The organism is Phytobacter massiliensis JC163, from assembly GCF_000321045.1.
In the GTDB taxonomy this organism is placed as follows: domain Bacteria; phylum Pseudomonadota; class Gammaproteobacteria; order Enterobacterales; family Enterobacteriaceae; genus Phytobacter_A; species Phytobacter_A massiliensis.
Genome location: NZ_HE578945.1, coordinates 330,828 through 374,377, shown reverse-complemented (window position 1 = coordinate 374,377; position 43,550 = coordinate 330,828). Strand labels below are relative to the sequence as shown.

Sequence of the window (43,550 nt, the reverse complement as noted above, 5' to 3'; positions counted from 1 at the left end):
CCGGGAGTCCCGGGTGCGCTGCGCTTACCCGGGCTACGCCGTTCCATGAATTCCTGTTGACTGTCAGTTACCGCCGGAGCTGCGACGCTGTAGCTGATCGCGCAGGTTAGGCGGAGTGCCTTTGATGGTGAGGGTATCGGTCGCCGGGTCCCAGAAAATGCGCTCGCCAAGCAGCATAGCGTCAAAGTTAATGGTCAGGCCGCCGCCGCTACCGGCGAATTTCGTCAGCTGACGCAGGGTACTGCGGTCGGCCGGAAAACTCTCTTCCAGCTCGTAGCCCTGGCCTGCGGTAAATTCCTCAAAACTCACTTCGCTTACGCCCGCCAGCTCTTTAGAGAGCGACGCCAGCTCAATCTCTTCCCCGGCCTGCAGCTGTTCGTTGCAGTAGGTGTAAACCTGCTGACGCACTTCCTGACGCTCCGACTTATCCAGCTGCGCCTGGGCGGTAAAGTCATCCACCGCCTGCAGCAGACCGCGGTTTTGCGCTTTCGCGTTAAGCCCTTCGCTCGCGCCGAGGAAATCCATAAAGAAATCGGAGACCTTACGCCCTACCCGCCCTTTCAGGAAGGTCAGATAGCGGCTCGATTCCGGGTTGGTTTCCCATTCGGTTAAATCAACCCGGGCGACAATATCGGCATGGTTAATGTCAAGGTAGTGCGTCGCGCTGATATCCAGCTGCTCGTTAACGCGCATGCTGCTTAAATTGTTCAGCACCGCCACCAGCAGATATTCCACCGCCAGATAGCGGTAGTGGCAGAACAGCACAATGCCGCCGTCGGCAAAAGGGTATTTCGCCAGTTCATCACGTAAGCGCCCGGTCGCCGCGCGGCTGAACGCCAGAAAATCTTCCTCGCCCTGGCGCTGAAGACGCAGCGCCTGCGCCAGTTCGCTCTCTTCATTAAACAGGCCGTAAGCCTTGCTTTTTGCGCTGTAGACCCGGTGTAATTCGCCGACCATCTCCTCTACAGGAGCGGTCGCTTCCAGCAATGAATCGCGCAGCACCAGTTCGAGGTTTTGCTCATCGCGCTTGATAAGCTGGTGCAGGGCAATCTGGTTGATGTCCAGACTCATGATAAACTCTCCTTTTAGACCGGGCGGTATTCAACCACCACCCGCGCAACAGTGCAACGCAACCGCTGATAAAAATGCGGCAAAAAAACTGTTGCTACGGTAATATGTTGCCCTTTATGAATAACTGATTTCGATTTATGCCACAAATTTCCCGCTACAGTAATGAACACGTTGAACAATTGCTCAGTGAACTGGTCAACGTGCTGGAAAAACACAAGACGCCGACCGACCTCTCCCTGATGGTGTTGGGGAACATGGTGACGAACGTGATCAATACCAGCGTGGCCCCTGCCCAGCGCCAGGCCATCGCTAACTCTTTCGCTCAGGCGTTGCAGTCTTCCATCAACGACGATAAAGCGCATTAAGGTAAACAGCGACATTTATGGTGACCCATCGTCAGCGCTACCGTGAAAAAGTCTCCCAGATGGTAAGCTGGGGGCACTGGTTTGCCCTGTTCAACATCCTGTTGTCCATGGTGATGGGTAGCCGCTATCTGTTTGTCGCTGACTGGCCAACGACGCTTGCCGGGCGGATTTATTCCTACCTGAGCGTGGTCGGCCATTTCAGCTTCCTGGTGTTCGCTACCTATCTGCTGATTTTATTCCCCCTCACCTTCGTGGTGATGTCACAGCGGCTGATGCGGATCCTGTCGTCGATACTCGCTACCGTCGGCATGACGCTGCTGCTGATCGACAGCGAAGTCTTTACCCGCTTTCACCTGCACCTGAATCCTATTGTCTGGGAGCTGGTGATAAACCCGGACCAGAACGAGATGGCGCGGGACTGGCAGCTGATGTTTATCAGCGTGCCGGTGATATTTCTTATTGAGATGCTGTTCGCCACCTGGAGCTGGCAGAAGCTGCGCAGCCTGACCCGGCGGCGGCATTTCGCCAAGCCGCTGGCCGGGCTCTTTTTTGTCGCCTTTGTCGCCACCCATGTGATGTATATCTGGGCCGATGCGAACTTCTATCGCCCCATCACCATGCAGCGGGCGAACCTGCCGCTCTCCTATCCTATGACCGCGCGCCGTTTCCTTGAGAAACACGGCCTGCTTGACGCGCAGGATTATCAGCGCCGTCTGGTGGAACAGGGCAATCCGGAAGCCGTATCGGTGCAGTATCCGCTAAGCGATTTGCGCTATGTAGATATGGGCCCGGGGCAGAACGTCCTGCTGATTACCGTCGACGGGCTCAACTATTCGCGTTACGAGAAGCAGATGCCGGCGCTGGCCAGTTTCGCCCAGCAAAACGTGACGTTTACCCAGCATATGAGCGCCAGCAACAGCGCGGACAGCGGCTACTTTGGGCTGTTTTACGGTATTTCACCGAGCTATATGGACGGCGTGCTCTCGGCGCGTATTCCGGCAGCCCTGATTACCGCGCTCAACCAGCAGGGCTATCAGCTGGGCCTCTTCTCTTCTGACGGCTTTAGTAGCGCGCTCTACCGCCAGGCCCTGCTCTCTGATTTCTCGCTGCCGACGGCCAAAAGCCAGACGGACGCGCAGACCACCGACCAGTGGATTAACTGGCTGGAACGCTACGCCCAGGAGGAGAACCGTTGGTTCTCGTGGGTCGCCCTCAACGGCACTGGCCTGCAGGACAGCAATCAGCAGAATTTTGCGCGCCGTTACGCCCGCGCGGCAACGGATGTCGATACCCAGATCAACCGCCTGCTGGAGGCGCTGCGGGCCTCCGGCAAGCTGGATAATACGGTGGTGATTATTACGGCCGGCCACGGCATGGCGGCGGAAAAAACCAGCGGTGATTTTGACTGGTCGCGTAACCGTCTGCATGTGCCGCTGGTCATCCACTGGCCCGGCACCCCGGCGCAGCGTATTAACAAGCTCACCGACCATAAAGATATTATGACGACGCTGATGCAGCGGTTGCTGCACGTCAGCACCCCGGCCAATGAATATTCTCAGGGGCAGGATCTGTTTAACGCTAACCGTCGTCATAACTGGGTGACCGCCGCCAGCAGCGATGCGCTGGCTATCACCACGCCGCAAATGACGCTGGTGCTTAACCAGAATGGCAGCTACCAGACCTGGAACGCGCAGGGTGAAAAGATCCGCGATCAAAAACCGCAGCTCAGTTTGTTATTGCAGGTTCTGACCGAGGAAAAACGATTTATCGCTAACTGATTGATTAATTATGAATCACTCAGTTACCCCTTCACTTGCATTCAGCGGTGAAACGGGTAGTATTAGCGCCACGATTCGGCACGTAGCGCAGCCTGGTAGCGCACCGTCATGGGGTGTCGGGGGTCGGAGGTTCAAATCCTCTCGTGCCGACCAAATCATTAACCGGTAAGTTGCAAAACGACTGGTAACCCCTTAAGAACCCGCATTCTCTCTGAGATTGCGGGTTTTTTAATGGCTGTAGTTATCGTCAGACTTTTTCGCACTGGCGCAACAACAAGTTGCTCCGCCTCCTGATCAATCATATCAAGCATACTTACCGACTTCGTTTCTTCCCGCCAGTTCGCAATTCCGGGTGTTTTTCAACGCCATCAGGCTGACAAAATGCCATACTTTCACCGAGGTTTACTGGCGCAGCCCCGGTTATCGTCGGGCGAGTTTAGCAAGTGGCTTGTGGACAGGCGGAAACTATGAAAAACGTCATCATCAGTATGGTTGCGAAAATTTCTAAGATGGACGCGGAAGCAAAGCAGTTAACGGCCCGGGTCGAGGCGCAGTCGCTGCTGTTAAGCGCGCTGATTCTGACGCTGGGCAAAAATGGCGGCGTGCACGAGATCGTCGAGAACGTGAAGAAAGCGATAAATACTGCAATAGACTCTGCTGACAGCCCGCTCAAGTCTGACGCGGAGATGCTGCTCAGCGAGTTTACCGATCTGCTCTCCGTAACCCAGCTGCTTGACGAGGCGGAAGGAGAAATAGATTACTCCTCTCTGAACATGCTGCTATCAGGCAATGATACAAAAGACGTGCATTAGGCTGGCATTTCAGACAGTGAGTGAGGCAATAGAAGCGTAACCCGGACGCAGCGTTTCGCCGAATCCGGGTTACGTTTTGTTTTACAGCGCGATGTCCGCCGCCGGTTCTTTATCCGCAACATGTGCTGATGAAGGTTTCAGCACCGGCGGCGTGGCGTCGGCCACGGGAGATTCGTCGCATTTCAGCCCCAGCACGCGGCTGGTGTAATGCAACTCGGCATCCGCCGCCTCGATATTGCCGTCAAGCTTCGTCCCAAGGAAAGGAATGATGTTTTTGAGCTTCGCCTGCCACTCAGCCGAGGCGAATTTCTCAGCAAAGATCTTCTCCATCAGCTCCAGCATGATGGGTGCCGCCGTCGATGCCCCGGGGGACGCGCCCAGCAGTGCGGCAATGGTGCCCTCTTTGTCGCTGACCACCTCCGTTCCCAGACGCAGCACGCCGCGCCCTTTACCGTCGCGCTTGATAACCTGCACGCGTTGTCCCGCCTGCCACAGGCGCCAGTCCTCTTTATTGGCCAGCGGATAATATTCGCGCAGGGCGTCGAAACGATCGTCGTCGTTTTGCAGCACCTGGCTGACCAGATATTTCACCAGGCTGAAGTTGGTCATGCCAACGCTGACCATGGGCAGCAGGTTGGAGCGATTAGTGGAGCGCAGCAGATCCCACAGCGAGCCATTTTTCAAAAAGCGGGTAGAGAAGGTCGCGAACGGCCCAAACAGCAGCACGCGTTTGCCATCAATGACCCGGGTGTCGATATGCGGCACCGACATTGGCGGCGCGCCCACTGACGCCTGGCCGTATACCTTCGCCAGATGGTGGTTTACCACGTCCGGATTCTCTGAAACGAGGAACTGGCCGCCCACCGGGAAGCCCGCGTAGTCCGCCGCTTCCGGGATACCGGACTCCTGTAACAGTTTCAGCGCCGCGCCGCCTGCGCCGATAAAGATAAATTTCGCTTTGATAACCCGCTCCGCCCCGCGGTTATGCAGACTGGCGATGGTGACATTCCAGCTGTTGTCCGCGTTACGTTTAATGGCGCGCACTTCGCTTCCCAGGTTCAGGGAGAAGTTCTCTTTACGCTGCAGGCTGTTAATCAGCTGGCGAGTGATCTCGCCGAAATTGACATCGGTACCGATTTCCGTGCGGGTAGCGGCGACCTTCTGCTGCGGATCGCGCCCTTCCATCACCAGCGGCGCCCAGGATCGGATCTGATCGTGACTTTCCGAATAGCGCATGCCGCGAAAAAGCGAGCTTTGCTGCAGCGCCTTGTAGCGCGCGCGCAGGAAGTTGACGTTATCGTCGCCCCATACGAGGCTCATGTGCGGCACGGTGTTGATAAACGATCGCGGGTTTTTGAGCACGCCGGTTTCAACCTGGTGCGCCCAGAACTGACGAGAGATACGAAACGCTTCGTTAATCTCAATCGCCTTTTTAATACTGATCGACCCATCCGGGTTTTGTGGGGTGTAATTGAGCTCCATCAGGGCGGCGTGGCCCGTTCCGGCGTTATTCCAGCCGTTGGAACTCTCTTCGGCAAGGGCATCCAGCCTTTCGACCATGGTGATCGACCAGTCGGGCTCCAGCTCCTGGAGGTAGGTTCCCAACGTGGCGCTCATAATCCCACCGCCGATTAAAAGCACATCCGTTTCCTGCTCTTTCGATGCGTTAGCTTTAGCTGCCGCAGAGACAGCGTTAAGCCCGACAGCCATCGAAAACAGTCTGGCAGTCATTTTTTTCATAATGTTAATGCCTTACTTTTAGTGCTGCTTTATGCATTTGTTGCGGGTATTTGGTTAGCGCATCTAACCTAGCACTTCAGGGGGAGGATTTAAATAATGTTTAAAGATTAAATAGTCATTACATAAATGTTACTAATAAGTTTAATTATTGCATTAAAAATAACCATATTTACTGGCGTAGAGCGCTGATTAAGGGTACTATTTCGCGCTTTGTCAGATACCTGTCTTCCCATCCATTTATTTATGGTTACTGCCAGTCTCACCTACTAAAAGTTATGTCAGAAAAATTAAACTGTTCTTCCGGCCGGGTCAGCGATGTGCTGCGTTCGCCGCAGCTGTTAACCCGCGAGGCGCTGGCGGGCGTCATTACCGCGCTTGCGCTTATCCCGGAGGTGATCTCCTTCTCGGTTATCGCCGGGGTTGATCCCAAAGTGAGCCTGCTGGCCTCGGTGGTGCTTTGCATAAGTATGTCTTTTCTGGGCGGTCGTCCGGCGATGGTGACCGCCGCGGCGGGCTCGGTCGCGCTGGTTATCGGCCCGATGGTACATCAGCACGGCGTCGCCTATATCCTGCCCGCCGTCGCGCTGGCGGGCGTCATTCAGATTATCTTTGGCGTCACAAAGATGGCGCGCCTGATCCGCTTTATTCCGCAGTCGGTGATGACCGGCTTCGTTAACGCGCTGGGCATCCTTATCTTCTTCGCTCAGGTGCCCCATTTCTGGAGCCGGGAGCCGCTGATTGTCGCCCTCTTCGCCCTGACGCTGCTGATTGTGATTGGCTGGCCCAGGCTCGTGAAAAGCGTGCCCGCGCCGCTGGTGGCGATCGTAGCGCTGACCTGTTTCACCGTCTTCACCGGGCAGACGCTGCCAACCGTAGGGGACGAAGGCCCGATGCAGGGCGGGCTGCCGGGCTTCACCGAGTGGCTGGTGCCGTTTAACTGGCAGACCCTGAGCATCGTCTGGCCGTGCGCGCTGAGTATCGCCTTTGTCGGCCTGCTGGAGTCGCTGCTCACCGCCCGGCTGGTGGATGACTTAACCCATACCCCTTCCAGCAAAGGCCGGGAGAGCGCCGGGTTAGGTATCGCCAATATCCTTGCCGGTTTTTACGGCGGGATTGCTGGCTGCGCGATGATCGGGCAGACCATTGTCAATGTCGAGATGGGTAAAGGGCGCAGCCGCGTATCCACGGTTGCGGCGGGTCTGGTACTGCTGTTGCTGGTCACCGCGCTGAGCGAAGTGATGGCGAAAATCCCAATGGTGGTGCTGGCAGGCATTATGGTTATCGTCGCCTGCAAGACGTTCAGCTGGCACAGCGTGCAGCCGGGCGTTCTCGCCAGCGCCCCCCTCGCCCACACCCTAGCGATGGCCGCCACCGTGGCGGCCACCATCAGCACCGGCAACCTCGCCATTGGCGTGGTGGCAGGCCTGGTGACAATAGCGATTCTGCCAGCGCGTCTGCGCAAAGCGCGCGGCGTTACAGCAGAAAAACCGTCGCCAGCCCCAGAAAAATAAAAAAGCCCCCGGTGTCGGTAATGGCGGTGATCATCACGCTGGAGCCGACCGCCGGGTCGCGCCCCAGCCGTGTCATGGTCATGGGGATAATCACCCCCATCAACGCCGCTACCAGCAGGTTAAGCACCATTGCCAGCGTCATTACGCCCCCCAGCGCCGGGTCGCTGTAGAGCAGCCAGGTGACCACCCCCATGATGCGCCCCAGATCAGTCCGTTAATCAGCGCAACCCCCATCTCACGCAGGATCAGAAAACGAAAGTTGCCCGGCTGAATGGTGCGCAGGGCCAGCCCGCGCACGATCATGGTGATGGTCTGGTTGCCGGTATTACCGCCGATCCCGGCGACGACAGGCATCAGCGACGCCAGCGCCACCAGCTGTGAAATGGTGTGCTCGAAGCCGTCAATAACGCGGGAAGCGATAAACGCGGTGCATAAGTTCACCGCCAGCCACGCCCAACGGTTTTTTACCGCTCTGGTCACCGGGGCGAAGACATCCTCTTCGGCGCTCAGCCCCCCCATCAGACGCATATCGTTATCGGTCTCTTCGTACACCACATCAATAATGTCGTCGATGGTGAGCCGCCCAAGCAGTTGCCCCTGCTGATCGATTACGGCCGCGCTGATGAGGTTGTCGCGCTCAAACGTGCGCGCGGCGTCCTCTGCCTCCTCCTGCGGTGAAAAGGCTACCGGGTCGCTGTCCATCACCTCGCTCACCAGGCAGTTGCCGCCCCGCAGCAGGATCTCCTGCAGCGCCAGCTCTCCCTGTAGCTCGCCGTCGCGGCCGGTCACAAACAGCTTATCGGTGTTGGTCGGCATTCGGCCCAGCCTGCGCAGATAGCGCTGCACGGTGGCCAGGGTCAGATCCGGGCGCACGGTGATCACCTCAAACTCCATGATCGCCCCGACGCTGTTTTTACCGTAGCGCATCACCTGACGTACGCGGGCGCGGTCTGTGGCGGGCAGCTTCGCCAGCAGGCGGCCGGTGAGGTTTCGCGGCAGATGCTGCACCAGCCAGATCCGATCGTCGATATCCAGCGTCTCCAGCGCATCGAGCAGCGCCTTGTCGCTCATCTCTTCAATCAGGTCTTCCCAGACGCTTTCGGAGGCCTCCAGCAGCACTTTGCCGCGTTTCTCATCTTCTACCAGCCGCCAGAGGGCGTGGCGCTCCTGCACCGGCAGCCCTTCCAGGGTGTCGGCAAGATCCGGCGGCGGCAGATGGGCGGCCAGCGCTTTGACTTCCGCCATATCGCTGGCGACTTTATCGGCGTCAAACTGTTCCGCCAGCGTCAGTTCGCCAAGCAGCATGGCGGTAAGCGCTTTTTCAGTGGTAAGGAGCCAGATAAGGCGGGCGCGTTCCTGGTCGCGCAGTCTCGCGCTGTGTCGTTTGCTGACGGACATGAAAAATTCCCTGCGTGTTATGAAAGCGAAGCAGGTTTAAGCATAGCGGCAGGTTTTGTAAATAATAATAAACGAGGTGGCGCAGTGGCGAAAAAACAGACTGCGCCCCGGTAATTCAGGGCGCAGGGATTCAGGCGGTGCGGGCAACCGCGTCGCGGGAGGCGAGGTCCCGCTCTTCGCCGGTAAGTTCGCTAAGCTTACCGTTGCGCATCTCCAGCAGCCGGTCGGCGTGAATGAAGTAGTGATCGTCGTGGCTGATGGCGAAAATGGTTTTACCCATCTCCTGCATCAGCGGCAGCAGCACCTGGTAGAACTCGCGGCGGAAATGCGGGTCCTGATCGGCAGCCCACTCGTCCAGCAGCAGTATGTCACGCTCCTCCGCCAGCGCCAGCAGCAGCGCCACACGCTTTTTCTGCCCTTTCGACAGCTTCAGATTGAGGATTTTACCGTCCGCCAGCTCCAGCTTGTGGGACATTTTTAGCTGGTGCAGCCACTTGTCCACCAGCGTCGGGTCTGCCTGCTGACCATCGGCTCCCAGTAGCTGGTCAAACAGCCAGACGTCGGTGAACACCGCCGAGAACAGCTTGCGGTAATCTTCCGGCTTCTCCTGCGCCAACGGCTGGCCATCAAGCAGGATCTGCCCGGATACCGGCTGGTACAGCCCGGTCAGCAGCATCGCCAGCGTGGATTTGCCGCTGCCGTTACCGCCAATGAGAAACACCAGTTCGCCGCGCTTAAGCGTGAGGTTAATCGGCCCGACGGCAAAGTTGTTGTCCTGATAATGAAACACCACGTCGCGCAGTTCCAGCGTCTGCCAGTTCGGGTAGCGCTGGGGGCGGGGAAACGCGGCGTTATAAGGGGCCAGCGAAAATTGCTTAAGCTTTCTGAACGCGACCTGGGCGCTCAACAAGGTCGGCAGCGCCCCCACCGCAGAGAGCAGCGGGGTGCGCAGGAATAACAGCATCAGCGAGTAGGTAGCGGCGACGTTGGTATCCGCCCAGCCCAGACTGTTCGCCATCCAGAAAACCAGCCCGATGGCGCCCAGCATCATAATGTTCGACCAGTTCACCGCGCTCAGGTGGAAGGTGTCGGCGCGAATAATATGGTGGCGATACTCCCTTGCGTCCGGCAGATAGTGCTTTTCAAAGATATGTTCGGCGCGTTCGCGGTTAAGGGTCAGCTCTTTGCGCCCTTCCAGCACGGTCTGGAAATCCTGATACAGCTTATCTTCGGTTTCGCGCAGGGTCGCCATATGTTTATAGACCCGGGAGACCAGCATAAACCCGCCCCAGATGGTGATCGCCATCCACAGGGCGGTGATCATCAGCATCTTGCCGGAGAGCCAGGCCAGATAAGCGGACGATCCTATTGTCAGAATGATCCCCTGCACCAGCTCCGGCAGGCGCACAAAGGCGATGGTAATATTACGCACGTCGCTGGTGAGACCGGCGAGCAGCGAGGCACTGCCCAGCTGTTCAATGCGCTCGACGGGCGTGTCGAGGATTCGCTTGATAAATTCGCTGCGCAGACGGTAGACAAAGTGATGCCCCAGGGTTGTCAGCGCCAGCTGCGAGCCGAGGGTCACCGCCATCAACAGCAGCAGCAGCCCCAGAAACTCCGGCAATACGCTAAGAGACATATCCACCGTTTCGATAAGGCGCAGGTTGATAAAAGCGATGAGTCCAATACCAAGCGCCGCGCTGACCAGCGTGAGCGCGAGAACGGCGATGAAAGGCCAGCGGTACTGCCGCCAGACCAGCAGGAGAAGTTCCATAACAAAACCCGGTCAACAAAAACAGCCAGCAGTTTAAACGGCTGACTGTTTTCATCAAGAATAATTCTTATTTTTATTCAACCTTTCGGGCCTGGCGGAACGTCAGGTTGTAGCGACAGTCACCCGTGGCCGGGTGCTGCCCTGCTTTCAACGGCAAAATACCATGATAAAACAGACGCGACGGGCCGCCCCAGACCACCACATCCCCGTGCTCCAGCATAATACGCTGTAGCGGATCGTTGCGCTTAAGGCCGCCAAACTGAAACACCGCGGGCAGGCCAAGCGAGACAGAGACAATCGGCGCGTGCAGATCCGGCTCGTCTTTATCCTGATGCAGCGACAGCTTCGCCCCCGGCGCGTAGCGGTTAATCAGGCAGGCATCGGGCTGGAAATCAGGGTAGCCAGCGGCCACCGCCGCCTGATGGCACAGCGCGCTAAACGCGGCGGGCATTGGCGGCCAGGGCGCACGGGTGAGCGGATCGGTGGCAGAATAGAGATAGCCGCGGCGGTCGGTCGTCCAGCCCACCTCGCCACAGTTAGTCATCGCCACCGACATCGTGTACCCGCCAGGGGTGACCATCTGTCGCAGCGGCGAAACGGCGGCTACCGCTTCAATAGCGCTTATCAGCGCCCCGGCCCGGGCTCTGGCAAAGCGGCGCAGCACCACCGCGCCGGGGGCGAGCGGCTCCTGCCAGGGCTCTTCTTCCGCAAACAGATCCAGCATCAGGACTCCTTATCAGACTCTTTCATTAAAAGCTGCGCCTTGCGCGCGGGGCCCCAGCGGTAGCCGGAGCGCGTCCCGTCGGCCCGCACCACCCGGTGACAGGGCACAACGATAGCCAGCTTATTGGCGGCGCAGGCGCTCGCCACGGCACGTACCGCCGCGGGCCTGCCGATACGCTCGGCCAGCGCCTGGTAGCTTACCGTCTGGCCCGGCGGGATGGCGCGGAGCGCGTTCCAGACCTGGAGCTGAAAGGCGGTACCCTGCAGATCCAACGGCAGAGTAAAAGGCGTGGCCGGGTTATCCAGATGGCGAATCACCTGCTCCACCTCTATAGCGTACGCTTCACTTCCCGGCTCGCAGAAGGCCCGGGGGAAAATGTGCCGCAGCTCCGCCAGCAGCGCCTCGTCGCTGTCGGCCAGCAAGATGGCGCAGATTCCGCGCTCGCTTTGCGCCACCAGGCAGCGGCCCAGCGAACAAGGGCTGAGCGCATAGTAAACCGTGGCGCTCTCGCCGCCATCGCGATATTGCCGCGCCGTCATCCCCAGCGCCGCATCGGCCTGACGGTAATAGCTGCTGCTGTCCGGGAAGCCTGCCGCCAGTACGGCATCGGTCACCTTCTGGCTGGCGCTAAGCGCATCGCGTAGCCGCCGGGCGCGGAAAGCGAGCTGCCAGCGTTTTGGCGTCAGCCCGGTGACGGTTTTAAACAGGCGGTGAAAATGCCAGCGGCTCATGCCAACGGCGTCGGCCAGCGCGTCGAGAGTGATGGCGCTCTCCTGCGCCAGCAGGTCGCAGGCTATTTCAACTTTCCGCAGCCGCTGCTGTTGGGGGTCGATGCTGGCAGGCTGGCAGCGTTTGCAGGGGCGAAACCCCGCCGCCAGCGCGCTGGCGACGTCGACAAAAAAGCGCACGTTGCCGCGCAGGGGTCGCCGTGACCGGCAGGAGGGACGACAGCAGATGCCGGTGGTGCGCACCGCGAAAACAAACTGGCCGTCGTAGGCGGGATCGCGTTCGCAGACCGCCTGCCAGCGCTGCTCATCGGTAAGCGGCATCGCAAAAGTTGTGGCTGTTTTCATTTCAGGCTCCTCTTTCAAGCATAGCCCTACTGTGCGCGAAAAACCGGCGGTTAAAACCCGTATTCTTGCTTTTTAATTCTGCTCGTCCAGTAAAAAAGCGGCAAACTGCGGCGACATCCAGCTCACAAACTTATCGCCCTCACGGACGATCATATAGACCGCGAGCTTCTGCTGCTCCACCACTTCCCGCGCCCTCTGCGGGCCCAGCACCATTAACCCGGTGTCCCAGGCGTCCGCCTCCAGCGCCGTGGGGGAGATAACGGTAACCGAAACAAGCTTATGGTCAATCGGGCGACCGGTCTGCGGATCGATAACGTGGGAGATGCGTTTGCCGTCCAGCTCATAATAGTTGCGATAGCTTCCTGAGGTGCTGATACCGTGGCCGTTGATATCCACCACCGCCTGCACCGCGTTTTCGCGGTCGGTGGGCTTCTGGATGGCAACCCGCCACGCGCGATCCTTACCGTTCAGTCCGCGGCTCACCAGCGCGCCGCCGACCGACACCAGATAACGGCTAATCCCCTCCTGTTCCAACAGGCGGGCCAGATGATCGGCGGCGTACCCCTCCCCTACGGTTGAAAGGTCGACAAACAGATCCGGCAGATCTTTTTGCAGGTACTGCTGCTGCGCCTCGTTAATCACCCGTAGATGCTGTAAGCCGGTGCGGGCTTTAGCGGCATTAATCTGCTGCGGGTCCGGGACGTGAAGAGGCTGTTTATCCGGCCCGAAGCCCCATAAATTGACCAGCGGGCCCACGGTAATATCCATCGCCCCACGAGTTTCCGCGCCAACACGCAGCGACACGGTAACGATATCGGCAAGCGCCGGGCTGACGGGCCACGGGGCCAGGCTGGTGGAGCGGTTGAAACGCATTAACGCCGAATCGGGTTTCCACGTTGACAGCAGCCTGTCATCGGCATCCAGACGGGCCTGAATGTTCTGCGTCAGGGTTTTTGCCCGCGCCTCGTCAATATCGACCAGGCTTACTCGCCAGGTGGTGCCCATCGTTTTGCCCGCAAGCACGGTTTGCCGCGAGGCCGGTTCGTTGTCGCAGCCGCTGAGCATCGCCAGCAGGCAGAGCAGACCAGCACGCAGTAACTTTTTCATGGTTATTTCTCTTTTATTTGTGCGCGGCAAGGTTACACCAAAAACGGCGGGGGGTGGGATGCGCAGGCGGCATAAAAAAAGGGGCCGGATGGCCCCCTGAGCAACGAGAAGTGTCTCTTAGAACTGGTAAACCAGGCCAAGGGCGACAACGTCGTCGGTGCTGATACCCGCCTGGCGGGTAAAGGTGTTTTCGTCCAGCAGGTTGATTTTGTAATCAACATAGGTGGACATGTTTTTGTTGAAGTAGTAAGTCGCGCCAACGTCGAAATATTTCAGCAGATCCTGGTCGCCGAAATCGCGGGTGCCGTTGCTTACGTCTTTACCTTTGGACTGCAGGTAGGCCAGAGACGGACGCAGGCCGAAGTCGAACTGGTACTGAGCAACCACTTCGAAGTTCTGCGCTTTATCAGCGAAGCCGTAAACGCTGCTGCCGTTCTGAGAGTCGCCGAAACGGGTGGCGTTATAAGTCTGGGTGTACTGCGCCGCCAGGTAAACGTTGTTCGCGTCATATTTCAGGCCGCCGCTGTACACTTCTGCGCGATCGCCATGGCCGTAGATGCCAGCGTCGTTCTGGTCAGCTGTACGTTTAGAGCTGGACATTGCGCCTGCTACGCTGAAGCCTTCGCCCAGATCGTAGGAGAGGGACATACCGTAGCCGTCGCCGTTCTGGTTCAGGGTGCTGCGGCCGCCATCGGTGTTGTTTTCGCCGCTGACGCTGCCGTTTTTACCCTGGTACTGCAGGGCAAAGTTCAGGCCGTCAACCAGGCCGAAGAAATCGGTGTTGCGGTAGGTAGCAACGCCGTTAGCACGGGATTGCATGAAGTTGTCTGCACCGTAGGTGTCGCCGCCGAATTCCGGCAGAACGTCGGTCCAGGAGGTAACGTCATAGTTGATGCCGTAGTTACGACCATAGTCGAAGGAGCCTGCATCGCCAACGCGCAGACCGGCAAACGCCAGACGGGTCCAGGCCTGATCGCTTGAGCCTTCGGTATCGTTCGCCTGAACGTTGTATTCCCACTGGCCGTAGCCGGTGATCTGGTCGTTGACCTGAGTTTCGCCTTTAAAACCGAAACGCAGGTAAGTCTGGTCGCCGTCCGGGCCGTCGTCATTGGAGAAATAGTGCAGGCCGTCGACTTTACCGTATAAATCTAATTTGTTGCCGTCTTTGTTATAAATTTCTGCCGCATTCGCTGCGCCTGCTACCAGCAGTGCTGGTACCAGGAGGGACAGTACTTTAACTTTCATGTTATTAACCCTCTGTTATATGCGTTTTTATAGCCACTGCTCACTGATCAATCCTCTAATCAGTCCGCTGGTTCCATTTTCCTTAAAAATACAGAATAATCCAATACGAATATGATACGAAAACTTTGAAGATGTTTCATATTTCATGCAAGGTGTTTCAATTTGTAAAATTGAGGGAACTTTTTTTAGCACAAATAGTTAATTGGCAGAGCATTGAAAATCAAAAAATAATATAAATACATTAATTTTCAGCGAGTTACATTTAAAAAATGTTTTTAGCACTGAATGCAAAACCGCGCTAGCCAATCGCAACTAATATAAACATCGCTATCATCATTAACTTTATTTATTACCGTCATTCGATTCTGAATGTCTGTTTACCCCAATTACGACCGAATGCCTGGCATTCGGTTTTTTTTGCCGTCACGTCTGTAGCGCAAGCATTAACCGGTTCGCTAATCATTTTGTAATGGATATTAATTAAACAATTTCCATGCCAGAAAAGCGCTACTTTTTTAAGCTTATTCTTATTTTCTTGATAATAAGTGCGCTTTTTCGTAGCGAAACGCTAAATATTTCCGCCTTTCCTGACCAGCAAACGGCGCTCACCCGTTTCGTCATTGAGCTGATTTTTATCTGCACCTCGGGCTTTCTGGCGCAACGAGAGTCTGGAAATTCACTCATTACCCGATATACTGCCTGCTGTGCACTGCTCTGCAACATAACATCTACAGGACCGCCACGACCGCTGGAGGCTCTTAAGGCACGGCAGCAACATTGTCTCAGCGCGGGTGCTGAGTTTTCTTTTGCAGTGTTGTCATTACGGGTTACACACACGAATGAGTCGAAAAGACACCGCCATCCCAGGCAAATTTTCTTTAATACCGGGCAACATTACCCGTTTCTTCCTGCTGTTGATTATCGTCCTGCTGGTGACGATGGGAGTGATGGTGCAAAGTGCGGTCAACGCCTGGCTTAAAGATAAAAGCTATCAGGTTGTCGATATCACCCATGCCATCCACAAACGCATCGATACCTGGCGCTACGCCACCTGGCAAATTTACGACAACATTGCCGCCGCAACGTCCACCGGCGCCAGCGATGGCCTGCAGGAGACGCGCCTTAAGCAGGATGTTTACTATCTGGAGAAGCCCCGCCGCAAGACGGAAGCGCTTATTTTCGGCTCCCATGATAGCTCCACGCTGGAGATGACCCAGCGTATTTCCACCTATCTTGATACCCTGTGGGGCGCAGAGACGGTTCCGTGGTCGATGTATTACCTCAACGGCCAGGATAACAGCATGATTCTGGTCTCTACCCTGCCGCTGAAAGATCTCTCGTCCGGGTTTAAAGAGTCCACTATCGGCAACATCGTGGATTCCCGCCGCGCGGAGATGCTGCAGCAGGCGAACGCGCTGGATGAGCGGGAGAGTTTCTCGGCGCTGCGCCGCCTTGCCTGGCAGAACGGGCACTACTTCACCCTGCGCACTACCTTCAATCAGCCGGGGCACCTGGCGACTGTGGTTGCCTTTGATCTGCCCATCAACGATCTGATTCCGCCAGGCATGCCGCTGGAGAGCTTCCGGCTTGATGCTGATACCACCCAGAACAGCGTGCGCGCTTCTGATAAAGAGAGCGCGGATAGCGTCACCATTAATTTCAACAGCTCGAAAATCGAAATCGCTTCGCCGCTCAACTCCACCGGCCTGCGGCTGGTCTGGCAGGTTCCTTTCGGTACCCTGCTGCTGGATACGCTGCAAAATATCCTTCTGCCGCTGTTGTTGAATATTGGCCTACTGGCGCTGGCGCTGTTTGGCTTTACCACTTTTCGCCATCAGCCGGGGCGACAGAGCGACAATCTCGCGCCTGCGGGTAACAGCAACGAACTGCGGATGATGCGGGCCTTCAATGAAGAGATTGTCTCCCTGCTGCCGCTGGGGCTGCTGGTACACGACCAGGAGTCGAATCGCACCGTGCTCAGTAATAAAATTGCCGACCACCTGCTCCCGCACCTGAATCTGCAAAACATCACCGCGATGGCCGACCAGCATCAGGGGGTCATTCAGGCGACAATCAATAATGAGCTGTATGAAATTCGCCAGTTCCGAAGCCAGGTAGCGTCGCGCACGCAGATCTTTATCATCCGCGATCAGGACCGCGAAGTGCTGGTCAATAAAAAGCTTAAGCAGGCTCAGCGCCTGTATGAGAAAAACCAGCAGGGGCGCGCGGCGTTTATGCACCATATCGCCGAGGCGCTAAAGCAGCCGGTGAAAGCGCTGGCGGACCAGGCCGCCGCGCTGGGCGAGAAAGAGACCAACCTGCTGGCGGACCGCGCTGAATCCATCGCCCGTCTGGTGGATGAAATTCAGCTGGCGAATATGCTGGAGAATGACAGCTGGAAGGGGCAGTCTACCCTGTTCTCGATTCAGGACCTTATTGACGAAGTGGTGCCGCAGGTGCTGCCGATCATCAAGCGTAAAGGGCTACAGTTGCTCATCAACAACCATCTGCCTGGTAAAGAGGAGCGGCACGGCGACCGCGAGGCGCTTAAACGTATTCTGCTTTTATTGATTCAGTACGCGGTAACCACCACGCAAATTGGTAAAATCACGCTCGAAGTCAATAAAGATGAGTCGGCGGATGACAGACTCACCTTCCGCATTCTCGACACCGGCAACGGCGTGAGTAATAGCGAGATCGACAATCTGCACTTCCCGTTCCTGAACGCCACCCAGGGCGATCAGTTTGGTAAGGCCGACGCCCTCACCTTCTGGCTTTGCGACCAGCTGGCGCGCAAACTGGGCGGGCATCTGAATATCAAAGCGCGGGAAGAGTTGGGCACGCGCTATTCGCTGCACGTGAAGATGGCGGCCAATTCGCAGGCGGAAGAAGAAGAAGAGAAATTACTGGACGACGTGGTGGCGATGATCGACATCACCTCAAGCGATATACGCAATATCGTGGTTCGCCAGCTTGAGAGCTGGGGAGCAAGTTGTATTTCGCCGGATGAAAGATTATTAAGTCAAGAATACGATCTGTATTTAACCGATAATCCGTCTAATCTTACATCCTCAGGGTTGCTTTTAAGCGATGATGAGGCAGGCGTGCGCAAAATTGGCCCCGGTCAGTTGCGCGTCAACTTTAATATGAGCAATGCAATGCAGGAGGCAATATTGCAGCTCATTGAAGAGCAGCTGGCGCAGGAAGAGGTGGTAGAGTCGCCGTTAGGGGGCGATGAAAATGCCGAACTTCACGCCAGCGGCTATTATGCGCTGTTTGTCGATACAGTTCCCGATGATGTTAAGAGGTTGTATACTGAATCGGCAACAAGCGATTTCGCTGCACTGGCTCAGACAGCACACCGCCTGAAAGGGGTGTTTGCCATGCTTAATCTGGTTCCTGGTAAGCAGTTATGTGAAACGCTGGAGCATTTAATCCGTGAGAAAGATGCACCAGGCATAGAAAATTACATCAGCGACATTGACGCTTACGTCAAGAGCTTGCTGTAGCAAGGTAGCCTTATACATGAACAATATGAACGTAATTATTGCCGATGACCATCCGATTGTACTGTTCGGTATTCGTAAGTCACTCGAACAAATCGAATGGGTTAATGTAGTCGGCGAATTTGAAGACTCTACAGCACTCATCAATAATCTGCCGAAACTGGATGCGCATGTTTTAATCACCGATCTCTCCATGCCAGGCGATAAGTACGGTGACGGCATTACGCTAATCAAGTACATTAAGCGTCATTTCCCTAATCTGTCGATTATTGTCCTGACGATGAATAACAACCCGGCTATCCTCAGCGCCGTTCTCGACCTGGATATCGAAGGGATCGTCCTCAAACAGGGCGCGCCGACCGACCTGCCGAAAGCGCTGGCCGCCTTGCAGAAAGGCAAGAAATTCACGCCGGAAAGCGTCTCCCGCCTGCTGGAAAAAATCAGCGCGGGCGGCTATGGCGATAAACGCCTGTCGCCGAAAGAGAGTGAAGTGCTGCGTCTGTTTGCAGAAGGCTTCCTCGTCACCGAGATCGCCAAAAAGCTCAACCGCAGCATTAAGACCATCAGTAGCCAGAAGAAATCGGCGATGATGAAACTGGGGGTGGATAACGATATCGCCCTGCTGAATTACCTCTCCTCGGTCACGCTGACCCAGACGGAAAAAGAGTAATTCCCTCAACCCCGGCGCCGCCGGGGTTGTTTTTTATACCCGCTCTTTCCTGACCCGCGCGCTGTAGTGCGCCAGCGTCTGTTTCAGAATATCCAGCGTTACCGGCTTCGACAGACAGCTATCCATCCCCGACTCCAGACAACGCTGTTTCTCTTCTGCCAGCGCGTTCGCCGTAACGCCAATAACCGGCAGCGTCAGCCCCAGTTCCCGAATGCGCCGCGTCAGGCGATAACCATCCATATTCGGCATGTTGACGTCGCTCAGCACGATATCTATGGCGTTTTTGCTCATCACGTTCAGGGCGTCGACGCCATCGTTAGCCGTTTTACACTGATAGCCCAGCGAGCCAAGCTGGTCCGCCAGCAGGCGGCGGTTGATAGGATGGTCATCCACCACCAGAATCAGCATGTCGTCGTTACGGATTTCGACATTTTCCGTCAGCGGCAGAGCGGCGCTCACCTCCGGCACCGTCACCTCCACGCGATAGATGCGCCCCAGAATGGCGATAAGATCGTGCGGCGCGGAGAGGCTCATCATCCATTCGCCCGGCGCGCGCTCCAGCGGAATACCGATATGGCGACGGCAGAAGAGCACCGCCGCGCGGCCGCTCCACTCCGCAGGCAGATCATCGTCGGTAATAAACGTATCCTGCGCGCCAAGCGGCCGGCCGTCGTAACGCCGCGCCTGGATGCCATTATGCGTTAGCAGGGTTTCCAGATAGCTACACAAGAAAGCGTTACGCACCGCCAGCCAGCAGCAGGTGTTGGCCAGGCCGTCAACATCCACCGGCGTCGGCGTCACGGCGCTGTAAAGCGGAATACGGATGGTGAACTGGCTGCCCATGCCCGGCTCGGTATCCACGGCGATATCGCCGTCCATCATGTTGACCAGCTTTTCACAGATTGCCAGCCCCAGCCCGGTGCCCTGGAAGTTGCGCTGTACCCCCGTCCCCACCTGGAAGAACGGATCGAACAAGCGCACCACTTCTTTGCCGGGAATACCGACGCCGGTATCACGAACACGAATGCTGAGATAGTGCTCGTCCCGCCGGACATGTAGCATAATGCAGCCCATATCGGTGAACTTAATCGCATTGCTTAACAGGTTCGAGATGACCTGCTGCAGACGCATAGGGTCACCGTGCAGGGTCGCCGGGACATCCGGCTCGATAAAGCAGTACAGCCCCAGCTGTTTACGCACCACCAGCGGCGCGTAGTTGCCGGTAATATGGCTCATCACCTCCCGCGGCGAGAATTCGCGCGGCTCGATTTTGAGCTGCTCGGATTCAATTTTCGAGAAGTCGAGAATATCGCTGATGATTTTTAGCAGCAGGCTGGAGGAGTTGTTCATGGCGGTGACCAGCCTGTCCACCCCTTTCGGCAGCTCTTTAGTTTGCAGCAAATCAAGGTTACCGATAATCCCGTACAGCGGCGTGCGCAGCTCATGGCTGACCGTTGCCAGGAACATCGACTTCGACTGGCTCGCCTGTTCGGCGGCCTGCGCCATCTCCTGCAGCGACTCCTCCATCTTCACACGGGCGGAGACATCCACCAGCACGCAAATCGCTACGTTTTCATTGCGATAGCGCGAGTGAACGAAGCTTATCTGCAAATTGGTGTTATTGCTGGTCAGGACATCCACGAAGTTCACCTGCTGCCCGCAGATAATCTGCGTCAGGCGCTGTCTGTCTTCGTGGGTCAGCATATTCAGGTAGTTATGCGCCAGTTCATTACTCAGGATGTTGGTGCCGTCCTGGGTGCGCAGAATGCAGATCCCCACCGGCGCGGAGGCGACAATTTTGCGGTTAAACTGCTCATGCTCCTCCAGACGCTGGGCGTCCGATTCGGCGGGAATGAAAATCCGCCGCTCGTACATGCGCGCCAGCATAAAGAGCGCCACCCCAACCAGAATATTCAGCAGTACGGCGTTGAGGATCAGCATGCGAATACGCTCAAGCACCAGATCCACCGGCACCGAGTAGACGATACTCAGCGACGACGGCGGCATACTCTTCTTAAGTACAAGATCGTGAAAGCCTGAGGTGTAGCCGAACCAGGTGCGGGTCTGCAGCCAGCGCGGGTCGATATCGATACGGTTTTCCGGGCTGGTCATCGAAACCAGCACGTGGCCGCTTTCATCCAGCACGGTCACGCCCAGCGGCAGCGTACCGGCGGTAAAGAAGTTGTCCATGCGGATGGACTGCTCCGTACCCAGCAGCGCCTGCAGGCGGTTGCCCAGGTATACCGGCGTCAGGGCATAAAAATAGCCGACGCCCGGACGCGGCCCCTGCATCATCCAGTAGAGGTTATTGCCGCGCTCTTCCTGCGGCGCATCGCGGTATTTCAGGATACGCTCATGCAGGTTTTTTAGCGCATCGTCTCGCTCAACGGGAAGGTCGCGCAGACCGAAATCCGCCACGCAGAGGTTTTCGCTGCCGATAAGGAACACGCGGTTCAGGTCATAGGCGGCGGAGAAGTTATCGCGCCAGTAGCGCATAAACCAGGCCAGCGACTCCAGCGACCCGCGCCAGGCGCCGTCCATACGCGAGCAATCCGAATCCGGGAACAGCGGCTGGAATTCAGGCACGTCATTTTTCGAGCTTAAGCTGCGCGAGGCCAGAATACCGTTTTCCGCCGTCAGACGATTCTCAGCGATGTATTTCAGCTCCTTCATAACGTCTGAGGTGCGCTGAATATACCGCTGGGCCTGGTCGGCGCTGATATTAATCTCCTGACGAATCTCCATCTCTTTATCGCGCAGCGCGGTAGCGATATAGAACACCGAAAACAGGGCGATCAATAACCAGAGCACCAGCGCCAGCGCGCGAAAAAGATAACGCGAGACTTTCAGCGTATTACGAAAAGAGACGAGGTATTTCAACCTGGGGAGACTCCGCCATGAGGATAGAAAAAGGGTGATTGTAAAGTAGCGGTAAAATGCCGGTGCCGCAATGGCAATAAGAAAGGGCCGGCGAACCGGCCCTCTACAGACAACTTACTCTTCGGCGTCGTCTGAGCCGTTATCGTCAACTTCCGGGGCGATTTCATCCTCCCCTTCCGCGACGGTGCCGTCAATGGCATCGAGCTCTTCGTCGTCCACCGGCTCCGCAACGCGTTGCAGACCGACTACGTTTTCATCTTCCGCGGTGCGGATGAGGATAACGCCCTGAGTGTTACGACCCACCACGCTTATTTCCGAAACGCGGGTGCGCACCAGCGTCCCGGCATCGGTAATCATCATGATCTGGTCGCTATCGGTCACCTGCACCGCGCCGACAACGGAACCGTTGCGCTCGGTCACTTTGATGGAGATAACGCCCTGGGTGCCGCGTGATTTGGTCGGATACTCCGTCTCAGCGGTACGTTTACCGTAGCCGTTTTGGGTAACGGTCAGGATCGCCCCTTCACCGCGCGGCACGATAAGCGAAACGACTTTATCTTCGCCCGCCAACTTGATACCGCGAACGCCGGTGGCGGTACGGCCCATGGCGCGAACGGCATCTTCTTTAAAGCGCACCACTTTACCCGCCGCAGAGAAGAGCATCACCTCGTCTTTGCCGCAGGTCAGATCCACACCGATCAGCTCGTCGCCTTCGTTAAGGTTGACGGCGATGATCCCGGCGGAGCGCGGGCGGCTGAATTCGGTCAGCGCGGTTTTCTTCACCGTGCCGCTGGCGGTCGCCATAAAGACGTTGACGCCCTCTTCGTACTCGCGGACCGGTAGGATAGCGGTGATACGTTCGTTCGCTTCCAGCGGCAGCAGGTTGACGATGGGGCGGCCACGCGCGCCGCGGCTCGCTTCCGGCAACTGATAGACCTTCATCCAGTACAGACGGCCCCGGCTGGAGAAGCAGAGGATGGTGTCGTGAGTGTTAGCCACCAGCAGACGGTCGATAAAGTCTTCTTCTTTGATACGCGCGGCGGATTTACCTTTCCCGCCGCGACGCTGCGCTTCGTAATCGGTCAGCGGCTGGTACTTCACGTAGCCCTGATGCGACAGCGTTACAACCACATCTTCCTGGTTGATCAGATCTTCGATATTGATATCGGCGCTGTTGGCGGTGATTTCGGTGCGACGCGCGTCGCCAAACTGTTCGCGAACCAGCTCCAGCTCTTCACGAATCACTTCCATCAGGCGGTCCGCGCTACCGAGGATATGCAGCAGCTCGGCAATCTGCTCCAGCAGCTCTTTGTACTCGTCGAGCAGTTTTTCGTGCTCAAGGCCGGTCAGCTTCTGCAAACGCAGATCGAGGATCGCCTGCGCCTGCTGTTCGGTCAGGTAGTACTTACCGTCGCGGATACCAAACTCCGGCTCCAGCCACTCAGGACGAGCGGCGTCATCACCGGCACGCTCCAGCATGGCGGAGACGTTACCCAGGTCCCAGGGCTGCGCAATCAGGCCAGCTTTCGCTTCCGCCGGGGTCGGCGCGCGACGAATCAGCTCGATAATCGGGTCGATATTGGCCAGCGCAACCGCCAGCGCTTCAAGGATGTGCGCGCGGTCGCGGGCTTTACGCAGTTCGAAAATGGTGCGGCGGGTTACCACCTCGCGGCGGTGACGCACGAACGCGCTCAGGATGTCTTTCAGGTTCATGATCTTCGGCTGACCATGGTGCAGCGCAACCATGTTAATACCGAAGGAGACCTGCAGCTGAGTCAGGGAGTAAAGGTTATTAAGCACCACTTCCCCTACCGCGTCGCGTTTGACTTCAATGACGATACGCATACCGTCTTTGTCGGACTCGTCGCGCAGCGCGCTGATGCCTTCAACGCGTTTCTCTTTAACCAGCTCGGCGATTTTCTCGATCAGGCGGGCTTTGTTCACCTGATAGGGAATTTCGTGCACGATAATGGTTTCGCGGCCGGTTTTCGCGTCGGCTTCTACTTCCGCACGGGCGCGAATGTAGACCTTGCCGCGGCCGGTACGATAGGCTTCTTCAATGCCGCGACGGCCATTAATAATGGCGGCGGTAGGGAAATCAGGCCCCGGAATATGTTCCATCAGCCCTTCAACGCTGATGTCTTCATTCTCAATGTAGGCCAGGCAGCCGTTGATCACTTCCGTCAGGTTATGCGGCGGAATGTTGGTCGCCATCCCGACGGCAATACCGGAAGAACCGTTCACCAGCAGGTTTGGGATCTTGGTAGGCATTACATCAGGGATTTTTTCCGTACCGTCGTAGTTATCGACGTAATCAACGGTCTCTTTTTCCAGATCGGCCATCAGCTCATGGGCGATCTTCGCCAGACGGATTTCGGTATAACGCATCGCCGCGGCGGAGTCGCCGTCGATGGAACCGAAGTTGCCCTGGCCATCTACCAGCATATAGCGCAGCGAAAACGGCTGGGCCATACGTACAATGGTGTCATACACCGCGGAATCACCGTGGGGGTGGTATTTACCGATTACGTCACCAACGACACGGGCAGACTTTTTATAGGCTTTGTTCCAGTCATTGCCCAATACGTTCATGGCGTAAAGTACGCGACGGTGAACCGGTTTTAACCCATCGCGGACGTCTGGCAGCGCACGGCCAACAATGACCGACATGGCATAATCCAGATAGGAGCTCTTAAGCTCTTCCTCGATGTTAACCGGTGTAATTTCTCTCGCAAGGTCGCTCATCTAACCGCTATCCCTCTACTGTATCCCGGATTCAAAGGTCGCAAATTATAACACAACCGTAATGAATCAGGTAAACGGAAAGACCCCGCCGGACGCTTTATTCGCGCTTGCGGACTGTTATACTCATTCGTCTTGCTAAAAAAGGAGTCATTGTGCCCATGAATGCCGAAAAATCCTCGGTTGCTCAAAACGTTGACCAGGCTGAAATTGCCAAATTTGAAGCGGTCGCCTCTCGCTGGTGGGACCCGGAGGGGGAGTTTAAACCCCTGCATCGCATTAACCCGCTGCGCCTGGGCTACATTGCGGAGCGCGCCGACGGTCTGTTCGGGAAAAAGGTGCTGGATGTCGGCTGCGGCGGCGGCATTCTGGCCGAGAGCATGGCGCGCGAAGGGGCGACGGTCACCGGGCTGGATATGGGCTTTGAGCCGCTGCAGGTCGCCCGGCTGCATGCGCTGGAGTCCGGTGTCAGCGTTGACTACGTGCAGGAGACGGTGGAAGAGCACGCGGCGAAATTCCCCCATGCCTATGACGTGGTAACCTGCATGGAGATGCTGGAGCACGTCCCCGACCCGTTTTCGGTGGTGCAAGCCTGCGCCAGGCTGGTGAAGCCCGGCGGCCACGTCTTCTTTTCCACCATCAACCGCAACGGCAAAGCGTGGCTGATGGCTATCGTCGGCGCGGAATATGTGCTGCGCATGGTGCCAAAAGGCACCCACGACGTGAAGAAGTTCATCAAACCGGCGGAACTGTTAAACTGGGTAGACGCCAGCGGCCTGCGGGAACGTCATATCATCGGCCTGCACTACAATCCGTTGCTCAACACGTTCAGGCTCGCCCCTGGGGTGGATGTTAATTATATGCTGCACACCAGCGCAAAAAATGGCGAAGGTCATCAATAATTCTTATAAAGGTTGCGCGACTTCAGGTTGCGCAACATCCCGTCTCGTTGAAGAAATCAGCACTCGATCAAATTTTGATTTTTTTTTGCAGAATATTGACATGCCTTCCAGGCCTTATAGTACGAGGACTTAGCCTTTTTTACCGTTTCACAACCTCAAATTAACCTCAAAATCAACCCTTGTACTGAAAAGAATCCTTACTAGAATACTCACCATATAGCGTTTTTCTTTTCGCAAACCCCCTATATGTTGTATTTATCCACAGAGTTAGTCACAAGGACGCTTTGTGGATAAATCGGGGATATTTTCTCTTTCACGGACAGGTAAAAACCCACATGAATCAGAGTCTGCTGGTGACAAAGCGCAACGGTAGCACCGAGCGCATCAATCTGGACAAAATCCATCGAGTTCTCGACTGGGCGGCAGAAGGGCTGAATAACGTATCCATCTCTCAGGTCGAACTGCGCTCGCACATCCAGTTCTACGACGGCATCAAAACGGCGGATATCCACGAAACCATTATCAAAGCCGCTGCGGACCTCATCTCCCGCGATGCCCCGGACTACCAGTACCTCGCTGCGCGTCTGGCTATCTTCCACCTGCGTAAAAAAGCCTACGGCCAGTTCGAGCCGCCGGCGCTGTACGACCACGTGGTGAAAATGGTCGAACTGGGCAAATACGACACGCATCTGCTGGAAGACTACACGGAAGAAGAGTTCAAGCAGATGGACGGGTTTATCGACCACGACCGCGATATGACCTTCTCCTACGCCGCCGTTAAGCAGCTGGAAGGCAAATATCTGGTGCAGAACCGCGTCACCGGCGAGATCTACGAAAGCGCTCAGTTCCTCTACATTCTGGTGGCGGCGTGCCTGTTCTCCAACTACCCGCGTGAAACCCGTCTGGACTACGTGAAGCGTTTTTATGACGCGGTCTCCACGTTTAAAATTTCCCTGCCGACGCCGATTATGTCCGGCGTGCGTACCCCGACCCGTCAGTTCAGCTCCTGCGTACTGATCGAGTGCGGCGACAGCCTGGATTCCATCAACGCCACCTCCAGCGCGATTGTGAAATATGTCTCCCAGCGTGCCGGTATCGGTATCAATGCCGGTCGCATTCGCGCGCTGGGCAGCCCGATCCGCGGCGGCGAAGCGTTCCACACCGGCTGTATTCCGTTCTACAAGCACTTCCAGACGGCGGTAAAATCCTGCTCGCAGGGCGGCGTGCGCGGCGGCGCGGCCACCCTCTTCTACCCGATGTGGCATCTGGAAGTCGAAAGCCTGCTGGTGCTGAAAAACAACCGCGGCGTGGAAGGCAACCGCGTCCGTCACATGGACTACGGCGTGCAGATCAACAAGCTGATGTACACCCGTCTGCTGAAAGGCGGCGACATCACCCTGTTCAGCCCGTCTGACGTCCCGGGCCTGTACGACGCGTTCTTCGCCGATCAGGACGAGTTTGAGCGCCTGTACGTGCAATACGAAAACGACGACAGTATCCGCAAACAGCGCGTGAAAGCGGTCGAACTGTTCTCGCTGATGATGCAGGAACGCGCGTCAACGGGCCGTATCTACATTCAGAACGTTGACCACTGCAACACCCACAGCCCGTTTGACCCGCAGGTCGCCCCGGTGCGCCAGTCCAACCTGTGCCTGGAGATCGCCCTGCCGACCAAACCGCTGGAAGATGTTAACGACGAAAACGGCGAGATTGCCCTGTGCACCCTCTCCGCCTTCAACCTCGGCGCGATTAAAAACCTCGACGAGCTGGAAGAGCTGGCTGTGCTGGCGGTACGCGCTCTCGATGCCCTGCTGGATTACCAGGACTACCCGATCCCGGCGGCCAAACGCGGCGCGATGGGACGTCGCACCCTGGGCATTGGCGTTATCAACTTCGCCTACTGGCTGGCGAAAAACGGCAAACGCTACTCCGACGGCAGCGCCAACAATCTGACCCATGAAACGTTTGAAGCTATTCAGTACTACCTGCTGAAGGCCTCCAATGAACTGGCGAAAGAGCAAGGCGCCTGCCCGTGGTTCAATGAAACCACCTACGCGCAAGGCATTCTGCCGATCGATACCTATAAAAAAGACCTGGACGGGATTGTCAGCGCGCCGCTGCGCTACGACTGGGAGCAGCTGCGCGAGTCCGTGAAAACGCACGGCCTGCGTAACTCAACCCTCTCTGCCCTGATGCCGTCCGAGACCTCTTCGCAGATCTCTAACGCCACCAACGGCATTGAGCCGCCACGCGGCCACGTCAGCATTAAGGCGTCGAAAGACGGTATCCTGCGCCAGGTGGTGCCGGACTATGAACTGCTGAAAGATAACTATGAACTGCTGTGGGAAATGCCGAACAACGATGGTTATCTGCAGCTGGTGGGCATCATGCAGAAGTTTATCGACCAGTCCATTTCGGCGAACACCAACTACGATCCGTCACGCTTCCCGTCGGGCAAAGTGCCGATGCAGCAGCTGCTGAAAGACCTGCTCACCGCCTACAAATTCGGGGTGAAAACGCTGTATTATCAGAACACCCGTGATGGCGCGGAAGATGCGCAGGACGATCTGGCGCCTTCAATTCAGGACGATGGCTGCGAAAGCGGCGCGTGTAAGATTTGATTTTTACCCTCACCCCGGCCCTCTCCCCATAAGGGAGAGGGAGCAAACCATTCCCTCGCCCCTGTGGGGCGCGGGTTAGGGTGAGGGGAAAACACATAACAGGACTCACATCGAATGGCCTACACCACTTTTTCACAGACGAAAAATAATCAACTGCTGGAGCCGATGTTTTTCGGCCAGCCGGTCAACGTCGCCCGTTACGATCAGCAAAAATATGACATCTTCGAAAAACTGATCGAAAAGCAGCTGTCGTTCTTCTGGCGCCCGGAAGAGGTGGACGTCTCCCGCGACCGTATTGATTACCAGGCGCTACCGGAACACGAAAAGCATATCTTCATCAGCAACCTGAAATACCAGACGCTGTTGGACTCCATTCAGGGACGCAGCCCGAACGTGGCGCTGCTGCCGCTGATCTCTATCCCGGAGCTGGAAACCTGGGTGGAGACATGGGCCTTTTCGGAAACTATCCATTCGCGCTCTTATACCCATATTATCCGCAACATCGTTAACGATCCGTCGGTGGTGTTTGACGATATCGTCACCAACGAGCAGATTCAGAAACGCGCGGAAGGCATTTCCCACTACTACGACAGCCTGATTGAGATGACCAGCTACTGGCATCTGTTAGGGGAAGGCACCCACACCGTTAACGGCAAGACCGTAACCGTTAACCTGCGCGAACTGAAAAAGAAACTCTATCTGTGCCTGATGAGCGTGAACGCGCTGGAAGCGATCCGCTTTTACGTCAGCTTTGCCTGCTCCTTCGCCTTCGCCGAGCGCGAGCTGATGGAAGGCAACGCCAAGATCATTCGCCTGATCGCCCGTGACGAAGCCCTGCACCTGACCGGCACTCAGCATATGCTGAACCTGCTCAAGAGCGGCGTGGACGATCCGGAAATGGCGGAAATCGCCGAAGAGTGCAAACAGGAGTCTTATGACCTGTTTGTGCAGGCGGCGCTGCAGGAGAAAGAGTGGGCGGAGTATCTGTTCCAGGGCGGCTCGATGATCGGCCTGAACAAAGATATTCTCTGCCAGTATGTCGAATACATCACCAACATTCGCATGCAGGCGGTAGGCCTCGACCTGCCGTTCCAGACGCGCTCTAACCCTATCCCGTGGATTAACACCTGGCTGGTTTCCGATAACGTGCAGGTGGCGCCGCAGGAGGTAGAGGTCAGCTCTTACCTGGTCGGGCAGATCGACGCCGAAGTCGACACCGACGATTTGAGTAACTTCCAGCTCTGATGGGCCAGGTTATTCTGCGTCTGACCGGCACGCAGCTACAGTGCCAGGAAGAGCACCCTTCCCTGCTGGTGGCGCTGGAGTCGCACCGCGTCGCGGTAGAGTACCAGTGCCGCGAAGGCTACTGCGGCTCCTGTCGCTGCCGGCTGGTCGCAGGCCAGGTGGACTGGCTGACCGAGCCGCTGGCTTTTATTCAGCCTGACGAAATACTACCCTGCTGCTGCAAAGCAAAAGGGGATATTGAAATCGAGATGTAATCGCGTCAAAAAAGTAGCCCGGATAAGGCATAGCCGCATCCGGGAAAGAAGTTGGGTAGGCCGGATGAGGCATAGCCGCATCCGGGTGTCCCGTCAATGGACTTCATGGGCGCAAACCAGCTGCGTTGCGCCACGTTTATGCATCTGCCACGCGTAGAGCATGCCGGCCAGAACCACCAGCAGCGCGCCAACCAGGTAAATCGCCCGGTAGCCAACGCCTTCCACCATCAGCCCCATCACGAAAGCCCCAATCGCCAGACCTGCATCCATCGCGTTAAAGAACAGGGAATTCGCCACGCCGATTTTATGCGTTTCGACCGCGCTGATAATTTGCGTCTGGAAGACGGGCGTTACCGAGCCGTAGCCAATACCAATAAGCGCGCCGGAGAGGATCATCGTTACGCTGCCGTGGGTATAACCCAGCACCACCAGCCCCACGGTGAAAGCCAGCAGGCAGGGGTAGACCACATACTTCGGCCCTTTGCTATCGCAGATGTTGCCGGTGAACGCACGGCAGATCATAAGAAGGATGGCGTAGCAGAGCAGGAAATTACTGGCGGCAGCCATCAGATCGAGTTCGCGGGCGTATAGCGCAAGGAAAGCGGAAACCCCGGCATAGGAGAAGGTCATAAAGAAGGTCACCAGCGCGAACGGCATGGCGGCGCGATCGAACATCGCGGCAAAGCCCATATGGGGTGTGGAACCATCCGCATGGCGGACTACCGGCGGCACTTTCATAAACAATGCGAGCACGATACTGAGCAGACAGATACCGGTGCAGAGCCAGAATGCGGGCTCATACGCGTTATGACGCGCCATATTCAGCCCGATCCACGGGCCGACCACCATTGCCAACCCCATGGCTAAAGAGAAAAAGCTGATGCCCTCTCCACGTCGTGATACTGGAATTAACCGCGCCGAAATCGTTCCTTTCACCGTTGTTATTATCCCGAAGGTAATTCCGTGCAGTATACGGATAAACAACAGCACGCCAATGGAATGGCAGAAAGGATACAGTGCAGTCACAGCTAAAAAGGCCAGAGAAGAGAGCACCAGAATCGTTTTATTCGAATATTTGCCGACCCATTGTCCGGCGAAAGGGCGGACGATAATCGCCGCGACGAGAAATAAAGTTACCAGCAGCCCGGCTTTATCAGCAGTGGCGTGGAGTTTATCGGCGATATAAAGCGGCAGGAGCGTCAGTAAGACATAGAAAACAAAGAAGATGATAAAGCTGATGATTGTTATTGCCCAGAAATCCCTTGTCCATAACTTTTCTTTCATTGTTCAGTAACCTTTATTCAGGCGCGCAGGTATACATTCCTTTGGGGACCATGCGTCCGGAAAGCTCGTTTATGTAGATTCTTACCTGCGTGAATATGTGATTAATTTCACGAAAAATCATAACGTTTGCTTTATCATAAATGAAATTAATCTTCTTAATCTTATCCATCAGTAAAAGCTAATGACACTGACCCAGATTTCAACGCTGCTGGCCGTCGTGGACTGCGGCGGATTTACCGAAGCAGGCAAACAGCGCTTTATGACCCAGTCGGCGGTCAGCCAGGCCATTGCCATGCTGGAAGATGAACTTGGCGTGAAAATCCTCGAGCGCGAGCGGCGCAAAGAGATAAAGCTGACCGCCGTTGGCGAACGCATTGTCCGCCGCATGCGCGCCATGCTTGATGAGATGAATGCCATTAAGGAACTGGCCGAACAGGAAAAGGCCATGCCGTCTCGTGAACTGCGCATCGGCTGTTTTCCAAGCGTCTGCGCCTGTATTTTGCCGCAGGTGGTACGTTATTTCGAACAGCACCATCCACAGGTCAGAATTATTCCTTTTGAAGCCAACAGCGTGGATATTGTCGCCTCGCTGCGGCAAAAAACGATTGATGCCGGCTTCGTACACTTCCCGGTCGCCGATATGTACGCCCAGCCGGTCTATAAAGATAAATTTACCGTGGTGGTGCCGGACGATCACCCTTTCTCCCGGCAACCTTTTGTGACGCTGGATGAGCTGTGTAATGAGGCGCTGATTGTCAGTAAAGGGCGTTATGAAATGAGTATTATGGCGCTGTTTAAAGAGCAGAATTATACGCCGGTCATTAAATACGAGTTTAACCATCCGGCAACGGCCATCAGCTTTATTCGCCAGGGGCTGGGAGTTGCGTTGCTGCCGGAACTGACGGTAAAAAGCCTGCAGCACCCGTTATGTTCGGTGCCGCTTAAGCCTGCTTTTTACCGCCACATATCGCTTATCGCCAGTGCGCCGCCGGTGGAAGGCAGCCCTCTTGCGCTACTGGAACGCTGCCTGAAACAGCTTTCACAGCATGACAGTTAATTGAGCACCAGCGCGTCAACAACGTTAATCCAGCCGTGGTCGCTGGCGATATCCTGGCCATTCAGCCAGCGGCGTAGCATATTGAGCGCCATCATCGCGCACACTTCCTGACGTACCGCCAGCCCGTGCCGGTTGGTGTTAAATTTCACCTGCAGGGCATGGGTGCCTTCGGGCGTCGCCAGCGCGAAGTTAAGATGCTCCTCTTCCAGCCCGGCCACGGCAAGCGCCAGCCCGGCCAGATGGCGACTGCGCAGGCCAGCCGCCCAGCGCGCCGTCTGCACCAGCGTTTCGGACTGGGAAGGCAGAACCTCGCTCGCCAGCAGCGGCGCATCGGCCCGCGCAAGCTGCAGCGCCACCAGGCCCGCGGTAAACTGTTCACTGAGCGTCAGGCTCAGCTGGCGCTCGCGCAGACGCTGCGTCAGCTGCGCCGGAAGCCCCGCCGTGCCCTCGAAAATCATACTTTCGCCCGCCACACGCTTAACCTCAGGCCACAGCGCCTCCATGGCCTCTCGCTGCGCGGCCGGGCCGGTGAGCTTAAGTTCGATAATGGGCATGGAAGAGCGGTAACCCATCACCACGCCTTCTGGCAGCGGCAACGACGCCAGGCTTTGCGCCAGGTCGCTTTCAGAGCGGCCAAAGGTGGTCAGACGCAGGCAGACCGGTGGCTCAGGCAGGGTAAAGCGCGCCCGCAGCCGCGGCAGGATCTCCTGTTCAACCATCACCTTAAATTCGGACGGCACGCCCGGGGTGAAAAACATCAGGCAGCGGTTAAGCTGCACGGCGAAGCCGCAGGCGGTGCCGACCGGGTTATCCACCAGTTCGGCGCTGGCGGGAATTTCCGCCTGTTTGCGGTTGCTCGGGGCCATGACACGGCCGCGCTCGCTAAAGAATTTTTCCATCTGGGTGAGCCAGGCTTCGTGCAGCACCAGCGCCTCCCCTTTCGCCTTCGCCGCCGCCAGCGCGCTAAGATCATCGCTGGTCGGCCCGAGGCCGCCGTTTACGATAAGCACATCAGCATGCTGGCTTCGCTCGCGCAGCACCGCAATCAGTGAGTCCAGGTTGTCGCCAACGGTGTTACGCCGGGTTAATGGCAGCCCCTGATTAAAGAAAAAATCCGCCAGCCAGGCCGCATTGGTATCCACGATTTGCCCGTGTAAAACTTCATCGCCGGTTGACAGCATCTCCACGTTTAACATTGTTTTCTCCAGCTATAGAGGTTGCAACACTATACCTTAAATCGTGGGGGATGCATGAAGGGGGGCATAAACTGGCGCGGCTGAACGCCACGCCGGAAGATCAGAAGCTGGCGTTGACGCCAACGTAGGGGCCATCAGCTACTGCGTTGTCACGGTTGCCATCTTTGCCGGCAAGACCGATGTAACGGTAACCCGCCTCAATGCTCAGCGGACGCATCAGGGTTAAACGCGCACCCGCATTGGCTTCTTCGTAATCTTTCACGCCGCTGGAGAGCGAGTCCGGTGAATAATAGTATTCGCCAAACAGACGGAAGCTATCGCCAATCTGCCACTGCAGGCCGCCGCCTACCGCTGCCGCGTAGCCTTCATCACCAGAATTGGGATTGAGATAGACCCCTTTGCCGCCCACGGTGCCCATAAATGGTCCGAGCGGGATGTTTAACCCCAGCCCTAACCCGGCGATATCGCCGTCGTCATCATTATGCGCCCAGTTGCCGCTCAGGGCCAGGCCGCTGGTTTCAGTGCCAATACCCACGCCAATGTTGGTATAGTCTTCGCCCGCGCTGCCGCTAATACTGATCGCATTCGCCCCCGCCGAGACCAGCAGGGTAAGCAAACCTAAACATACGCTCTTTTTCATGTTCCATTTCCACGCAAAATAAAGAAAATCCCAAAGCGGCTGATTGTACGATTATTTTTGCTAAGAATACGGAACCAAAAATGATTTGTTACACCATGCGGGGAAATGACATCTTTTTGTGCTCACGGGCGGGAGGGCCGCCCGCTAAGGGGGAGTGAAAGGCTGGCGAGCGCGCTCAGTGTTTAGGCTGCGCCAGTTCCGCTTCACTCAGGCCGGTAAGCTGTAGCACCAGCGCTCTCTCCAGCCCGTTGCGCAGCATTTCGTGAGCAATACGCAGCGCCTCGTTTTTCTGACCTTTTTTCAGGCCTTCTTCCTGGCCTTCTTTGCGCCCTTTCAGACGCCCTTCGCGGAAGCCTTTCCGTCGCCCAAGCTCTTCCAGATGTTCAGCAATAGTCATCAACGTCTCCTTGTGTTGTGGCGTGTGCCGCGCCAGCTGACGAAGAAAAGCGGCGGGCGCAGGGGTATTTGCGTTGCTCAACAGATAGTTGATCGCAGCGCGTAACTGCTGCTCACTAGTGTATCCCAGCAGTAATATCGACACCAGTTTGTCGAGAATCAGCGTTAAATCGCGCTGGCGAATATGTTTTTGCAGCAGTTCAAGTAAAGCGACCCGCCGGTGCGCAACGATCTCTTCGTCTGGTATGACCGTTATGTCCACCAGCGGAAACGAAGCACTATAGAGCCGTCTGGCAAAGTCCGGTGCCGCAAACCCATCCAGCCAGCGTAACGACCACGGATACGGGCTGACCCTCCCATGATAGAAGAGAATGGGAACGACCAGCGGCAGCGTAGTGTGCCCGGCGTCCAGATGGCGCTGCATCGCCGCGATGGCGTAGCGCATGAGGCGAAACGCCATATGCCTGTCCGGTGAACTTTGATGCTCAATAAGCGCGTAGATATAGCCGCTCCCGTTACGGGTTCTGACAGAATAGAGCACATCGGAGTGCGAAGCCCGCAGCGCCTCATCAACAAAGCTACCGGATTCGAGCGTCAGCGTTGCGAGATCGCAAATCTCCCGTATTGATGCGGGTAAATGTATAGCGAGAAAATCCTGCGCTGTCTCTTTATGGGCCAGAAAATGTTTGAACAGCGCGTCATGAGATATTCCGTTTGTTTTCATACGGCGTCCCTGCCTGTGGCGTCATTGGCAAAAACTAACACTTCCTCGCCATCGCCAGGGTTTGACGATAAAAAGCTGGAAAGCCGCACGCAAAATTAACTTGCTTCCACCCACTCCTGCAGGGCGCGGCGGGAAATTTTAATTCCCCCCTGCATAAGATCCGCCGGTAGCGCGCGCCACTGCACCGGCTGCTGGAACCGGGCGAGCTTATCCTCAACCCAGTGGGCCAGCCGGGTAAAGTCAACGGTATCAGCGCATTCCACTACCGCCACGGGACGGTGGCCGAACTCGCGGTCCGCCAGCGGCACGACAAAAACCTGTCGCACCTGAGGATGGGCGGCGATAACCCGCTCTACCTCCTCAGGCTGGATACCTTCTCCGCCGCTGAAAAAAAGGTTATCAAGCCGACCGAGGATCGTCAGACGGTTGTCGGTCAACACGCCCTTATCGCGGGTGGGAAACCAGCCTTCATTGTTAACCAGCGGCTGCACGCCTCCATCGCGCCAGTATCCGGCCGCCTGGCTTGTTGCCCGTAGCCATACTTCACCGTTGACGATGCGAAGCTCCCGGCCCGGCAGCAGAAAACCTACGTCAGACTCGCCGTCAGCTTCTTTGGCGCACACCGTCGAGGCAAATTCGGTGAGGCCGTAACCGCACCAGGTACGGACCCCGCGCTCGCGGGCGTGATGAGTAAGATCCACGGGGATCGCCGCGCCGCCCAGCAGTACGGCCTTAAGCGACACCGGCGTAGCCTCATTTAACAGACGCCACAGCTGCGTCGGCACCAGCGAAGCATGGGTGCATCCTCGCAGCGCGTCGGGCAGCGGCTTCTCAGTCAGGGTTAACCGCGCCCCCGCCAGCAGCCAGCGCCACAGAATCCCCTGACCGGAAACGTGAAACAGCGGCAGCGAAAGCAGCCAGTCATCTTCTGGGGCGAAAGGAATCATCGCCAGCACCCCCTGCGCGCAGGCAAGGTGCGCATCGCAGGTATGCACGGCCGCCTTTGGCAGACCGGTTGACCCTGACGTCAGGGTCATGGAAGCCAGCCGCTGCGGCTGCCATAGGGTCGCATACTCTCCTGCGCCCGCGCTCGCCGCCAGCGTCTGCAAACCGGCGTAGTCGCCGCCGTCCGCCAGATCGAGCGCGAAGCGCAGCGTCAGCGTTGGCAGCAGCCTTGCCAGTAGCGGAGCGGGAAGCTGTGGATTAACGGGCAGCACGCGCGCGCCGCACTGCAGCAGAGCGAGCCAGCATAGCAGCGCCTGCGCAGAGTTGCGGCTACGCAACATCACCCCATCACCTTCACACAGCCCCTGACGGGCAAAACCGCTCGCCTGCGCATCGACACGCGCGCAGAGCTCGCGCCAGTTCAGCTGCTCGTCATGCAAACGCACCGCCGGAGCGTGCCCCCGGCGTTTGCGCCATTCGCGCCACGGCCAGTCGCTGAATATCATAGCAACGGCTCCAGAGCGTCCACGGACAGACAGGGCAGGCTGCTGCCCGGCCAGCGGCGAACCAACTGGGCCTGCATCAGTTGCAGGGTGTCCAGCCCCGGCAGGGTTTGCGGCGTCAGCCAGGCGGCGACGCGCGCAAGCTGCGTCAGCCCCAGGCTGGACTCTATGGATGAGCTGATCACCGCCGTCATTCCCAGCGCCGTTGCCTGCGCTATTTGCATCTGCACGGTTTGCAGGCTACCGGTTAAGCCAGGTTTGATGACCACCGCCCGCACGCCCAGCTCTTTTTCAAAGACAAAATCCGCATCCCGCAGGCTTTCATCCCAGGCGATAGCGATGCCCGTTTCACGGGCGAAGGCGCGGGAATCATCCCGGCTTTGACACGGCTCTTCGAGAAAATCAATTCGGCTGCGATAGTCCGGGTTGACGTAGCGGGCGAACTGCTGCGCCTTAAGCGGCGTCCACGCGCGGTTGGCATCCAGCCGCAGGCGCAAATCGGGCAGCGCCTCCAGCAGCAGGTTAACCATCATGCCGTCACGCACGGCTTCATACAGGCCGACTTTCATCTTGGCTATTTTTTCACCTGGCATCGCGGAAAGCGTGGCGAACAGCGCATCCGGATCGCCGGTGCAGAGCGGTGCGGCCCGGTAGTCGGCGGCCAGCGGCAGCGTACCGTCCAGCTCCGCGAGCGCACAGCTAATGCCAAAGTCCGCCGACGGTAAGCCGGGCAGCGCTTCCTGCCGCCCGGCCTGCCAGGCACGTGCCCATGCGCACACGGCGGCGGTCGCCTCGGTAAGCGATTCAGAACTAAAGCCGGGCAGCGGCGCAATCTCTCCCCACCCTTCCCGCGTCGCGCTGCGCAGATGAATAAACAGCCCGTCGCGGGTTTTGAGCCGCCGTTCACGCAGCACCACGCCCGTGTCCATCGGTATCTGCCAGCGATATACCTGCGCGCGTCGCATTACGGGTTCCGTTTGAACTTGCTGAAGTCCGGCTGGCGTTTTTCATTGAACGCGTTGCGCCCTTCCTGACCCTCTTCGGTCATATAGAAGAGCATGGTGGCGTTGCCCGCCAGCTCCTGCAGCCCGGCCTGGCCGTCGCAGTCGGCGTTCAGCGCCGCTTTCAGGCAGCGGAGCGCCATCGGGCTGTTTTGCAGCATTTCGCGGCACCAGCGCACGGTCTCTTTTTCCAGTTCCGCCACCGGCACGACAGTGTTGACCAGCCCCATATCCAGCGCCTGTTTTGCGTCGTACTGGCGGCAAAGGAACCAGATTTCACGCGCCTTTTTCTGCCCGACGATCCGCGCCATGTAGGACGCGCCCCAGCCGCCGTCAAAGGAGCCGACTTTCGGCCCGGTCTGGCCGAAGATGGCGTTTTCCGCCGCGATGGTTAAGTCGCACATCATGTGCAGCACATGGCCGCCGCCGATGGAGTAGCCCGCCACCATCGCCACCACCGGCTTCGGGCAGGTGCGAATCTGGCGCTGGAAGTCCAGCACGTTCAGATGGTGCACGCCGGAATCATCCTGATAGCCGCCGTAATCGCCGCGCACTTTCTGGTCGCCGCCGGAGCAGAAGGCTTTGTCACCTTCGCCGGTAAGGATAATAACGCCAACGTTATCGTCATAACGCGCATCCGCCAGCGCCTGAATCATCTCTTTGACGGTGAGCGGACGAAAGGCATTGCGTACCTGAGGGCGGTTAATGGTGATTTTGGCGATACCGTCGCGGGATTTATGGTAGCGAATATCGCTGTAATCCCCGGAGCAGTCCTGCCACTCAATCGGTGCGTAAAGCATGTTTTCATCAGGATGAATCATAGTAAGCCCTTTATATAAGACGCAGGATTTGCGCCAGGCAGCGCGCTACCGCATCGGGCTGTTCCCGATGGGTGTTATGCCCGGCGCCAACAATGAGATGAGGCACGGCGCTGGTTTCAGCCGCCAGCGCACGAAATTTACGGTCATACTCGCCGGATAAGTAATGAAAAGGCACGGCCAGTTCATGCAGCGGGCCGCGTAAATCCGGCTGGATTGCCAGCGAGGTCGTCTCCAGCATGGCGGCGAGCGCCTGGCCGTCGTTCCGGCTGCGCGCACGCGCCAGCACGCGGCGCCTGGCCGGGCTTAACGAGGCGAAAACAGGCTGCTGATACCAGTCGTTAAAGACCTCAAGCAGCGGCTGGCTGCGAAAGCGCTGGGCCCAGCGGGTATCGGATTGCCACCTTGCCTGCCGCGCCTGGTCGTCAGTCAGGCCCGGATGCCCCCCTTCAACAACCAGCCCCTGCAAACCAGGGGGCCGCTGGCAGGCGAAGTGCATCGCTACGCGGCCGCCGAGGGAGTACCCCACCAGCCAGTAATTCAGTATGTTGTAACTAATTAAGCTCCGGGATAGCGCCGCGTCCACCTGAGTAAACGAGGTTGCGGCGACGGCTGACGAGCCACCGTGGCCGGGCAGGTCCAGATAGAGACAAGGGAACGGCGCAAGCTGTTCGCCAACAGGCCGCCACTCCTCCCCGGTGCCGGAAAAACCATGCACAAAGACCAGCCACGGTTTTCCCGCCTCGCCCGGCTGCGCGCGGCCATAAAGCATCACAGCTGGCTTACTCTGGCAAGCAGGCTTTGCAGCGCCTGCGCGCCGTCGGTGCCGTTGACCTCCAGCTCAATCAGCGTCGCGCCGGGTTTGCTCCAGGCCTCGCTTAAGGCGGAGCCCAGCTCCGCGAAGCTGCGGGGGCTGTGGTATGTCAGGCCGAACATCGCCGCCGCATGCTCAAAGCGGACATCCTGCGGCATCAGATAGAATTGCTCCCGCTCGTCAGGCGGCGTGGGCAGCAGGGAAAATATCTGCCCGCCGTTGTTGTTGACCACCATCAGCACGAACGGCGCGGGCGCATGACGCAGCAGCGCCAGCGCGTTTAAATCGTACAGCGCCGAAAGGTCGCCCACCACGGCAAGCGTCGGCCTTCTGCTTGCCCGCAGCACCCCAGCGGCGGTAGAAATTAAGCCATCGATACCGCTGGCGCCGCGATTGCTGTAGACCGGATACCCGGCAGGCAGTTGCCCGAAAGCGTCCACCAGGCGAACCACCAGACTGTTGCCGAGGAACAGCTGCCCCTGCGCCGGCAGAAACGCTGCCAGACGATGCGCCAGCTGGGCTTCGCCAAAGGTATCCGCGTCGGCAGCCACCGCCTGCCAGGCCTGCGCGGACAGCGCCGGAATGTCGACGGCCCAAAGCTTACGGCTTTGCGCCGGATGCTGCGCCAGCCACTCGCCAATCTCCGCAACCAGACGGCGGCCGCGATGGTGGGCCGGATCGAGCCGACCGCCGATGTTATCCACCAGCCAGTACTCTTCGGGTTCGCAGGTCGCCTGCCACTGCAGCAGGCGTTTCCCGGTCAGGCTACTGCCAAGCTGGATAACGATCTGCGCCTGCGCCAGCTCACTCACGGCGCGGGCATTGCCGAGCCATAAATCGGCGCAGGGCAAAGGCTGGCCGGTTTGCGACAGCACATCGCCAATCAGCGGCCAGCCAAGTGTTTTCGCCCATGCGGCGACCAGTTTGCCTTCCGCCGCGCTCATCCTGCCGGCCACGACCACGCCGCGCTTTTGCCGCCAGAAAAACCAGTCGCGCTGGCGGATGCAGCCGCAGGGGCCGTCTTCGCGCAGCCAGGGCTTGTCATCCTGCCACCATGCGCCCGGCGCCTGTTGCCAGCCCAGGCCCGTGTCATCCATTTCGCCATACAGCGGCTCAGCAAAGGGGCAGTTGATATGTACCGCGCCGCCGGGCGTGGAGCCCATCAGGTGGTCAATGGCGGAGATGAGCCAGCGTGCCGGAATGTCCTGCGAGGGCCGCGGCAGCGCGAGAGACTGCGCGGGATGGGAGGCAAACATGCCCGGCTGACGTATAGCCTGGTTCGCGCCGCAGTCGATCAACTCCGGCGGCCGGTCAGCGGTAAGAAAAATGAGTTTTTCGCCGGTCAGGCTTGCTTCGATCAGCGCAGGATACAGGTTCGCCACCGCGGTGCCAGAGGTGACAATCACCGCGACCGGCGTTCCGCTTGCCTTCGCCAGACCCAGCGCCAGATGCCCCAGCCCGCGTTCATCGAAATGGGTATGGTGAATAAATGCCGGATTTTCCGCCGCCGCGAGGGTTAACGGCGTAGAGCGCGAGCCAGGCGCGATGCAAACATGGCGCACCCCATGACGTGTTAACGCCTCCAGAATCACAGCCGCCCAGCGTCGGTTAAAAGCACTCACTGACATAAGTTTGTCCGGTATCAATATTGAGGCTTAGTATAGAGAATCAGGAAAGAGAGATTTTTGATATGAATCGGTAAACCATAGACTTCATGCGCGGGAGGCACGTGTCGCAGGCGGGTAAAGCGGGGAGCGAGGGTTGAGAGCGAGCCTGCCGCAAGGCAGGCTCTGATACTCTTAGCGACGCAGCAGCAGGCCCAGAACCAGGCCAATAGACGCGCCGACGCCGACGCCGTGCCACGGGTTTTCATGCACGTAATCATCGGCACGATAGACCGCTTTTTTAGCCCGGTAGTAGTAGGTGTCAGACGCGTTACTTACGCGGTTTTTTACATCGTGCAGCGCCTGCTCAGCGCGTGCTTTCAGCTCAATATACTTTTGATCGGCGGGATCGCCTGAGGAGCGCAGAACCTCTTCCAGCGTTTCGCTCAGCAAAGCCAGGTCATCATCGATACGTGAATCATAAAATTGATTAGACATCGGTTTTCTCCATGTTATGCACCTGTTCGCTAACTATAGACAATGCTTGCCGTTTACGCCTGGCCCACTTCTCGCGCCATGCCGATATGCGGGATGCCGTCTTCGTCATAAACGTCCGTCACCGGCGCGAAACCAAAGCGCCCATAGAAATGTTGCAGATGGGCCTGCGCGCCCAGATATAGCGCGTGTTGCGGCCAGTGGCGCAGGCAGGAGTCAACAGCTCTTTGCATCAGCTGTTGCCCCAGTTTTTCACCGCGAACCTGCTCGCTGACGATGACTCGACCGATGACGACCGGCTGCAATTCATCCTCATTTTTCAGAATCCTCGCATACGCCACCAGCTGTTCATCCTGCCAGCCAAGGATATGGCGATTCTCACCGCAAAGATCGTCGCCATCCACGTCCAGATAGGGGCACGTCTGTTCAACGACAAACACTTCACAGCGCAATTTTAAGGCGGCGTAAAGTTCCGCGACGGTAAGTTCAGAGTGGTGCAGGTCCTGCCAGCGAATCATGATGTGCTCCTTATTTTGTATCACCTCGTTATACTCATGCTTCGACATCAATGCAAAGGACGTCATCCACTATGGAACTGACTTTTTTAGGCACCTCAGCGGGCGTGCCGACGCGGGCGCGCAATGTCACGGCCATCCTGCTTAATCTGCAGCATCCAACCCAGCCTGGTATGTGGCTTTTCGACTGCGGCGAAGGTACTCAGCAACAGTTTCTGCGCACCGCTTACCATCCCGGCAAGCTCGATAAAATTTTTATTACCCACCTGCATGGCGACCATATTTTTGGCCTGCCGGGGCTGCTGTGCAGCCGTTCGATGGCGGGCAACACGCAGCCGCTCACCCTGTATGGCCCTAAAGGACTGCGGGAATTTGTGGAAACCGCCCTGCGCCTGAGCGGCTCATGGACAGATTTCCCAATGGTTATAGAAGAGATCGCCGCCGGAGCGGTGTTTGATGACGGGCAGTACAAAGTCAGCGCTTTTGCCCTGAACCACCCGGTTGAGTGCTACGGCTACCGTATTGAAGAGCATGATAAGCCCGGCGCGCTGGATGCCCGAGCGCTGACAGCCCTGGGCGTAAAGCCGGGGCCGCTATTTCAGCAGTTAAAAAATGGCGAAACGGTCATTCTCGACGATGGCCGCGCCATCGACGGGCAGGCGTTTATCTCCCCCGCTACGCCGGGTAAAAAGCTGGCTATCTTCGGGGATACCGCCCCCTGCGACACCGCCCGGCAGCTGGCGAAGGGGGTAGATTTAATGGTGCACGAGGCCACCCTTGAGCAGGCGATGGAAGAGAAAGCTAACAGTCGCGGACACAGCTCCACCCGCCAGGCGGCGCAGCTGGCGCGGGAGGCTGGCGCAGGCAGGCTGGTGATTACCCATTTAAGCTCCCGTTACGATGCCGAAGGCAGCCAGGCGATGCTGGCAGAGTGCCAGGCCATCTTCCCGCAGACTCTGCTGGCCGACGATTTTCGGGTTGTTAGTCTGTGATGTGAGATTGCGCACTCTACTTTTTCCTCAAGGTGCCGATAACAGCTTTAACGCAGGCATTCCACATTGAGGGCATGATGGATAATTTCCAGAAAGATATTGATGACAGGGCCAATCTCACCCTGTCGAACCGTTTTGAGCTGCTGCTTTTTCGCCTCGGCACCTCAATGAATGGCGAAAAGTCAGAGCTGTTCGGCATCAACGTGTTTAAACTGCGCGAAATTGTGCCCATGCCTGCTTTTACCCGCCCGGCGGGAATGAAGCCGCCGCTGATGGGGATGGTCAATATTCGAGACCAGGTGATCCCGGTTATCGATCTCGCGGCGGTCGCGGGCTGCAAGCCGGCAACCGGCCTGAATATTCTGTTGATCACGGAGTATGCCCGCAGCGTGCAGGCGTTTGCCGTCGAGTCGGTGGAAAACATCATTCGCCTGGACTGGAAGCAGGTCCACACCGCCGAAAAAGCGATTAACGGCCACTACATTACCAGTATTGCCTGCCTGGATGACGATCGTGACAGCAATAACCTGGCGATGGTGCTGGACGTTGAGCAGATCCTGTATGACATCGTGCCTTCCGATCACGATCTGCACGGTAAACACATCCCCGATAAAACCTTCAATATTAAGCCGGGCGCGGTGGCGATTGTCGCCGAAGATTCTAAAGTGGCGCGCGCGATGCTGGATAAGGGGCTGCAGGCGATGCAAATCCCCAATACCATGCACGTTACCGGGAAGGATGCCTGGGAGCGCATCCAGCTGCTCTGCCAGCAGGCGGACGCCGAAGGGGTGCCCATCAGCGATAAAATCTCGATGGTGCTTACCGACCTGGAGATGCCGGAGATGGACGGCTTTACCCTCACCCGCCTGATTAAGAGCGACGCGCGCCTTAAGCAGATCCCGGTGGTGATTCACTCTTCTCTGTCCGGCAGCGCTAACGAAGATCACGTGCGTAAAGTGCAGGCGGATGGCTATGTCGCCAAGTTTGAAATCAACGAGCTGTCGTCGGTGATTCAGGAGGTGCTGGAACGTGCGGCGACGCGCGCCCCCGGTCCGCTGATCAGCGGCCAGAAGCTGATGTCGACTCCGCTGTTAACCAAAAAATATCCCGGGTGCGACACGCCGCATCCGGGATGTACGAATAGAGAT

At 57.4% G+C, this 43,550-nt stretch carries 33 protein-coding genes, 1 tRNA gene and 1 pseudogene; 14 read left to right on the top strand and 21 right to left on the bottom strand.

What is annotated here, in order from left to right:
* Nucleotides 1-63: 63 nt before the first annotated feature.
* Entirely contained in the window at nucleotides 64-1,071 is a 1,008-nt protein-coding gene (gene yejK / locus ENTHG_RS01985) for a nucleoid-associated protein YejK (protein WP_044172940.1), read from the bottom strand.
* Between the two features lie 137 nt (nucleotides 1,072-1,208).
* On the opposite strand from yejK, the gene ENTHG_RS01980 reads away from it, so the two are divergent.
* The 4 genes from ENTHG_RS01980 (at nucleotide 1,209) to iraP (ending at nucleotide 4,026) form a co-directional block, all read left to right on the top strand.
* The gene (locus ENTHG_RS01980; RefSeq protein ID WP_044172937.1) at nucleotides 1,209-1,436 is read left to right on the top strand and encodes a YejL family protein; all 228 of its coding nucleotides are present in this window, start codon (nucleotides 1,209-1,211) and stop codon (nucleotides 1,434-1,436) included.
* A gap of 17 nt (nucleotides 1,437-1,453) precedes the next feature.
* Nucleotides 1,454-3,214, top strand: coding sequence for an LPS biosynthesis-modulating metalloenzyme YejM (gene yejM, locus ENTHG_RS01975; RefSeq protein WP_044172934.1), 1,761 nt, complete (start codon nucleotides 1,454-1,456; stop codon nucleotides 3,212-3,214).
* A 76-nt stretch (nucleotides 3,215-3,290) separates the two neighbouring features.
* Nucleotides 3,291-3,367: transfer RNA gene (locus ENTHG_RS01970), tRNA-Pro, on the top strand.
* A gap of 314 nt (nucleotides 3,368-3,681) precedes the next feature.
* On the top strand, nucleotides 3,682-4,026 hold the full coding sequence (iraP, locus tag ENTHG_RS01965) for an anti-adapter protein IraP (protein WP_044172932.1): 345 nt from the start codon (nucleotides 3,682-3,684) through the stop codon (nucleotides 4,024-4,026).
* Between the two features lie 81 nt (nucleotides 4,027-4,107).
* Here the strand turns inward: iraP and mqo are convergent, their stop codons facing one another.
* Nucleotides 4,108-5,766, bottom strand: coding sequence for a malate dehydrogenase (quinone) (gene mqo / locus ENTHG_RS01960; protein ID WP_044172929.1), 1,659 nt, complete (start codon nucleotides 5,764-5,766; stop codon nucleotides 4,108-4,110).
* A 275-nt stretch (nucleotides 5,767-6,041) separates the two neighbouring features.
* Between mqo and ENTHG_RS01955 the strand changes: the two genes are divergently transcribed.
* The gene (locus tag ENTHG_RS01955; protein ID WP_044172926.1) at nucleotides 6,042-7,277 is read left to right on the top strand and encodes a SulP family inorganic anion transporter; all 1,236 of its coding nucleotides are present in this window, start codon (nucleotides 6,042-6,044) and stop codon (nucleotides 7,275-7,277) included.
* On the opposite strand, the pseudogene mgtE reads toward ENTHG_RS01955, so the two are convergent.
* From mgtE to ENTHG_RS01925, 6 genes and pseudogenes are all read right to left on the bottom strand, one after another.
* Nucleotides 7,240-8,675: pseudogene (mgtE, locus tag ENTHG_RS01950) on the bottom strand (magnesium transporter). The gene ENTHG_RS01955 and the pseudogene mgtE sit on opposite strands and share 38 nt — an antisense overlap.
* A gap of 130 nt (nucleotides 8,676-8,805) precedes the next feature.
* Nucleotides 8,806-10,449 carry a multidrug ABC transporter permease/ATP-binding protein gene (locus tag ENTHG_RS01945; RefSeq protein ID WP_044172923.1) on the bottom strand — a complete coding sequence of 548 codons (1,644 nt, stop codon included), beginning with the start codon at nucleotides 10,447-10,449 and terminating at the stop codon, nucleotides 8,806-8,808.
* A gap of 73 nt (nucleotides 10,450-10,522) precedes the next feature.
* Nucleotides 10,523-11,173 (bottom strand): DNA oxidative demethylase AlkB, encoded by a 651-nt coding sequence (alkB, locus tag ENTHG_RS01940; protein WP_044172920.1) that lies wholly within the window; start codon nucleotides 11,171-11,173, stop codon nucleotides 10,523-10,525.
* Nucleotides 11,173-12,246 carry a bifunctional DNA-binding transcriptional regulator/O6-methylguanine-DNA methyltransferase Ada gene (gene ada / locus ENTHG_RS01935; RefSeq protein ID WP_044172917.1) on the bottom strand — a complete coding sequence of 358 codons (1,074 nt, stop codon included), beginning with the start codon at nucleotides 12,244-12,246 and terminating at the stop codon, nucleotides 11,173-11,175. The genes alkB and ada overlap by 1 nt, the downstream gene beginning before the upstream one ends.
* A 72-nt stretch (nucleotides 12,247-12,318) precedes the next feature.
* Nucleotides 12,319-13,353, bottom strand: coding sequence for an FAD:protein FMN transferase ApbE (apbE, locus tag ENTHG_RS01930; RefSeq protein WP_071825787.1), 1,035 nt, complete (start codon nucleotides 13,351-13,353; stop codon nucleotides 12,319-12,321).
* Between the two features lie 117 nt (nucleotides 13,354-13,470).
* Nucleotides 13,471-14,598 (bottom strand): porin OmpC, encoded by a 1,128-nt coding sequence (locus ENTHG_RS01925; protein ID WP_044172914.1) that lies wholly within the window; start codon nucleotides 14,596-14,598, stop codon nucleotides 13,471-13,473.
* Between the two features lie 839 nt (nucleotides 14,599-15,437).
* Between ENTHG_RS01925 and rcsD the strand changes: the two genes are divergently transcribed.
* Nucleotides 15,438-18,107, top strand: a complete 2,670-nt coding sequence (gene rcsD / locus ENTHG_RS01920) for a phosphotransferase RcsD (RefSeq protein ID WP_044172911.1) — start codon at nucleotides 15,438-15,440, stop codon at nucleotides 18,105-18,107.
* 16 nt (nucleotides 18,108-18,123) lie between these two features.
* A complete protein-coding gene (gene rcsB / locus ENTHG_RS01915; RefSeq protein WP_044172907.1) occupies nucleotides 18,124-18,774 on the top strand; it encodes a response regulator transcription factor RcsB in 651 nt (216 codons plus the stop codon).
* Between the two features lie 33 nt (nucleotides 18,775-18,807).
* Here rcsB and rcsC read toward each other — a convergent pair whose 3' ends face one another.
* A complete protein-coding gene (gene rcsC, locus ENTHG_RS01910; RefSeq protein ID WP_044172904.1) occupies nucleotides 18,808-21,654 on the bottom strand; it encodes a two-component system sensor histidine kinase RcsC in 2,847 nt (948 codons plus the stop codon).
* Nucleotides 21,655-21,768: 114 nt separating this feature from the next.
* Entirely contained in the window at nucleotides 21,769-24,399 is a 2,631-nt protein-coding gene (gyrA, locus tag ENTHG_RS01905) for a DNA topoisomerase (ATP-hydrolyzing) subunit A (protein ID WP_044172902.1), read from the bottom strand.
* A gap of 158 nt (nucleotides 24,400-24,557) precedes the next feature.
* On the opposite strand from gyrA, the gene ubiG reads away from it, so the two are divergent.
* The 4 genes from ubiG (at nucleotide 24,558) to yfaE (ending at nucleotide 29,418) form a co-directional block, all read left to right on the top strand.
* Nucleotides 24,558-25,298, top strand: a complete 741-nt coding sequence (gene ubiG, locus ENTHG_RS01900; protein ID WP_044172899.1) for a bifunctional 2-polyprenyl-6-hydroxyphenol methylase/3-demethylubiquinol 3-O-methyltransferase UbiG — start codon at nucleotides 24,558-24,560, stop codon at nucleotides 25,296-25,298.
* A gap of 335 nt (nucleotides 25,299-25,633) precedes the next feature.
* Complete coding sequence (gene nrdA, locus ENTHG_RS01895) at nucleotides 25,634-27,919, top strand: class 1a ribonucleoside-diphosphate reductase subunit alpha (RefSeq protein WP_044172897.1); 2,286 nt, start codon at nucleotides 25,634-25,636, stop codon at nucleotides 27,917-27,919.
* A gap of 114 nt (nucleotides 27,920-28,033) precedes the next feature.
* Nucleotides 28,034-29,164 (top strand): class Ia ribonucleoside-diphosphate reductase subunit beta, encoded by a 1,131-nt coding sequence (gene nrdB / locus ENTHG_RS01890; RefSeq protein WP_044172892.1) that lies wholly within the window; start codon nucleotides 28,034-28,036, stop codon nucleotides 29,162-29,164.
* Complete coding sequence (gene yfaE / locus ENTHG_RS01885; protein WP_044172889.1) at nucleotides 29,164-29,418, top strand: class I ribonucleotide reductase maintenance protein YfaE; 255 nt, start codon at nucleotides 29,164-29,166, stop codon at nucleotides 29,416-29,418. The genes nrdB and yfaE overlap by 1 nt, the downstream gene beginning before the upstream one ends.
* A gap of 93 nt (nucleotides 29,419-29,511) precedes the next feature.
* On the opposite strand, the gene ENTHG_RS01880 is transcribed toward yfaE, so the two are convergent.
* Complete coding sequence (locus tag ENTHG_RS01880) at nucleotides 29,512-30,702, bottom strand: MFS transporter (protein WP_044172886.1); 1,191 nt, start codon at nucleotides 30,700-30,702, stop codon at nucleotides 29,512-29,514.
* A gap of 181 nt (nucleotides 30,703-30,883) precedes the next feature.
* Between ENTHG_RS01880 and ENTHG_RS01875 the strand changes: the two genes are divergently transcribed.
* The gene (locus tag ENTHG_RS01875) at nucleotides 30,884-31,759 is read left to right on the top strand and encodes a LysR family transcriptional regulator (RefSeq protein ID WP_044172883.1); all 876 of its coding nucleotides are present in this window, start codon (nucleotides 30,884-30,886) and stop codon (nucleotides 31,757-31,759) included.
* On the opposite strand, the gene ENTHG_RS01870 is transcribed toward ENTHG_RS01875, so the two are convergent.
* The 10 genes from ENTHG_RS01870 to ENTHG_RS01825 all read right to left on the bottom strand — a co-directional run bounded on the left by ENTHG_RS01870 (nucleotide 31,756) and on the right by ENTHG_RS01825 (nucleotide 41,413).
* On the bottom strand, nucleotides 31,756-32,955 hold the full coding sequence (locus tag ENTHG_RS01870; RefSeq protein WP_044172880.1) for a nicotinamide mononucleotide deamidase-related protein YfaY: 1,200 nt from the start codon (nucleotides 32,953-32,955) through the stop codon (nucleotides 31,756-31,758). The genes ENTHG_RS01875 and ENTHG_RS01870 overlap by 4 nt on opposite strands.
* Nucleotides 32,956-33,055: 100 nt before the next feature.
* Nucleotides 33,056-33,595 carry a YfaZ family outer membrane protein gene (locus ENTHG_RS01865; RefSeq protein ID WP_044172877.1) on the bottom strand — a complete coding sequence of 180 codons (540 nt, stop codon included), beginning with the start codon at nucleotides 33,593-33,595 and terminating at the stop codon, nucleotides 33,056-33,058.
* Between the two features lie 175 nt (nucleotides 33,596-33,770).
* Nucleotides 33,771-34,715: an Rpn family recombination-promoting nuclease/putative transposase gene (locus ENTHG_RS01860; RefSeq protein WP_044172875.1), complete on the bottom strand. Its 945-nt coding sequence runs from the start codon at nucleotides 34,713-34,715 to the stop codon at nucleotides 33,771-33,773.
* A 95-nt stretch (nucleotides 34,716-34,810) separates the two neighbouring features.
* Entirely contained in the window at nucleotides 34,811-36,166 is a 1,356-nt protein-coding gene (gene menE, locus ENTHG_RS01855) for an o-succinylbenzoate--CoA ligase (RefSeq protein WP_044172872.1), read from the bottom strand.
* Entirely contained in the window at nucleotides 36,163-37,128 is a 966-nt protein-coding gene (gene menC / locus ENTHG_RS01850; RefSeq protein WP_044172870.1) for an o-succinylbenzoate synthase, read from the bottom strand. Before menC ends, menE begins: the two co-directional genes overlap by 4 nt.
* On the bottom strand, nucleotides 37,128-37,985 hold the full coding sequence (gene menB, locus ENTHG_RS01845; RefSeq protein WP_044172867.1) for a 1,4-dihydroxy-2-naphthoyl-CoA synthase: 858 nt from the start codon (nucleotides 37,983-37,985) through the stop codon (nucleotides 37,128-37,130). Before menB ends, menC begins: the two co-directional genes overlap by 1 nt.
* 10 nt (nucleotides 37,986-37,995) lie before the next feature.
* Nucleotides 37,996-38,757: a 2-succinyl-6-hydroxy-2,4-cyclohexadiene-1-carboxylate synthase gene (menH, locus tag ENTHG_RS01840; protein WP_044172864.1), complete on the bottom strand. Its 762-nt coding sequence runs from the start codon at nucleotides 38,755-38,757 to the stop codon at nucleotides 37,996-37,998.
* The gene (gene menD / locus ENTHG_RS01835; protein WP_044172861.1) at nucleotides 38,754-40,424 is read right to left on the bottom strand and encodes a 2-succinyl-5-enolpyruvyl-6-hydroxy-3-cyclohexene-1-carboxylic-acid synthase; all 1,671 of its coding nucleotides are present in this window, start codon (nucleotides 40,422-40,424) and stop codon (nucleotides 38,754-38,756) included. Before menD ends, menH begins: the two co-directional genes overlap by 4 nt.
* Before the next feature lie 171 nt (nucleotides 40,425-40,595).
* Entirely contained in the window at nucleotides 40,596-40,898 is a 303-nt protein-coding gene (gene elaB, locus ENTHG_RS01830) for a stress response protein ElaB (protein ID WP_044172858.1), read from the bottom strand.
* Between the two features lie 53 nt (nucleotides 40,899-40,951).
* Complete coding sequence (locus tag ENTHG_RS01825) at nucleotides 40,952-41,413, bottom strand: GNAT family N-acetyltransferase (protein ID WP_044172855.1); 462 nt, start codon at nucleotides 41,411-41,413, stop codon at nucleotides 40,952-40,954.
* Nucleotides 41,414-41,484: 71 nt separating this feature from the next.
* On the opposite strand from ENTHG_RS01825, the gene rnz reads away from it, so the two are divergent.
* Nucleotides 41,485-42,402 (top strand): ribonuclease Z, encoded by a 918-nt coding sequence (gene rnz / locus ENTHG_RS01820; protein ID WP_044172852.1) that lies wholly within the window; start codon nucleotides 41,485-41,487, stop codon nucleotides 42,400-42,402.
* A gap of 77 nt (nucleotides 42,403-42,479) precedes the next feature.
* Nucleotides 42,480-43,550 (top strand): chemotaxis protein (locus ENTHG_RS01815; protein WP_081653612.1); only part of this gene is annotated, 1,071 nt, incomplete at its 3' end.

Excerpts from the sequence above, each read along its gene's own strand:
- nrdB (WP_044172892.1), top strand. The coding sequence starts at position 28,034 with ATGGCCTACACCACTTTTTCACAGACGAAAAATAATCAACTGCTGGAG.
- alkB (WP_044172920.1), bottom strand. The coding sequence starts at position 11,173 with ATGCTGGATCTGTTTGCGGAAGAAGAGCCCTGGCAGGAGCCGCTCGCC.
- yejK (WP_044172940.1), bottom strand. The coding sequence starts at position 1,071 with ATGAGTCTGGACATCAACCAGATTGCCCTGCACCAGCTTATCAAGCGC.
- yejM (WP_044172934.1), top strand. The coding sequence starts at position 1,454 with ATGGTGACCCATCGTCAGCGCTACCGTGAAAAAGTCTCCCAGATGGTA.
- nrdA (WP_044172897.1), top strand. The coding sequence starts at position 25,634 with ATGAATCAGAGTCTGCTGGTGACAAAGCGCAACGGTAGCACCGAGCGC.
- ENTHG_RS01955 (WP_044172926.1), top strand. The coding sequence starts at position 6,042 with ATGTCAGAAAAATTAAACTGTTCTTCCGGCCGGGTCAGCGATGTGCTG.
- menC (WP_044172870.1), bottom strand. The coding sequence starts at position 37,128 with ATGCGACGCGCGCAGGTATATCGCTGGCAGATACCGATGGACACGGGC.
- yfaE (WP_044172889.1), top strand. The coding sequence starts at position 29,164 with ATGGGCCAGGTTATTCTGCGTCTGACCGGCACGCAGCTACAGTGCCAG.
- ENTHG_RS01865 (WP_044172877.1), bottom strand. The coding sequence starts at position 33,595 with ATGAAAAAGAGCGTATGTTTAGGTTTGCTTACCCTGCTGGTCTCGGCG.
- menD (WP_044172861.1), bottom strand. The coding sequence starts at position 40,424 with ATGTCAGTGAGTGCTTTTAACCGACGCTGGGCGGCTGTGATTCTGGAG.
- ENTHG_RS01860 (WP_044172875.1), bottom strand. The coding sequence starts at position 34,715 with ATGAAAACAAACGGAATATCTCATGACGCGCTGTTCAAACATTTTCTG.
- apbE (WP_071825787.1), bottom strand. The coding sequence starts at position 13,353 with ATGAAAAAGTTACTGCGTGCTGGTCTGCTCTGCCTGCTGGCGATGCTC.
- rnz (WP_044172852.1), top strand. The coding sequence starts at position 41,485 with ATGGAACTGACTTTTTTAGGCACCTCAGCGGGCGTGCCGACGCGGGCG.
- ENTHG_RS01870 (WP_044172880.1), bottom strand. The coding sequence starts at position 32,955 with ATGTTAAACGTGGAGATGCTGTCAACCGGCGATGAAGTTTTACACGGG.
- ENTHG_RS01980 (WP_044172937.1), top strand. The coding sequence starts at position 1,209 with ATGCCACAAATTTCCCGCTACAGTAATGAACACGTTGAACAATTGCTC.
- ENTHG_RS01925 (WP_044172914.1), bottom strand. The coding sequence starts at position 14,598 with ATGAAAGTTAAAGTACTGTCCCTCCTGGTACCAGCACTGCTGGTAGCA.
- elaB (WP_044172858.1), bottom strand. The coding sequence starts at position 40,898 with ATGTCTAATCAATTTTATGATTCACGTATCGATGATGACCTGGCTTTG.
- mqo (WP_044172929.1), bottom strand. The coding sequence starts at position 5,766 with ATGAAAAAAATGACTGCCAGACTGTTTTCGATGGCTGTCGGGCTTAAC.
- ada (WP_044172917.1), bottom strand. The coding sequence starts at position 12,246 with ATGAAAACAGCCACAACTTTTGCGATGCCGCTTACCGATGAGCAGCGC.
- rcsB (WP_044172907.1), top strand. The coding sequence starts at position 18,124 with ATGAACAATATGAACGTAATTATTGCCGATGACCATCCGATTGTACTG.
- gyrA (WP_044172902.1), bottom strand. The coding sequence starts at position 24,399 with ATGAGCGACCTTGCGAGAGAAATTACACCGGTTAACATCGAGGAAGAG.
- ubiG (WP_044172899.1), top strand. The coding sequence starts at position 24,558 with ATGAATGCCGAAAAATCCTCGGTTGCTCAAAACGTTGACCAGGCTGAA.
- iraP (WP_044172932.1), top strand. The coding sequence starts at position 3,682 with ATGAAAAACGTCATCATCAGTATGGTTGCGAAAATTTCTAAGATGGAC.
- ENTHG_RS01945 (WP_044172923.1), bottom strand. The coding sequence starts at position 10,449 with ATGGAACTTCTCCTGCTGGTCTGGCGGCAGTACCGCTGGCCTTTCATC.
- rcsD (WP_044172911.1), top strand. The coding sequence starts at position 15,438 with ATGAGTCGAAAAGACACCGCCATCCCAGGCAAATTTTCTTTAATACCG.
- menB (WP_044172867.1), bottom strand. The coding sequence starts at position 37,985 with ATGATTCATCCTGATGAAAACATGCTTTACGCACCGATTGAGTGGCAG.
- menE (WP_044172872.1), bottom strand. The coding sequence starts at position 36,166 with ATGATATTCAGCGACTGGCCGTGGCGCGAATGGCGCAAACGCCGGGGG.
- ENTHG_RS01875 (WP_044172883.1), top strand. The coding sequence starts at position 30,884 with ATGACACTGACCCAGATTTCAACGCTGCTGGCCGTCGTGGACTGCGGC.
- ENTHG_RS01880 (WP_044172886.1), bottom strand. The coding sequence starts at position 30,702 with ATGAAAGAAAAGTTATGGACAAGGGATTTCTGGGCAATAACAATCATC.
- ENTHG_RS01825 (WP_044172855.1), bottom strand. The coding sequence starts at position 41,413 with ATGATTCGCTGGCAGGACCTGCACCACTCTGAACTTACCGTCGCGGAA.